This window comes from Telluribacter roseus (assembly GCF_017355915.2).
GTDB lineage: Bacteria > Bacteroidota > Bacteroidia > Cytophagales > Spirosomataceae > Telluribacter.
Genome location: NZ_JAFEUV020000008.1, coordinates 230686 through 288356, shown reverse-complemented (window position 1 = coordinate 288356; position 57671 = coordinate 230686). Strand labels below are relative to the sequence as shown.

Sequence of the window (57671 nt, the reverse complement as noted above, 5' to 3'; positions counted from 1 at the left end):
CTAGTCAGAGGAGAGAAGCCAATGTTGGGCTTTGAGGCTCGTAATCTGTCAACATTCTTTGGAGTAGCACTAGAAGAACTTATTTAAAAGTAAAAACCCTCTTACGTGGCCAGACGTAAGAGGGCGCAATCCTTAATCATTCAAAACAAGTGATTTATGACGAAAGTAAAGCAAAATGCTACTAAGGTCAAGACTAGTAGGACTAAAAGATTAACAGTACAGCCCTACATGAGAGGTGATGCTATTTACCTCAAGGTGTTCCATAATGGAAAGAGTATAGCTTTTTCTACGGGCTTAACCTGCAAACCGTCAAAGCTTCAGAAGGACTCTCTCATTATTGAAGGAGATGAATCAGCGACCGATCTACTACAGACAATGCGTTCTGATATACAAAGAACTTATGCTGATTTTCTTATTACCAAACGTCACCCAGACCTACGGGAAATCAGAGATATAGCACTTAACAAAAAGCGTAATGTTGCTGATATACCAACAGTTATACAATGCCTGGAAAAATACCTTAAGGAAGAGTTTGAAGCCTTAGAAGGTATTGAGTACGAGAAAAAGACTGTGGAGAAGAAACGGTTCTTAGTAGATAGAATAAAGCAGTACATCCTAACACGCTATGGGAACCGTTACCTGAATCTGTCCGATCTGAAACCTATTGATGGGCAAAGCCTGGTAAACTTCTGCAAAAAGACCTTTGGCCATGGACATAATCATGCTGTCCTGCATGCTGAATTTTTGAAGCGAACATTGAACTACGCTATTGCAAATGAATGGATTGATAAGAATCCTTTAGCCTTTTTTCGACCTAAGAGAGAACGCAAGGCTGTTATTGCACTTAAAGAGTCTGATCTACTACGGCTGGAGAGCACTACCTTTTTTGGGCGTGAATACAACTACGTCAGGGACGTTTTCCTTTTTTGCTGCTATACCGGCCTAGCGTATGTAGATGTAAGTAAGCTTTGCTCTTCTCATCTAGTCACCTTAGAGAATGGAGATCTTCTAATAAAGATCCAAAGAGGCAAGAATGGGAATCAATGTATCATCCCTGTTGTGCCGCAAGCTCTACAACTCATAGAGAAGTACTCCAATAATGCTGATTGCCTGCACCGAGAACGGATATTTCCTGTCTTCTCCAACCAGGTAATGAACAGGGTACTTAAGGAAATCCAAGCTCTTTGTGGCATAGACATTCGACTTACTACCCACGTAGCCCGTAAAACCTGTGCTTCCTACTACATAGCCAATGGAGTCCCTTTGACTAGTGTAGCTACTATGCTAGGACACACGAAGACTAGCACCACAGAACAATACTACACCCAACGGTCAGAAGAAGCCGTCATACAGCACATCCAAGACTTCCAACAGCGCAAGGGACTTAAATAAGCTACTCACATAACTACTTACACACCTTGCTTACAAAAGCATGGCTAGAAAACTATTGCCCACTAATAATCTATATACTTCATGAATACTCCTCGTAACAACAACCCAAAGCCCGAAACAAGGCCTCTTATTTTCAAGATCAAGGAATACCTGTTTACTGACTATGACTATCGTATCAACGTCATCTCCAATCATCTGGAGCGCAAGCATAAAGAAAAGGGTGAATGGGAGTTGGTTCCAATGAACGACTTATCAGTAGAGTTATACGAGTACGGCTTAAAAGGCTTCAGCGAAATTTTGAAGGCTTTGTTTGGCTCATCAACCATACCCAAATATGATCCGTTTGTTACCTACTTTGAAAATCTAGCACCCTGGGATCCAACACAAGAAGACTACATCAAGAAACTAGCTTCATACGTAAAAACCGATGATGATGAATGGTTTGAATTAATGCTCAGAAAATGGCTAGTAAGATACGTAGGGCAAGCTATAGGAAGAGATATGTTTAATAAGCAGTGCTTAACATTAGTAGGAAAGCAGAATGATGGTAAAACCACCTTCCTAGACTACTTAGTACCACCCGCTTTAAAGAACTACACAAGGAAAGGCTTTGACTTTGGCAGTAATGATGGAAAAAGATCATTAGTCCAAAACCTATTTATCAATCTTGATGAATTGGCTTCATTTGAGAAGAAGGAACTAAATAATGAGTTCAAATCAGTCCTTTCTGAGAAGATAGTAAAGTTCCGGCCACTGTTCCAGGATATAGAGGTACCACATCAAAGGAGAGCCAGCTTTGTCGCCAGCACCAACCACTATGAATTCTTAACTGACGAAACGGGTAATGTACGATGGCTAGCCTTTGTAGTTCATAAAATTGTTCATGACAATGGCGGCCCCAATGGGTACATGTCAGTTGACATTGACAGGGTACTAGCACAAGCTTATTACCTACTCAATGATCCAGAGTTTAAGTATGACATGTTACCTAGTGAAATCATTCATCAGGAAGCTTTAAACCGCCGCTTCCTTCGTACTACTACTGAGATGGAGATCATCTCCAAATACTTCACCCAGGGAGCAAAGGACGAAATTGATTCTATGTTCTACACAGCCTCGGATATAGAAGAATATTTAAGAGGTAAAGTTTCTCTTCGCCTTCATAGAACACAGATAGGCAAAGCCCTTCAGGTGCTTGGAATTCGTCAGGAATCCTTCTACGACTCTAAAAAGGGATATTCCTGCAAAGGGTACTTCCTGAAAACTATCCATTAATTACTTACTCGCTTACTCTATCCCCTATAATATTCTATTAATCAATAATTTATATAGTAATAAGTCGAGTGGTATAGCTATCACTCGACTTTACCTGAATCTCAGATTTTCGGTATTTCTCGAGTAAAGAATGAGAGATAGTAGCTCGAAAAAAAGAATATAACTTATTGATCCACAGAAGCCAAAGTAAGGAAGTAAGCGAGTAGTTAGGTTTTAAACCGCTAAAAGAAAAAGACAAAATGAGCCATCTAACATTCTACGATAAGATGATAATTGAAAAAGTAAAAACCATCCCTATTGTAAGCTATCTGAAGTCGGTAGGGGTGGAACCATACAGGGAGTCAGGAAGCGAACTCCTGTATTTTTCCCCACTAAGAAATGAAAGTACCCCCTCCCTCTTTGTAAACACAGCTAAAAACTGCTTTACAGACTTTGGCGGATCTGAGGAGATGAAAGGGGATAATATCCGATTGGTTCAACTTCATAGCAATAGCAGCTTTATAAAGGCCGTAGAAACGCTTTTAGCCCTGGAACAAGCAGAACCCTCATCTTTTTCCTTTAGCGGTCTTAAAGCTCAAGAAAAGGCCAAAGAAGGGCTAACTATTGTTTCTGTATGTACACTACAAAATCCGGCTCTTGTCCAATATGTAAAACAAAGGGGTATATCATTAGAATTAGCAAGTACCTATCTGAAAGAAGTAATCTATACGACAAAGAGTAAGCGTTACTTTGCTGTAGGCTTTCAGAATGATCTTGGAGGCTTTGAGCTACGAAGCAAGTACTTCAAAGGAGGTACTTCTCCTAAGTGGTATTCTACTGTACCAGGAGAAAAGGAGAATCATCTCAACCTCTTTGAAGGCTTCTTTGATTTTCTTGCCTGCTGCCAGCACCTGGGCGTTCTTAGATTAGCTAGTCCTACAATTGTCCTGAACTCACTCTCCCTGATGAGTAAGGCACTCCCTACCCTATCACACTATGAGTCTATCAATACCTTCCTGGACAATGATACCCCAGGAATTAAAGCAATCGCTAGACTAAGGCAGCATGGAGTACAAGTAAATGACTACTCCTACCTATACACTTCCTATAAGGACTATAGTGACTTCCTTATAGGAAGTGATTTTACCAGTGATTTAGATAGTGATTTACCCACCGATTTAGATACCGATCTAGCTATATAACCCATCATCAAGCAACCTTTATCAAATCATTAACGCGTACAACTATGAATAACACAAACATCAAAGTAGGAAAGAACGGCCTACGAAACTACGGCTTCAAGAAAGTACAGAAGGATAAAATCATTCACCATTATGACGATTATAGATATACAGAAAATCTGATAGGCTTATTCTATACGAAGGAATGTCAATACTGCAGGAAGGAGTATGAAGGAAAGAGAGTTGATTCTACCTTTTGCAGCCCAGGATGCCAGAAGGCGCATTTAAGACAGAGGAGAAGAAAAGCTAATTGAAGAGCCAATAAATAAGGTAAAAGTAAAAAGCCCTGAGATGATCAGGGCTTTTTCGGTTTTAATTGCGTCTGGGAGAAACCTATAATCACTTCCAGAAGAGACTCGAACACGTGACCTTCCCCTTAGCAGGGGGACGCTCTATCCAGCTGAGCTACATGACTATTGGAAGAAGCACATTAGTTTATCTTATGAAGTTAGAAGTTATTATTCAACTGTAAGTAGCTTGAAATCCTTATTCAGGATAAATTCTAGTGTATCCAGCAAATTGTCCTTGTCCATAGTAGCTTTTACGAATGTCCGGGTTTTGTAATAAAGGGGCTTATAATCAGTACTCTGTCTCATTTTAATAGTTATGATGGAATCCAACTGACCATAATATGAAGCTGAATCCATGTATGCCTTAGACTCATTCAATCCATCATTTATTTCTTCTTCCCAACCTAGTGGCAGCTCTATCCCAAGCCTTTTCATAGCTTCATAACGGCTCAAACTTGATTGTACAGATTTCCTAGCATTAACTCCTCTATTAATAAATCTGTCTTGCTGCTTTATGTAATAAAGAGATTTCATTGTATCAATAGCCCCTTCACCCACCATCGAAAATCTTACGGTGTTGATGTCATATATCTTAATTTCACGATTTTCCTTAAATGCTAGATCTTCAAAATAGGTCTTTATTCCTACATCCAGTTTCTCACATACTTCCTCCCGGCTTGGTTGACAGGATGTTGAAACACATAATAAAAGCAATCCAATTAGCTTCTTCATATCTTATTTTCTAATAAACTCTTACTTTCAAATCCCAAACATTATCAAAGTCATCAAAAAACCACTATAAGAGATCATAGCAAGATTCGTATAAAATGTCTTCGTTAAAAATAGAATTGTAAAACCTCTGATATCTTCAGTAAAAAACTATCAGAGCGCCTATGTTCCAAAAAATATAAGCTTCTACTCGGTTGTTATGCTGAACTTGAAGTGCAAGATTGTATTGCTAGACCCTGAGGATCAAGCGAAAACTAGTTAAGCGCCCGCTGTTAAGATAATGAAAAGTAATAAGTAGTACAAAAATGTTACGAATCGAAGCTATGTAACACAAAAAAAGCCCCAAACCTTGCGATTTGGGGCTTTTTGCTCCCGAAGCTGGGCTCGAACCAGCGACCCTCTGATTAACAGTCAGATGCTCTAACCGACTGAGCTATTCGGGAGTTTCGCAACCCAGATTGTTCATCTGAATTGTGGTGCAAATTTAGGCACTCTTTAGGTACAGCGCAATACCTGGCTCGAAAAAAATCTTAATTTTTAACGTGCTGCAGGATTAACTCTTTGACTCTCTTGGCATCTGCCTTGCTAAAATTATTCATAATTATTTCGGGGCGCATACGAGGAATCACCCGAATGGTGGCAAACATAACCCCATTCTCGATCTCTACCCCTGATATATCATTATAAAAAACAAAGTTGTCGGTACTGCTGAACATCTTGCGGACCTTGAAGGTAACACCCTTTTCGCCGAAGATGACCTCGTCCGGAAACATGGGATTCTTAAGACTGCTAGCTTTGAAACGTTCGTTCATGCTGGTTGCTTAGTTTAGTAGTAGTAGTTTGGGCCGCAAATATAGAAGACAACTCCGTATGCTGCCATGCGTACCCCTATAAAACATCAGTACCAGTCGGTATGACTGGCACTGATGCAAAGTACTAATGTCAAATTGATAGTGTGTGTGTTACTCTTAATAGTGTGTGTTGATCAATACGTGTGTGCGTGTGTACTAAAAAAATAGAGTGTGTATAGTGTGTGTAGGTTAAATCGAGCACTTTCCAGATATGTTCTGTCAAGAATCCGGTCGAGTCAGAGAAAGCTGAGTTGACCGGATGCCGATTGATTGTTCTCCTCTGATGATTCAAAATTAATCTATCTATAAGCGGATGTAACAATGTTTCGACAAATGGTAGGCATTCGGAGATGAACTGCATCAAATATGGCTTTTATGGTTACCGTTGGTAAACTCAGCCGGAAGTGTGGTAGGCGGGGCTACAGAAAGCCCCGCCAGGAAGCTTGTCAGGACAGCGGTACGTGCAGGACTTTCTTGGTAGTAAAGAACTCTTCGCTGAAGTAATCCGAAAGTTCATAGGTATATACCCGGCGGCCCAGTTCCTGAATCTCTTCGTCCAAATCGCCGCCTTTGAGGTACAGTATGCCGTTTTTGAGGTCGTGGAAGGAGTTCCGGCTGATACTGCCGCGCACCCATCCCACAAAGGGAGCCAGTCGCGTAACGGCCCGGCTTACCACAAACTCGTAGGTATCGTCGAGCTTCTCGGCCCGTACCTGCTGGGCTCTTACATTCTGCAGCCCCAGGGCCCGTACTACTTCCTGTACTACCTTTATCTTTTTGCCGATGCTATCCACCAGGTGAAACTGTGCCTCCGGAAACATCACCGCCAGCGGAATACCCGGAAAACCTCCGCCCGTACCTACATCCAGAATACTAGTACCCGGCTTGAACTGTATCACCTTGGCTATCCCCAGCGAGTGCAGGATATGGCGCTCGTATAAGGTATCAATGTCCTGCCGGGAGATTACGTTGATCTGAGAATTCCAGAACCGGTACACCTCGTCCATTTGTGCCAGCTGGTCGCGCTGCGTGTCGGTCAGGTTGGGGAAGTATTGTAGTATTTGTTCCATTTAGTATTTGTGTACGTAGTAATAACCGGGTCAATCAGCGCCACTTTGTATCTTTTTTGGGCTTGGTAAACATCATGAGCCCCATAAGTATATAGTAGATAAAGAAAGCCAGGTCCATAAACAGGAAGGTATGGATTCCGACGGTGCGGTCGAGCCGCTTGTTGATCCCTCCCAGTACGATCAGCTGCACCAGCCACCTGAACGCAAATGCTCCGCCCAGTATCTGCAGCAGCAGCAAGTCCTGATTGAGCAGCCCGTACGCCAGGCAGGCGATACCCGCCAGCCACACGCCCACGTGCGAGCCTGACAGCAACCCCAGCAACGTTTTGTACTTAGGCTTATATAGCTTTCCTACCGACAGGTGCCGGCGTTTCTGGGTGATCCAGCTGCCCCAGCTGGTCTTCGGCACTGAGTACATAAATGACTCCGGGTCCAGGTTGATGACGGTATTATCCGAAGTAGCGGCTTGGTTCATGAACAGGTCATCGTCCCCACCGACTACTCCTTTATGAGTATAGAACCCCTTGTGCTCAAAGAACAGCGACTTTTTGTACATCAGGTTACGACCGACTCCCATATAGGGCCAGCCCACCCGCGCAAACGACAGGTACTGCACGGCCGTGTAGAAGGTCTCGCAACGGATAAACCAGTTGAGCAAGCCACCGGTCTTCATATACGGTGAGAAGCCCAGTACAATATCCTTCCTGTCTGAAAGCTGCGCTACCATACTGGAGATCCAGTTGTTACCTACCGGGCGACAGTCCGCATCGGTCATCAGAGCTATGGGGTACTGGGCGTGCTTCATCCCCACCGAGAGCGCGTATTTCTTGGGAGTAATGTGCTTGTGCTCCGCATCAATGCGGATAAAGCGCACATGATCCCAGTCAAAGACGTGCTTTTTGAGAAAGTCGTGGCTCCCATCCGTAGAGCGGTCGTCCAGGACCAGCACTTCAAATGTAGGGTAGTCCTGAGCATCAAGTAACGGAAGAAGTTCCTGTAGGTTTTCCAGTTCGTTCCAGGCACACACCAGTACAGTTACGGCCGGTGCATTGGGGCCGGGTTCGGAGTACTGCCTATACCCGATAAGACGGGTAAATACAAACAGATAATAGAAGAGCTGAATCAGAATAAAGAATCCGAGAATCGCAAGTAAAAGTTCGGTCACGCAGTAGATGGTTAGTCTTCAAGTTCAGGACAAATATACGGTCATTGACAAGAATCTTTAAGTGCATCCTTGTATTTTTGCGGGCACATCAACAAGTTCATTGAATGAATTTTACATTAGAAGCTCAGGATGCCTCCACAAAGGCCCGCGCCGGGCGGATCGAAACTGACCATGGCTCCATCCTGACCCCTATTTTTATGCCGGTGGGCACGGCTGGCTCGGTCAAGGCCGTCCACCAGCGCGAACTCAAAGACGATATCAACGCCCAGATTATACTTGGTAATACCTATCATCTCTACTTACGTCCTGGCTTAGACATTATACAAAAAGCGGGCGGCCTGCACAAATTTAACGGATGGGAGCGCCCCATACTGACCGACAGCGGAGGGTATCAAGTGTATTCTCTGGCTGGAACGGGGAGAAAAATCAACGAAGAAGGTGTGGCATTTAAGTCACACATTGACGGGTCGCTCCACACTTTTACGCCTGAGCGGGTGATGGACATCCAGCGCGTCATTGGCGCCGACATCATCATGGCCTTTGACGAATGTACCCCCTACCCCTGCGACTACGGTTACGCCCGCCAATCCATGGAAATGACACACCGCTGGTTACGACGTTGTTGTGACCGGTTTGACAGTACCGAGAGTTTGTATGGCTACAGCCAGACCTTGTTCCCTATCGTACAGGGAAGCGTTTACAAAGATCTGAGACAGCAGTCGGCTGAAACCATTGCCTCCATGGAGCGCGAAGGCAACGCCATCGGTGGGCTGTCTGTAGGGGAACCCGCTGAGATCATGTACGAACTCACTGAGGTTGTGTGTGATATTTTACCGAAGGATAAGCCCCGCTATCTGATGGGGGTTGGTACACCCGCCAATATTCTGGAAGGGATCGCGCTGGGCGTAGATATGTTCGACTGCGTCATGCCAACGCGCAATGCCCGCAATGGCATGATTTTTACCACAGAAGGGATAATCAATATCCGAAACGAAAAGTGGAAGGACGATCTGTCGCCCATTGATGAAAACCTGGGTGGATACGTCAGCACCTTTTACTCGAAAGCGTACCTACGTCACCTGATCAGATCCGATGAAATGCTCGGTGCTCAGATTGCCAGTGTACACAATTTGACATTTTATCTGTGGCTGGTCGGGCAGGCAAGGGAAAAAATTATAGCCGGAGAATTTCGGAGTTGGAAAATTGAAATTGAAAAAAAAGTGATGCAACGTCTTTGAAAGTTCAGAAAAGGACTTTTTTTTCGGGCTAAAATTGAGCTTAATTAAGAATTTGAAGCACTAAGGCTAATTTTAACGACCTATTCAAGTTGGTTAACTCAAAGGGTTAACCTACTTTTGCGACAATTAGTATTCGGTTAAATAAACTGTTGCGTAATACGGTTGTTAATTTAGCAGAATCCATGTTCATCTCATAACGCTAACTTGTATAGTATGAAAAAAGTATCCCTGTTGATTAGTTCGCTTGCTTTGGGATCAATACTGGCTTTGCCTCTGAGTGCACAGCCTGCGAGCTCACAGCAACCGCCTCTAACGCAGCCCACACAGCCCAATTCACCGGACTATAATCCCCGGGCTGCCTATGAAGGCCCTTATAAGCTGAATACGTGGTCTATTTCTGTTCACGGCGGTCCTACCCAATTCTTCGGAGACCTGAGAGAATACGACTTCATGCCAGTGACCCAAAACTCATCTGATAGCTACAGCGAGTGGGGAACATTCCAGGGAGGCTTAACGCTAAACAAACAGCTTTCATATCTTTTTGGCCTGCGTGCTGACGTAACTACCGGTGCTCTGCGTGGTATGAAGCGTCGTTTTTACTATCGCTACTTCCGCGGAACGTACACAGACTTCTCTATCGCAGGTACTGTAAACCTGAAGGGAATCCTGTTTGGTCCTAACAAGATGAAGCACTGGAAAATCGATGGTTACGTAGGAGCTGGTCAGGTATGGTATAACTCTACCGCTTACGAACTTGGTACAGGTCGTGTTATCCGCAGCACCGGAGGCACTACTAATGACTGGATCATACCCCTAGGTCTGAACATCAACTACGAACTGAGCCCCCGCTTTGATATAGGTGTGGATTTCCGCGTGAACCATGTTAACTCGGATATCGTGGATGCTACCTTCGGAGGTGACTACTCAAGAGATCCTAACGATGGAGTTAATCTTACCAACATGACTTCACACCGTCGTGGTAACTCCGCTCTTGATAAATACGGCTACGGCTCTCTGATGCTTACTTATAAGTTCGGAAAGAACCCACTGCGTGTTCGTAAAGCAGATGGACGTTACGAGTATACACCTGAAGAAGGTTTCTACCACCTGCGCTACACCGACCCACGGGTACTCGTGAAGCCACCAAAGATCCTGACTCTGGAAGAAATGGACTCAGTTGCTAAAGCTAACCGTCCACCAGATATCGATCCCCGCCTGCTGCTTGATACCGACGGTGACGGTGTATCTGACTTCTTCGATAAAGAGCCTAACTCACCTGCCGGTAGCGTAGTAGACGGTAGTGGTCGTGTGATTGACTTCGATCGTTATGTAAGAGATGCCATTGCCTCAGGTGCTACCTGTAGCGAAATCTTCACCAACGTGATGTTTGACACCGACAGAAGTGTGATCAAACCTGAGTACCGCGAAATGCTGACCAATGTCGCTACCCTGATGAACCGCTCGGGCTGTCGTCTGCAACTGGCTGGTCACGCTGACCGTCGTGCATCTGACCGTTACAACATGGCTCTGTCACGCCGCCGCGTAGAAGCCGTTAGAGAGTTCCTGGTTAACGAGGCGGGTCTGCAGGATCCAAGCAAGATCATCGTTGACTACTTCGGTTCATTCAAGCCAATCGCTGAGGGTACTACCCGCACCGGTCTGCAGAGAAACCGTCGTGTAGAACTGAAACTGCTCCCTTAATGCAGAGCTCAGAAATATATTAAAACAAAAAAGGCTCCCCCCCAAGGGAGCCTTTTTTCAGTCACTCCATTAAAAGATCAAGGCTATGTACCCTACCAGGGAGCATAGCTGCCTAAGCCTAAATCCTGTGTACGACTTACTACTTGCCAAAGAAAAAAGAATAGCTGTCATCGGGCTGGGATATGTGGGACTTCCCATTGCCCTGGAATTTGCCAAAAAGTTTAGTGTTATTGGTTTTGATATCAACGCTGATCGGGTCGAGAAGATGCGCCAGGGAGTTGATCCCTCTCGTGAGATAACCCCTGAAGACTTTCAGGAAAAAGATATCTTCTTTACCAGCAACGCCGACGATTTACTGCAGGCCCATTTCTTCGTAGTGGCCGTGCCTACCCCGGTCGACTCTTACAAAGTGCCGGATCTGAAACCCCTGCAAAAGGCATCCGAGCTGGTAGGAAGGGCTCTCAAAGAGGGCGACTATGTCATATTCGAATCCACCGTATACCCGGGCTGCACCGAAGATGATTGCCTGCCGCTCCTGGAGGAGCACTCCGGCCTGAAGGTAGGCCAACACTTCAAGATTGGGTACTCACCCGAACGCATCAACCCGGGCGATAAAAACCGGGCTCTCCCCGATATTCTGAAGATTGTTTCGGGTAGTGATGCCGAAGCCCTGGAAGAGATCGCCGCCGTATACGGTAGTATAATTACCGCCGGTATTTATAAGGCGCCCACCATCAAAGTAGCCGAAGCCGCCAAAGTTATCGAAAATACGCAGCGCGATCTGAATATTTCGCTGATGAATGAGCTGGCTATCATCTTTGACCGGATGGGTATCGATACGCAGGAAGTGATCAAAGCAGCGGGCACCAAATGGAACTTCCTGAAGTTCTACCCCGGCCTCGTAGGCGGGCACTGCATCGGGGTAGACCCTTACTACCTGCTTCACAAATCAAAACAACTGGGCTACGATCCGCAGGTGATTAACAGCGGCCGGCGCGTCAATGATACTATGCCGGCCTTTGTCGCCAAGAAGCTGGTGCAGATGCTCATACAGAAGAATAAGAGCCCGCAGAGCGTACGGGTATTGGTCATGGGAATCACTTTTAAAGAAAATGTAGCCGATATTCGTAACTCTAAGGTAGCGGATCTGGTTAAGGAACTGATGCAGTACTCCGTTCATGTTCATATCGTCGATCCACATGCTTCGCCCAATGAAGTAGCTCACGAGTATAACCTGACTTTAGTAGACAGTCCATCTAACCGCTATGATGCAGTCATTGTGGCCGTAGCTCATGATGAGTACCGTGATCTTGGCAGTGAATATTTTAAAGCGATTTGTCAACCCGACGCCATCCTGATGGATCTGAAAGGACTATATCCTGAACAGAACCAGCACCTTATGTACTGGCGTCTGTAACTTTCACTGATAATTAGCCTGAAACCTTATACTTAACATTTAACTACATTTATGAAAGAATTCGACTATCTGGTAGTGGGAGCCGGACTTTGGGGGTGTGTATTTGCCCACGAAGCTACCAAGAGGGGTAAAAAATGCTTGGTTATAGATCGTCGCAACCATATTGGCGGCAACACGTATTGTGAAAATGTGGAAGGAATTAACGTACATAAGTACGGGGCACATATATTCCATACCAACGACAAAGAGATCTGGGATTACGTCAACTCCTTTGTAGAATTTAACCGGTATACCAACTCCCCAGTAGCCAACTACAACGGCGAGCTGTACAACCTCCCCTTCAACATGAATACGTTCTACCAGTTGTGGAAGGTAAAAACGCCGGAAGAAGCCAAGGCCAAGATAGCCGAGCAGGTAGAGCAGGCTGGTATCAAAGAGCCCCAGAACCTCGAGGAGCAGGCAATTTCGCTGGTGGGGGTAGATATGTACGAGAAGCTCATCAAAGCCTATACCGAAAAGCAATGGGGACGTAAAGCTACCGAGCTGCCGGCTTTTATCATCAAGCGTTTGCCGGTACGCTTTACTTTTGATAACAACTACTTCAACGATCGCTACCAGGGTATACCCATCGGGGGCTACAATAAGCTGAGCGAGGGGCTGCTGGAAGGCTCTGAAGTACGCTTAGGGGTAGATTTCTTTGCCAATAGACAGGAGCTGGCCGAGCTGGCTGATACTGTAGTATATACAGGTAAGATAGACGAGTACTTTGACTTCCGCTTTGGTGCGCTGGAGTACCGCAGCCTGCGTTTTGACGACGAATTACTAAATACTGATAACTATCAGGGCAACGCCGTAGTTAACTATACTGACTCCGAAACGCCCTATACACGCATCATTGAGCACAAGCATTTTGAGTTTGGAACGCAGCCCAAGACCGTAGTCACGCGCGAATATCCGCAGGAGTGGACTCCGGGTGCTGAGCCTTACTACCCCATCAATGACGACAAGAATGATCAGCTTTTCCGGCAGTACAAATCCCTGGCTGAGCAGGAGCAAAATGTGATCTTCGGAGGTAGGCTGGCCGAATACCGCTACTATGATATGCATCAGGTGATAGGCTCAGCGTTGAAAAAAGTAAAAGTGCATTTTGGTGAATAATCAAAACTGAGCAACATGATAAAAAGCGTGGGTGGAGTGATTCTGGCGCTGCTTCTGCTGAGTGCCTGCCGTACTCAGCAGGTGGCTCCCCGGATCACTTCCCAACAGCTTACACCACCGTCCCTTACGGTCAATAAAGGCGCTTACCTGATCAAGCCCGGCGACCGGCTTCGCATCCGCAACCTGAACTGGCTTACAGACCTGTTTCCGGACCCGGCCCTGATGAAAAGTACTCCCGCGGGGGGCAGAAGCGAAGGAGGATTTGCGGTATCAGTGAGCTCGGATGGACTGGTAAGCATGCCAGAGATTGGTACACTGAAGGTAGAAGGGCTTACCCGCAAGCAGATAGCTGATACGCTGTCGGTACTGTACCGCGACGTAGTACGTGATCCGCTCTTCGAAGTAGAGATTACCAACCTGCGTGTAAAAGTGCTCGGTGCAGTCAATAATCAGGGTCTGATTCCGTTAGAAAAAGAGTATCAATCGCTGGGTGAGGTACTGGCAAAAGCCGGCGGTATCCGCTACAACGAAGCTGGCAATACGATACAGATTATACGAGGTGAGGGAGATCACCAACAAACGGTGGAGTATGATTTTCAGCAGTTAGGTAATCCGCTTATTGTAAATCAGTATATTTATGATAACGATATTGTCTATGTACCTCCTTCCCGCGAAAACCTGCGTACGGTCAAGTTCCAGCGTAATCTGACCTTAGTACAGCCACTGCTGGTAGCTCTGAACCTGGCAGTACTGGTATTGAACCTAGCCAATCGTTAGAAATTCCACAGCCATTCGTTCCTATGCACTCCTCTCCTGATGAATTATTGGCCACAATCGGAAGTGACATACACATCCATGTGCTACCCGCTATTGATGACGGAGCCGCTACTATGGACGATAGCCTAGCCTTACTGGAGCTGCATTATAAGGCCGGAATCCGTCGGATCGTAGCTACTCCCCATATTCGCTCTGATTTCTTTCCCAATACAGCCGACACTATCAAGGAAGCTTATACCAAGCTTCAGTCCGTGGCTGCTCAACGCTGGCCTGATCTGGAGCTTACCTATGCGGCTGAGTACTACGCGGATGATTACCTGATGGCCCTGATTGAGACGGATGAGCTACTCCCCCTCTTTGACCGCTACGTGCTGGTCGAAACATCCATGCGTTCGGAGCAGCCTTACTTCATCGATATCCTGAGAGCCATGATTGACAGAGGCTGGAAGCCGGTACTAGCCCATCCGGAGCGGTACCGCCCCTGGCATCACCGCCCGCAGCGGTATGCCGAACTCTACGAAATGAATGTTATATTTCAGATAAATCTGCTGTCGCTGGGCGGGCTGTACGGGCCGGCTGAGCAAGCCCTTGCCGAAAAACTGATTCAGCAAGGCTGGGTAGGTGCAGTAGGGTCAGATCTGCACCAGGCGGCTCAGTACCGCTACATACACCGGGCCTTACAGAACCCCTCCATTCAGCTGCTGGGCGATCTGCCCTTACTGAACCACACCATACTACTAGCTGATAAAGCATGAAGAACGATAATGACAGCGTCTTTTTTGAGCAGCTACTAAGCCATTCCGACTCGCTTGACTTTCAGAAACTGATGAAGGTCCTGGCCAGTCGCTGGTACTGGATTGTGGGGGCGCTTCTTCTTACGAGTATTCTCTGCTTTATATATCTCAAACTGGCTACTCCCCAGTACGTTGGCTCCGTTACGATTAAGTACCTGGAGAAGCGTTCGCAACTCGATGATTTTGCCAATTCACAAACTACCTACCTGTTTAACTCCGGTAATACCGACTACCTAACCGAAAAGTACAATGTCAAGTCACAGGAGGTAGTCCAGAATGCCATCACGAAGCTGAACAATCCCTTTACCTTCTACCGATTGAAGGACCTGCGACGTATCGACGTATACCCCAACCGACCACTGGACCTGGAAGTCATCAGCTACGACCGCGAATTGTACGAGCATGGTACTTTCGTACTGGAAGATGACCTCTCCCTCACCTACCAAACCCAAACCAGCGAGGTACCTATCCGGCTGGTGGAGCGTTCGTTGGTATCGCTACGGGGCTTGGTATTCCGGGTAAAGACAATAGCTCCAAACACCGAGGGATATATTTATGAATTTGTGTTTAATGATCCGGTACGTTTAGTTAATAGCTTCGTCAGTCGTATTGATATGGACGAAGTAGAGCAGGATATGCCCGTAATGGCTCTTTCTTTCCGTTATCATAATCCTGCTTTTACCAAGGATTTTCTGGATCAACTACTGGAGGCTTACCGGGAATTTGATCTGAAGCAAAAGCAACAGTCATCGGACCTGACTATCCGCTTTATCAATGATCAGGTGGATATCTATTCGGCCTCGCTCAAGGAAGCCGCCCGCGAGCTCGAACTATTCAAGCAGCGCAATCAGGTACTTGATATAAGTAACTCAGCCACCGAAATCACCTCCAAGGTACGGGAACTGGAACAGCGCAAGAATGAGCTCGAGATCCAAAAGGCCTATATCAACATGCTCGAAAGCAACCTGGGCAGTACCTTTGAACATGTAGACTACCTCTCGGTAGGGCTGGATGGTACAACGGATGCTGTACTCGTCAACCTGCTCGAACGCTTTAATACGTTGATTACACAGCGTAAGGAACTGCTGGTGAAGTACAGCCCCAACTCTTCTACCGTTCGGAACCTGGACGAGGAGCTCAACAAATACCGTAGTCAGATCCTGGACAACATACGCCTGCAGAAGCAGAAGAACAATGGTACCATCCGCATTCTGGATAATAATATAGCAGTTTTCAGGAGAAGGTTCAACCAGATTCCGGCGCTGGAAAAGAACTACATTTATCTGCAGAGCAATTTTGAGGTTAACAAAAACATCTACTCCCTGCTGCTGAACAAGGAGATAGAATCGTCCATTGTGCGGGCGGGTATGTTACCTTCCTTTCAGGTAGTTACGCAGCCTGACCTGGATAAGGTTTCGCCTAAGCCCCTGCAGATCATAGCACTGTCCCTGTTTCTGGGCTTAGGGTTGGGACTAGGTTCGGTATTGGCTACCCGCTACTTCAATCACACCTTTACGGATATGGCGCAGATTGATAAGCATCCGCGTGTAAGCCTGCTGGGCATTATCCACCATTTTCCGGGTAAAGTGACCAACAGTAGCCGTGACCTTAACCAGTTCCTCTCCGATCGTAGCGTATTTACTGAGTCCATCAGTGCACTACGTACGCGGTTGAGCTTTTCAAAAAGTCAACTGGTGGAAAAGAAAGAGTCCGGCAAGCAGATCCTGATCACCTCCGAAAAGTCTGGTGAGGGAAAATCATTTGTCACGGTCAACCTGGCCCTTTCGCTCAATAAGATAGGCCGGAAGGTAATAGTTATTGGAGGTGACCTGCGGAAGTCGCGCCTGCATCTGTTCTTTGATGAGCACAACCGGTACGGCCTGAGTAATCTGCTGCAGGAAGAGAGCTGTGATTATGATAAATTTATCTATGCCTCTACCATCCCTAACCTCGATTATATACCCGCCGGACCGGCTCCTTTTAACCCGGCCGAACTACTACAAAAGCCTGTGTTTGAGGATCTACTGGCTTACTGCCGCACCCACTACGACTTTGTGCTTCTTGACACCGCACCGGTAGGCCTGGTAGCCGATAATGTGCCACTTTTAAACCAAAGCGATCATATTTTGTTTATAATCAGGTGGCTCTACTCCGAGAAGGAGGCGTACCGCCTGCCGGCGCAGTTGTCCGAAGAATATGATATCAAAGATGTAAAAGTAGTCGTAAACGACTTTTACCCTGATAATCTGTACAGTAGCCTTACTTCCGGCTCTTACTACGGGTCCGGGTATAGTCATTATCGCTACGGCTACGCTTACAATGACAACGGCTATCTTTCAAAACCCTCCCCCGGCTGGAAAAAAAGAATAAAGAATATATTCAGTGTCCGTAAGGAGTAGCTCACCGCTAAACTACTCGATATGTTTTCATTCAACTACAAGAAGCCACGGGTTATATCCGAAATTGGATGTAATCACATGGGACAGTATGAGATTGCAAAGGAGTTGATTCAGCTATCCAGAGACTGTAAGGCCGACTACGCCAAGTTTCAAAAACGTCACTCCCGCGAGCTGTTGACGGAAGAGCAGTACAATGCTCCTCATCCGGTACCGCACAATGCCTATGGCCCCACCTACGGTGCCCATCGTGAGTACCTTGAGCTTTCGCAGGAGCAGCACGCCGATCTAAAAAAGTACGCCGAGTCCATCGGGATCGGCTACTCTACCTCCGTGTGGGATGTGACCTCGGCCCGTGAGATCATAGAGCTCCAGCCCAACTTTATCAAGGTACCTTCGGCCTGTAATAATAACTTTACCATGCTGGGCCTGTTGCGCGATACCTACGAAGGGGATATACACGTATCGTCGGGCATGACTACGCTGGATGAACTGGAAACGCTGGTAAGCTTCTTTGAAGAATCAGGTCAGGCCCGGTACCGGTTGGTACTATACAGTTGCACGTCGGGGTACCCCGTGCCCTTCCAAGACGTATGTCTGCTGGAAATCAACAAGCTGTACGAGCGCTTCGGCCACCGGGTAAAAGAGATCGGCTTCTCGGGCCATCACCTGGGAGTAGCCATTGACATAGCCGCCTATACCCTGGGCGCTACCTGGATCGAAAGACACTTTACCAAAGACCGGACCTGGCGCGGCACCGACCACGCGGCTTCGCTGGAAGTACCAGGCCTGCAAAAACTGGTGCGGGACCTGCAGGCTACCTATACAGCGCTGAGCTACAAGTGTGAAGACATACTGGACATCGAGAAGGTACAACGGGAAAAACTTAAATACCGAAAACAAACCACCAGTCCCACCCTATGAGTACTATTGGACTCGTACCGGCTCGCTGTGGAAGTAAATCAATACCCTTTAAAAACATAAAGAGTTTTTGCCAGAAGCCCCTCGTGTACTGGACGCTTTCGGCCCTTCAGCAATGCGAGCAGGTGGATGTGGTATACCTGGCTACGGACTGCGAAGAAGTTGCTTCGGTAGTACTAGCGCTCGGGCTGGATAAAGTACAGATCTACCACCGCAGCCCGGACAATGCCAGCGATACGGCCTCCACCGAAAGCGTGCTGCTTGAGTTTCTGGAGGCTCATCCTGAGTATAGTGCCGAAGATACTCTGGTACTGGTACAGGCTACATCTCCCCTGCTGGAAAGCCAGCACCTGGAGGAAGCTCTGACGCAATACAGATCTGAAGGTTACGATTCGATAGTCTCCTGTGTACATACCAGGCGGTTCTTCTGGAATAAAGAAGGCGTTCCTATCAACTACGACTACCGAAACCGCCCCCGCCGCCAGGATTTTAAAGGCTGGTGGATGGAGAACGGCGCCTTCTACATACAGTCAGTAGGGGGAATCAAGGAGCATCAGAACCGGCTGGGCGGGCGCATAGGTATCTACGAGATGCCCGAGCACACGGCCGTAGAGCTGGATGAGCCCGTAGACTGGACCATCGCCGAGAGCCTGATGCGTGCGTATGTACTCAAGCCACAGCCTACCCAGGTGCGCCTGTTCCTGACAGATGTAGACGGAGTATTAACGGACAGTGGTATGTACTATACCGAAAACGGCGACGAATACAAGAAATTTAACACCCGCGACGGGATGGGCTTTGAGCTACTCCGCAAGGCGGGTATCCGAACAGGCATTATTACTTCTGAGAATACGGAAATAGTAACCCGCCGGGCCACCAAGATCAAAGCCGACTACCTGCATCAGGGCCAGCGTGACGGTGGCAAGCTGGCGGCGGCTCAGGAGATATGTGAGAAGGAGGGCATATCGCTCCATGAGGTGGCCTATATAGGTGATGATATCAATTGTATAGAATTGCTAAAAAGAGTAGGCTTTGCGGCTTGTCCGGCCGATGCGGTAGCTCAGGTCAAAGCCTTACCCAATATTCACATACTATCCACAAAGGGAGGCCAGGGCTGTGTACGTGAGCTTGTGGAAATGCTACTACCTCTATGATGACACCAACCGAAGAACAATGGGACCTGGAAATCCAGCCGACCTCGGGGCTGCTTGAGCTCAACTGGCGGGAGTTGTGGCAGTACCGCGACCTGATCGTCCTGTTTGTGCGCCGCGACGTAGTGGCTACGTACAAGCAGACCATCCTGGGGCCTCTCTGGTTTTTTATTCAGCCCATTCTTACTACCGTTACCTATGTCATTATTTTTGGCAACATTGCCGGTATATCCACCGGAGGTATCCCCAAGATCCTTTTCTACTTGGCAGGTATTACTCTCTGGAACTACTTCCAGGAGTGCCTGATGAAAACCTCCGACACCTTCATCCTCAACCAGAGCCTGTTCGGCAAAGTATACTTTCCGCGGTTGGCGGCACCAGTTTCCATTGTTGTTTCCAACCTGTTTAAGTTCTTTATTCAGCTGTGTCTGTTTCTGGCCGTATGGATGTACTTCCTGTGGCAGCCGGATACGGCTATTCAGCCCAACCGGACCCTGCTGCTGTTTCCGCTATACGTGCTGCTTATGTCGGGGCTGGGATTCAGCTTTGGGGTTCTTATTTCTTCCCTGACCACCAAGTACCGCGACCTGCGCTTCCTGGTGCAGTTTGGCGTGCAGTTGCTCATGTACGCTACTCCGGTAGTATATCCGCTGGCGATTGCTCCTGAAAAATACCGCTGGATACTGATGCTCAACCCTATTACAAGCGTGATGGAAGCTTTCAGGTACTCTTTTACTGGTCAGGGGTACTTCTCCTGGCAGGGGCTCGGATATAGTGCTGTATTCATGGTAGTAGTGCTGCTGGTGAGTATAGTGATTTTTAATCGGGTCGAAAAAACCTTCATGGATACCGTCTGATGAGTAGCTCCAGTATAGCCATACGCGTTGAAAATATATCAAAGCTCTACCAGTTGGGGGAAATCTCTACGGGTACCCTGGCACGTGATTTGCACCGCTGGTGGGCTCGCCTGCGGGGCAAGGAGGATCCCTTTCGGAAGATTGGTGAGGCCAATGATCGCACCGTTAAGGGTAGCAGTGACTTTGTATGGGCCCTGCAGGATATCAGCTTTGAAGTACCCCAGGGCGAAGTACTTGGTATTATCGGACGCAACGGCGCCGGCAAGTCTACCCTGCTCAAGATACTTTCCCGCGTTACTAAACCTACTACCGGGCGTATAAAGGTGAAAGGACGTATTGCCTCTCTGCTGGAAGTAGGTACGGGCTTCCATCCCGAACTCACCGGCCGCGAAAACATATTCCTGAATGGTGCCATCATGGGTATGCGCAAAGCCGAGATCCGAAGCAAGCTCGACGAAATAGTGGAGTTTGCCGGGGTGGAGCGTTACCTTGACACTCCCGTGAAGCGTTATTCGTCGGGTATGTACGTTCGGCTGGCCTTTGCGGTGGCAGCCCATCTTGAGCCCGAAATATTGGTCGTGGATGAAGTACTGGCCGTAGGCGATGCTGATTTCCAGAAAAAGTGCCTGGGCAAAATGAAGGACGTCAGCGAGAAGGAGGGGCGGACGGTTTTGTTTGTAAGCCATAATATGGAGGCTGTGCAGAAACTATGTACTCAGGGATTGCTGCTACGCCACGGATCTATCTTTGCCAGTGGTAATCTGAAAGAAGTACTGGATACCTACCTCTCCAGTAGTACTTCGGCAGACGCCTGCTTCCATTTTGCCCCTCCTGCCAATAGCCACGAACTACCCGGATATGCTTACCAGGCTACCATTGAGGACCTGGCCGGTAACCTCCTGCCGGAGGTACCTACCTGGGACAGCTGGCAGGTACGGATTAAATTCCGGCTGAACAGTCCAATCCAGCATTTCATAATTGGAATAGGCCTGACTACCCAGCTTGGCATGCCCATTCAGACATCATGGAGCAGCCCGGCAAGTCTAACTGCGGGCGATTACGAAGCTATTTTTATAAATACCGACATTACGTATGCTCCGGGTGTGTACTTTCTGAATGTTGGGCTGTCTTCCTTTCTGCGTACGTTCCAATTTATCAGTCAAACAGCGTACATTCAAGTATCGGAGGTACCCAATCCGCAAAATGCCTCGAAGGTCGTCAATACCAAGAGCGGCTTACTTTTAAACCAGCTCCATACTGAACTAAAACGAATTGGCTAACAGCCCAAAAACATAGCTTTCATGGTTGCACTGATCAAACGAATAGTACGCCGACTCTTCCCGTTTCTGAGGCCAAAACCCCCGGGCTGGTTTACCCATGACTATACCACCCTCAAAGCTCAGGAGCAAACTACTACCAGCCGGTTTATACTTTCAGAAGCTGATCTGTACCCCTGCCTTCACGACCGTACTACCATCACCCCTATTGACCGGCACTACATCTACCACCCTGCCTGGGCGGCGCGGGTGCTTGCTCGTACTAAGCCGGCCAAGCATATAGATATTTCCTCCACGTTACACTTCAGTACTATGCTCTCTGCTTTCATGGAAACGGAGTTTTACGATTACCGACCAGCAGAAGTAGAATTAGACAACTTTTATTCTTCCAAGGCTGATTTGACCCAACTCTTTTTTAACGACAATTCTATCCATTCGCTGTCGTGCATGCATACCGTGGAGCACATTGGCCTGGGCCGCTACGGCGATCCAATCGATTATAACGCAGACCTGAAAGCCATGAAAGAATTGGCGCGGGTACTTGCTCCGGGCGGTAATCTACTTTTTGTAACACCCATCGGAAAAGAAGATAAGATCCACTTCAATGCACACCGGATCTATACGGCCAAAGCTATCAAAACCTGTTTCGAAACGTTTGGGCTACGGCTAAAGGAGTTTACCTACCTAGCCCAAAAGAGCGGCGGCCTGCAGGTAGAACAAGTCGAAACCTTCCAAACCACCGACAGCTACGGATGTGGCTGTTTCTGGTTTATCAAATAACGAGTGAATGATTACAATCAAGTTAAAAGGCGGGCTTGGTAATCAATTGTTTCAATACGCTACGGCCCGAGCATTGGCGGTGAAACACCAGACCCGCGTAGCTTTTGATCTGAGTTTTCTGCTGAAAAGAGAAGCCGATGCCCCTCATACCTTCCGGGAGTATGAACTGGCAGCCCTGACTATTCCACCAGTGGAGCCTTCCCTGATTGAGAAGCTGGCCTTTGGACTAATGGACATTCCGGCCAGAAAACTTCTGCAGCGAATAGTCAGGAGGGTTATAGCCGGAAAGGTATATAATGAAAAGTCATTTAGCTATGACCCTGCTATCGAAAGCCGAACAGCCGCCAGGACGTACCTGAACGGCTACTTTCCATCGGAGCGGTATTTCAAAAGTATAGAGCCGCTGCTTCGTACAGAGTTACGATTCATAGGTCAGCCTGATGCCTCTGTCGTTCACCGGATCAGAAACAGCTGCTCAGTGAGTATGCATGTACGGCGGGGCGACTACCTGACCAACCCGTCGGCCCGTCAGTATCACGGCCTGTGCTCGCCGGACTACTATCGGAGAGCCGTAGCGTACCTTGCCAGCAAACGGCCTGACATACATATTTTTGTTTTTTCGGATGATCTGCCCTGGGCCAGGCAGCATATTTCGTTTCCGCATCCTATTGACTTTGTAGAAGGAAACCTCGGGGCAAATAGCTACCTGGACATGCAGTTGATGAGTATGTGTCAGCACCATATCATCGCCAACAGTAGCTTTAGCTGGTGGGGGGCCTGGCTCAACCCTTCTCCGGATAAAATTGTAATAGCTCCCAAGCGGTGGTTTGCCGACGAGACCGCTCAAAGCCAGACTCAAGATATTGTTCCTGATTCATGGATACGACTATAAGGCCTAAAGTAAGCGTAGTGATGCCCGTATATAATGCGGAAGAATACCTGCGTGAAGCCATTGATAGTATACTCTCCCAAACATTAACTGATCTGGAGCTTTTGATAGTTGATGATGGATCCACAGACCGGAGCGAAGTAATCATTCTTTCCTACCGGGACCCGCGCATCCGTTACCTCAAAAATGAAAAGAACCAGGGAGTAGTGTACTCACGTAACAGGGGGTTGGACCTTGCTCGTGGGGAATACATAGCCAGTATGGATGCTGATGACATCAGCCTGCCGGAACGACTTGAAAAGCAGGTATCCTTTATGGATATCAATAATCATATAGGAGCCTGCGGCAGTTCATTTGAGCTATCCAGCGGACGAATACGCCGCGTACTCACCGACTCTAAAACATTGCTTACAAGCCTGGCTGCGGGCAACTGTTTTGCGGCCTCTACCGTCATGATGCGCTGGCAGGTTCTGGTTGAAAAAAGGCTTCGCTACCAACAGGAGTACATGTACTCCGAAGACTATGACCTATGGCTCCAGATAGCAAAGCATGCTGATCTAGGAGCTATATCTGAGGTACTACTCTACTACCGTGTACATAATGTAAGTATTACTCATGCGTTCAATACTAAACAACGTATAGCTGCTTACAACATCCGGTCGAATTGGTATGAATGGATCCTGAACCGTCCTTTGACAGATGAAGAGCGACTATTTCTGCAGGATGATTTATCGAATGTACATGTTGTAAAAAGTGGATGGCAGTTGGTTGAGGCTGTTAAAAGCACAGAAAACTCCCGAATTGACTTTAACTATTACCTTAGTACTACTGCCAGCCGATACGAGCACCTCTTGATTACTCAGTATAAAAAGGTACCCTTATTGGTATTACTAAACCTATTATTTTTCTCACCATTGCGCAAGTACAGTCCTATTAGTACTATAACTTTGATCAAAATGCTCATTAAACGAGTAATGGCATGACCTTTATGAAGCAGCCATTAGTATCTGTCATCATGCCTGCCTACAATGCAGAAAAGTACATTATGCAGTCACTGCATTCATTACTTGCACAGACATATACTAACTGGGAGTTACTCGTTGCCGATGATGGATCAGTTGACACTACCCGTTCTCTTATTGATTCCTTTGACGATACCAGAATCTTTCGTTTTCATCAGGCGATTAACCAAGGGTATCTCAAAACCTGGAACAGCCTGTTACAAAAAGCCAGGGGTGAGTACATAACTTTTCTTGATGCCGATGATTATATACAGGAAGAGCGCCTACTACTACTAGTAAACTTCCTGAATAGCCACCCGGATGTGCATATCTGTGGGACAGGCATCGCCTTTGTGGATAATGACCAGCAGGTGGTAGGCGAGCGCACTTATCCCTCTGACTGGGAGCAGATCCAGACGTGTTTGTACGATCCCACCCGTTTCCCGTTCTGCGGCTCCGCAGTGATGATCCGGCGGGAGGTGGCCGAGGCGGTGGGTGGTTATCGGGATTTTTTTGATCGGGTCGGATGGGAAGACCATGATTGGCTAATCCGGTGCTGTGAGCGCTACAAAGCTTCGAATATTCCTAATATAGTATATTATTACAGGCATAATCCTTCTTCTGTGACACGTGCCATTGATGTTTCAGTACGGTCTGTTCGAAAACTGGTGATCAAGAAAATAGGCCTGGAACTGGCTAACCAGCGTTTGCAGACCAGGACAGACTTGCTGATGTGCAACGACCAGGCGGGTCTGCAGGCACTCATAGACAAGTACGAAGCTCCGTATCGCAAAGATCCATCGCGGATCTACCGCATGATGAGCTATCGGTCGCTGCAGGAAGGAGATGTACAAGGAGGGCTGTCGCTGGCTCTGCAGGGCACCCGGCAGAATCCCCTCCATCTGTCCAACTATCTCATGATTTTTCGCTCAGTAATCAGACGTATATTTTCATGAAAATAGGCTTCGTTGTATCTTTTTTTGATTTCCGGAATGATGTACGGCGTGTCATCGCTGAAGTAGCCAGCCAGCATCAGGTTGTTGTATTTGGCAAAGCTCAGAACGCCGAAGCCATACAGCGTCACCTGCCGAAGGGAGTCGAGTTTCGTGTTATCAACGAGCGAAAAAAATCTTTCCTGAATTACCTGTGGGAAAGGATATTTTTGCTGTTAAGGGCTATTCCGCGCAGCCGGCACAACTTCTTCCTGATGGAGCTGTTCAAGGCTTCCATCACCACTGATCCTGTCCGGCGGAAGAAAGGCTACCGGATACTTCGATGGGTACGGTTATTACCAAAGGTAGTACCTTATGACATGTATCTTGACCGACTGCATATCAAGCGAAAAACTCCCATCTCAGACATTGATCAGTTTATCTTTTTTACCGCCATCGCCGATGATTATCTGCTGGCCCGGCTTATTCGGGAGAAGCACCCAAAGCTGAAAGTCTATGTATATAGCTGGGACCACCCCTGCAAGCACACCTGCTTTTCCAGACGTACTCACTATTTGGTCTGGACCGAGCCAATCCGTCAGGACGTCATTATGTTACAGAATGTACCTGCCTCTCAGGTACAGGTAATAGGTGCCAGCCAGTTTGGCTATATCGAAGAGTTTGACAGTGAATATAAAAGTAGCCTGCCCCGCTCATATCCTTTTCCCTATGCCTATATGGGATGTGCCATTGGTACATCCGACCTGGTTGCTGATGAGGTACAGGTAGCCTATCAGATAGCACAGCAACTTGCCGTAGCCCTCCCCGATCTTAAACTGGTAGTCCGGCCTTACCCACAGTATGCCAACTGGAAGCATTATGATGCGCTTCGGACTATGCCCAATGTAGTCATTGATGATGGCTACCGCAGCCTTGACCTAGCGGTGAAAGATAGTCACATCATGGAGAAATTTGAAAAGATATGTAATGCAGAGGCTTTCCTGCATTTGGGTACCACCATGGGACTCGAGGCGTGTTTAACCAATACTCCCTCGTTTATCCTGGACTTTGGCTACAGGGAGCAGCATGGCCTCAGCCTCTATAACTTTATACATCAGTACCAGAATGACCGGCACCTTATTGAGCTGGCGCCACAAAATGCCATCAAATCAGGAAAAGAACTTGTAGAAGTCTTAGCCCGAGCCAATGAGGCTCAGTTTATAGAACTGAATAAAAAAGTGCAGCAGCAGTACACTCTAAAATCGTTTAGGCAGTTTGCCGATGATCTTATACGTGCCTGATAGAACCGCCTTAAACCTGACCTACCTACCTTGACTTCGACGGAAGATACACAGATACAGATTGCCTGCCTGCCCGTTGCCGGGCTTAAAAACCCCTACCAGTGGCTGATGATGCAGGGGCTGAACCGGTGTAGCCGGCTCAAAGCATACAATGGCGTCCATGATCGTTTTCTGGGTATTATAAGCACAGTAGTCCACCACCGGCCCCACTACCTGCACTTTGACTGGATCATCTCGTACTACTACCGGAGGTGGTGGTGGCTCACTGCCGTTAGTGTACCTCTGTTCTTCATCCAGATTCTTGTGGCCCGGTACCTGTTCCGGACCCGCATCGTCTGGACCCTGCACAACGTCCTGCCCCATGATACCGATCAGGTAGGTCTTCACCGGCTGTGCCAGCGCTTTATGGCCCGACAGTGTGACTGGATACGGGTATTCTCGCCGGATACGGTAGCGCGTGCGACCCGGGAGCTGCGGGTACCCGCCAGTAAGCTACGGGTAGTACCTGAGGGAGATTATACCTCCTACTACCCCAATGCTACGGATCGGATACAAGCCCGGGAGTACCTGGGGCTACCAGCCTCATCGAGGGTACTGCTGTACCTGGGGCTTATCAAGCCCTACAAAGGCGTACTGGAACTGATCCAATCCTTTAAGCAGCTCCACTTGGCCAATACCTATCTGATCATTGCCGGAAAAGTCATGGACAGGGCCTACGGTGAAGCCATTCGCGGGGTACTGGATGAGTCGGTTATTCTGGAAGGCCAATTCGTACCGGAAGATGCGCTACAATACTACTACAACGCAGCAGATGCGGTAGTACTGCCCTTCAAAAACATTGAGAACTCCGGGTCAGTTATTATGGCGATGGGCTTTGCTAAACCCATTGTAGCTCCTGCCATTGGAGTAGTCAAAGAAAGGCTCAGTCAGCAGAGCGAGCTACTGTTCAAATCAGCAGAGGAACTACCGGAAAAGTTATATCAGGTACTACACTGGCCTGATGAAAAGAGACAGGCCGTAGGTACCAAAAATTATGCAGCTCTCCGAAACTCACGCTGGGAAGATCTAAGCGCCCTTTTCCTATGAAGATATTATTTTGTACAAATACATTCGAAAATGTGCAAAATGGCCCATCCAAGTTCGCCAATCACTTACTGGAAATAAATCAGAGATTCGAAGGAATAGAGATACGTATACTGACCGAGGACATTAGTACCAGCCGGTTGGATTCCTATAAGGGACAGGTGATCAGGGTGGATCCTAAGATTAACCCCCTAACCAGGCCGTGGGGGTTTCTGTACCGGATGTTTCCTTACTACCGGGCCTGTGCCAGCTTACGGGCCGAGTATCCGTATGATATCGTCATTTTTAACAATGCGATTACGGGCATATGGGCGGCCCGCAAACTACCTGTACCGGTCATTGGCATGATCAACGACTACACCAGCCTGACCCACTCCTGGGTTAGCTTCGATGCCAGCTGGCAGTGGTTCAGGCGTTTCATCTTCAAATGGAGTGAGCGCCTGGCCTGCTCCGTAGAAGACGGCATCTTAGTCAATTCGGAGTATCTGTTTAATCAGGTAAAGGCTACCTACGGAGTTCCTTCTGCCAAGCTCCGCATTGTATACAAAGGCCTCAAGGTGTACCCAATGCCCATCCGTTCCCCTATCCCCAGCCAAAGTTCCATCAAGGTACTGTTCGTAAAGTCAGATTATAAACTGGGCGGGCTGTATGATGTAATAAATGCGCTGAGCAGCATAGCCGAGCGTACATTTGAATTATATGTCGTAGGCCCCGCCCTGCGTTTTAAAGAAGATATAGTGAAGGCTACTACGTCGACCCATGTACAGATCCGGTTTGTGGGGCCGGCTACGCAGCAGGAGGTCTATGGCTATATGCAGCATTGTGATCTTTTTGTAGTACCTTCCTACAAGGAAGCACTGGGCGTAGCTAACCTGGAAGCACTCATGAATGGCATTCCCGTTATTACAAGCCAGGTAGGAGGTATACCCGAAACCATGGATCATGGCACTAATGGCTGGATGGTCCCTCCGGGACAAGTTGATAAACTGGCGGATACCATACGACATGTAATTGCTAATCCGGCGGAGCGACAGGAGAAGCAGCAGAAAGGGTATGACTATGTGAGCCGGAAATTCGCGTTCGAAAAGGTACTTGAGCGGTTTGTCGAGGTACTACAACAGTATCATGAAGATTATTTTCGTATCAAATAACTGGGCTGATGCCCATCAGCAAGTCCGTCTGCAGGCACTACTGGCGCTCTGCCCCTCTCTGGTGTGCCTTACCTTTACCCGCACCTACTATCCGGCTACCTCTTCCATTGAGCCTCTCTGGACAGGCCGGATGGAGCACGCCTCCTATCTGAAGCGATGGAATATCTATATCCAATTCTTCCGACAACTGTATAAAACCGTAAAGAACGGGGATATTGTGTACACCTACGGATTTGATCTGGCGGCCATTACATTGCTGTTCCGGACTCTCACCCGACGCTCCGTATACCTGGTACACGAAGTACCGGATATTCGGGAAATGTTCTTTCGGAAGGGAAAGGCGGGGTGGCTGCTGCGTCGTATAGAAAGATGGGTAATTCCTCGCATAGATCTACTCGTAGTTACCTCTCCGGAGTACGTGACTGAGTACTATCAGAAACTCCGGGGATTACCCGTCCGAAAGTACCTGGTAATCGAAAACAAGATACACACCCGCCCCCATCACCTGCCAAATACCCCTGAAAGACCGGCCAGTCAGAACCGGATCAGGATCGGCTACTTTGGGCTACTACGTTGTAAGGCTTCTCTTGATTGCCTGATGCTATTGGCCTGCACCAATCGTTTTGACATTATCTTAAGGGGTATTTTTATGCCTGATACCCGGCACTACGAAAGTCTCGTGAAAGAGACGCCCAATATGCAGTACCTGGGGCCATATGATGCTCCCAAAGAGTTAAAGACATTGTATGGCTCTGTGGATATCGTATGGGCTGCTTATCCTTACTCGCCCCGAAGCATAACCGGCAATCACCTCTGGGCTCGTACCAACCGGTTTTACGAGAGCCTTTACTTTCGTAGACCCATCGTTGTACAGAAAGGCACCAGTGACGCGGACCGAGCCAGAACACTGGGAAACATAGCCATAGAGGTGGACCTTGAAGATACCCGACAGGCGGCTCAATACCTTGAAGAGCAACTAACACCCGACTATTTACAAGACATGGAGAAGGCACTTACAGCCATACCCGAACATGAGTACCTAATCAAGGATGAATATAAAACACTAGTGCGTTGCTTACAGCTCAGGAAATAGTAACCCGAAGGATAAGCAGACATATGATACTGCCCATTGTCCTTTTCTTCCTGTTGACAATAGGAAACTATTCCTTCTTTAGGTACTCTGTCTTTGGCAACAGTAGTGCTCCTGCCGTTCTGCGCATTATATCTCAGCTCCGTTTCCTGCTGCCCGTATGGATCGTCCTGTATGCCTTTCGGTTCAGCTACAGCTTTTCTTCCAGAATTGTTAAAGACAACATAGATGTACTGCTGCTTGGGCTAAGCTGGCTCCTTTCTTCCCTGGTCAGTCTGGATAGTAGTAGTTATATGATTTATGGTACCTGGACACTTTCCTGTTTTCTGGCTGTCCTGTTTTTCGTCGGCTACGCAGCCGTAGTGTCACGGGAGGCAGGTACGTTCTATAAGCGCATTCTACACACGATCTGGATAGGGAACATCATTATACTCCTCCTGGATATAGGTAGTTTGTTTATCATCCGACCAGGTGTCGGCCCCTATAACATTATCTTTTCATCGAATACCTTTTGGGCTTATCCTACTATGATTCTGGGGATACTTGCGGTGATTCAGATGAAGCTTTCATCAGAGAGAAAACAGAAGCTGATCTACCTGTTCATATACTGTGTGGCCCTGTATATGGTGTATCTGTCGGCACGGCGGACGCCGCTCTTTGTTCTGCTGCTTTCTCCTTTCCTGCTTTATATCCCCCTGCGACTACCCTATGTCCTGCTCTTTTCTTTTATGCTCTTAGCTACGGTTGCACTCACCAGCGTAGTTGATCTCCGAACTATCACTGACATACTACCCGATTCCTACGCCAAATATCGGATTGAACGCATGCTGGGACTTGTGAAAGGAAGGGAGGAAACATCTTATCAGGACCGCCAGAGAATATGGCGCATATACCTGGACTCTTTCTACGAAAACCCCATAATGGGTGCCGGATTAGCGGCCAACGAGCGTATTACTGAGCGATATAGTAAGGATCTGGAAGGATATTCGGCCCATAATACCTTTGTAGGCCTTGTGGCCGAGACCGGCCTGCTGGGGACACTTTTGTTTATTGTCTTTCTGATAAGAAGCCTGAGAAAGCTACTACAGCTAAGGAATATCCTCTTTGTGCAGGTATACCTTGTGCTGTTCCTACCGACGCTGCTAATCAACTGGGTGGAGTACAACCTGATACCGGGTCAGATCTTCTTCCTGTATAGTGTAGTGATCTGGATGATTCCGCGAGGATTAAACTACTTGCATGCTAGCAGTAATGATGGATGATACCCCCTAAAAAAACAGAGGCATGGAAATAATCCATGCCCTGTTCCACACTATACACACACTATATTTCCACTATCTTTATAACCAATGTTCGGCCCTTCTTATTGTGTAACGATTCAAACAATTGTCTAAAGGTTACATCTCTATCTCTACTTTTCCTGTAACTCCCACTGTCCTGACTCCTCAGCACATACATTGGATTACACTTGTTGAATGTTGTAAAACCTGGTTACAAAGGATGTGCCAATGTTTTACTGTTATAACTATTTTACAAATTTAAGACAAAAATAGTTCTATTGGTCAAGAACATTAATTGAATTATACCAATACAATACAAAAGCACTGAAGAAACGCCAGGTACTATCTTTTAGTATTCTCAGTCAGAAACTTTTATGCATACATACTCCTCACCAACAAATATATTCTAATTTTACAGAAAGTTGCAAGCTAATCAACCCCTGATTTTTTTCGCAATTTTACTTAGTAGAATAGAAAGGTTTCTTATGGCTCACCACCAGATTAGTCTACTGACTCTGACACTATTTAGGTAGTTCCGGTATCGGCGCTTTCGTTCTTTGTGGGGCTATTCAACATGCAGTACCAGAAGAAAAACGCTTCCGTCAGGCCATAGGGCAGGGTCGGATAGCTACTTAATATTATTACCGCCAGCCGCCTCAGAAGAGGCGGCTTTTTCTTTACTTTTGCTTCCGAGAATCATGAAGCCAAGGAGATGCGGATCAATCCCGAAACCATAGAACGAATAAAACAGGCCGCTGATATTGTAGAGGTGGTAGGTGACTATGTGTCGCTCAAGAAGCGAGGGTCCAACTACCAGGCCTGTTGTCCGTTCCATAATGAGAAAACACCCTCATTCAACGTCAATCCGGCGCGCCAGATATTTAAGTGCTTTGGATGCGGGGCGGCGGGCGATCCCATCAAATTTGTGATGGATATCGACGGGGTTGGGTACGGAGAAGCGTTGCGCTACCTGGCCAACAAGTATCAGATAGAGATACAGGAAGAGGAGATTACCGACGAGCAGGCCATGCGCCAGAACGAGCGCGAGAGTCTGTACATCGTATTGAACTTTGCCAAGAACTTCTACCAGGAGCACCTCCACCAGACTGACGAAGGCCGGGCCATTGGCCTGAGCTACTTCCGGGAGCGGGGCTTCAACGACCCTACACTTAAGAAATTTGAACTGGGATATAGTCCGGATGTATGGGATGCCTTTACCCAGGCGGCACTCGCCAAAGGGTACCAGGCCGCAATACTCGAAAAAGCAGGATTACTCATCCATAAAGAAGGGAGTACTACTACCGGCTATGACCGCTTCCGGGGCCGGGTGATATTTCCGATCCATAACGTAGCGGGTAAGGTAATTGCGTTTGGAGCCCGTATCCTGAAGGCGGATAAGAAGCAGCCCAAGTACATCAACTCTCCCGAAACGGAGGTATACCACAAGAGCGATGTACTATACGGCATCTATCAGGCCAAGAATGCCATCCGCCATCACGACGTATGCTACCTGGTAGAGGGCTATACGGATGTAATCTCGCTGCATCAGGCAGGTATCGAAAACGTGGTCGCCTCGTCGGGTACTTCGCTCACCATAGAGCAGATCCGGCTGATCGGCCGCTTTACTCCTAACGTTACGATCCTGTACGATGGTGATCCGGCGGGAATCAGGGCCGCCCTGCGCGGATTGGACATGGTACTCGAGGAAGGCCTGAACGTAAGCATTGTCACCTTCCCCGACAACGACGATCCCGACAGCTACGTACAGCGTGTAGGAGCTGAGGCCTTCAAAGAGTACCTGCGCACAGCCTCCCGTGACTTTATCAGCTTCAAGACGGACACTCTACTGAAAGAGGCGGGGAATGATCCGTTCAAGCGGGCTGAGGTGATCAGCGAAATAGTGAACAGCATCACCAAAATACCCGATGCCATCAAACGGCAGGTATTCTTCCGACGTACCGCCGAGATGATGAAGGTGGATGAGCAGATGCTGATCTCGGAAGGGAACAAATTGCTCCGCAAGCAGTACGAGAAGCCCCAGAAGGAACCCCGACGCGATGCTACCCGAACGGGTACTTCTACACGAGGCACCTCTACTCCGGGAGCGTCCACTCCGGGAGCGTCCACTCCGGGAGCTTCCTCATTTGGGCCTCCTCCCGAAATACCGGATGATCTGTTTTTTGATGACAGCATGATGGCTCCTCCGGGAAGTGCCCCTGCGACAGGAGCCACCGCACCTGTTGATGACACACCCCGCCGTAGCAAGCTATACTACCAGGAGGAGGCTTTTGTCCGGCTGCTGGTCTTGTTTGGCAGCTACGAACTGGAGCCGGAGATTACCGTATGCGCCTACGTACTGAGTGAGATACCGGGTATTGACTTTACGGATCCGGTGTTCAATCATATTCTGACCTTGTTCAGGGAGAATTACAGCCGGAACGTATTGCTATCTACCGACTACTTCCTGCACCATCGCGAGCCGGAAGTACGGGACCTTGCTATCGGCTGGGCCACCCATAAGCACGAGTTGAGTGATCTGTGGACCAGCAAGTACGAAATATACGTACCCAGCGAGCAGGACATGCTCGACAAAAGCAGCTTCAAAAATATCCTGCGCCTGAAGAAAGCCTTTATCGAGGAGAAGATGAACCAGTGCCTGGAAAGGCTCAAAACCATCGCAGACCCCGAGGAAGAAGCGCAGTGTCTGAAAGAATTTATGGAATTCAAGAAAATAAGTATGGCAGCTGCCCGCGAGCTGGGCAGCGTCGTAGGTTAAGAGTACCCAATTATATATTTCACTTTACCAATTTATGAAAACAAATTTGTTGAAGATTGCCAGTCTCAGCTTACTGTTAAGTACAGCTGCCCTCACCACTCAGGCTCAGATTCAGGTTCCACAGGCTAGTCCCGCCGCTACTATTTCTCAGACTATTGGTCTGGCGAAGGCTACGGTTGAATACAGCCGCCCCGCGCTGAAAGGCCGCAAGATGTTCGGTGCACAGGTACCTTACGGTAAGGTATGGCGGACCGGTGCCAACAAAATCACCAACCTGATCCTGTCCGAAGAGATGCTGGTCAACGGGCAGAAAGTAGCCGCCGGTGCGTATGGTTTATTCACCATACCCAACGCCAACGAGTGGACCATCATCCTGAGCAAAGACGCTAACGTATGGGGTGCCTATACCTACAACCCCGCCAATGATGTACTGAAGTTTAGCGTAAAGCCCCAGAAACTGGCCAAGGCTGAGGAGTTTTTCACCATTGAGTTTACCGACTTTAACGCCAGTGAGGCTAATGTGGCTATTCGCTGGGAGAATACACTGGTGAAGTTCAGCCTCAAGAATGACGCCGATGCGAAGATTATGGCTGAGATCAAAGAGAAGACTGCTGCGGCTGAGGTGAGCCCTGCTACCTACTCCGCCGCTGCTAACTACTACTACGACACCAACCGCGACCTGAAGCAGGCACTTGAGTGGGCTAGCAAAGTAGTAGAGAAAGATCAAAAGTACTGGACCTACTACCTGCGTGGCAAGATAGCCGCCCAGCTGGGACAGTGTGACGTAGCCGTGTCTGACGCGCAGAAGGGGCTACAGCTGGCCAAAGAAGCCAATGACGATGCGTACATCCTGAACCATCAGAAACTGCTGAAGCAGTGTAACAGCAAATAAAGAAGCTGAGCCGCCTAAAGATACAGAGCCCGATGGCGTACCATCGGGCTCTGTTAGATGTATATCAACTCCCTTAGGAGTTCTGATTGAATTTATCAGTAGTTCCGCTAGTTGAAACACCACCTGGGCTGGTTGATGAGCCGCTAGTCGAATGGGTTGATCTTCTGCTGGTTCCAGCACTTTTATCATTACCCATTACATTATCACCAGTATGGCCGGCGGTCATGCCGTTGCTCATTGAGTTGAACTGACTTTTTACTTTATCAGTCATATTAGTGATATAGTCCTTGCAGGTCGAATAGTTCTTCTCAAAAGTACTTTTTGCATTTGAAGAAAGATCATTCGCTCTTGTTTTGATCATATTACGTGTTTCGGTTCCTTTTTTAGGAGCCATCAAAACACCTACTGCTACACCGGCTAACGTCGCTCCCAACGTGCCCATAACAAATCTCTGATTGCTTGTCATAATATAAGTTATTGGTTGGTTATTGTTAAATGTCTTATATCTTGATTGTGATATTACTCTTAATCCTCTCAAAAAAATCAGACCAGCCCTTTTTAACTCACCTATGAGAGTTTGTATACCCTTTTTAGCTTTTATATTTTATTTCCTTTCTGGTTCAACCCTCCAGGCCCAGTGGCGTTTGCTGGATATAAATACCAACGCCAGCTTTCGGTCAGTACACGCCCCAGCGCCGCTAACCTGTTGGGCAGGAGGCACTAACGGTGCTATTCTACGCACTACCAATGGGGGCGAGGCCTGGCAGGTACTTCGCGTAGCCGGAGCCGATTCGCTTGACTTTCGGGATATACATGCCTTTGATGATCGTACTGCAGTAGCTATGAGTGCAGGTGAGTCTGAGAAGGGTAAAGCCCGTATCTACCGGACCGAAGACGCGGGCCAAACCTGGCAAGTAGTGTATCAAACTACCCAGAAAGGGATTTTTTTGGACGGGATAGACTTCTGGAGCACCCGCAGAGGCATCTGCTTTGGTGACCCCGTCGACGGGCGCTTCTTCATCCTGACTACGCAGGATGGGGGGCGCAGCTGGCAGGAACTACCCGTGACGGCTCGTCCGGAGGCGCTTCCCGGCGAAGCAGCGTTTGCCGCCAGTGGTACCACTCTGATTACAGTAGGCAAGCGTTCTGTCTATATAGGTACGGGCGGTAGCCAGGCAGCCCGTATACTCCGCTCCACTGATTATGGTGCTACCTGGCAGAGCATTACCACGCGACTCCCGGCGGGGCCCAGCAGCGGCCTGTTTGGTCTGCGCTTCTGGTCCAGGAAGAAAGGCATAGCCGTAGGCGGCGACTACCGTACATTCACCGAAGCTACACCAAACGTACTGCTCACCAGGGATGGCGGCAAGAGCTGGCAACTGACCGAAGGTACCCTACCACCCGGCCTCAAAGAAGCCGTTGGGTTGTACTACCCGCCTCCATTCGGGAAGAAGAACGTATTACTGATGGCAGTCGGAGCCTCCGGTAGCGGGTACTCGGCCGACCAGGGCCGCACCTGGGTGGCTCTGGACCAACACCCGTTCCATGCGGTCAGCTTTGCCGGCAGCGTAGGCTACGCCGTGGGCGGAAAAGGGCTGGTAGCGAAGTGGGGAGAATGAGAAGTAGAAAAGGTTCGAAAGGAGGAAGGGAGAAAAGGAATGAGAAGCGGTGAAAAGTCTGAAACAAAAAATACGCGAAGCCCTGGGGCTTCGCGTATTCATTATAAAAGTAAAAGCTTAGAGCCTACAGCCGCGCGGCGGACCGTATATAGCCTACAGCGCGAAGCCCAAAGCTATATCCGCTCGATCAACTCCTTTACCTTTCGGACGGGGCGACCTGAGAGATGGTCGGCGATAGCGGCAGCGTGATCACGTCCGTTTTCAATGAATACTTTCTCAGTAAATACCCCGGCCATGACCGTACCGCATACGTACAGCCCGGGTACATTGGTTTCAAACGTATCAGGATCGTAGACGGGTACTTTGCTCACCGGATCCAGCTCTACGCCACAGCGCCGCAGCAGGTGCTCATCCGGGATGTACCCAACCAGCAGGAATACAAAATCCGCCGGCAGCCACTCCTCTTCGTTGGTTTCACTATTATATATAAGTACACGCCCCTTTTCGATGGCTCTGGTTACGCTGTTAAAGCGGGTATGAATCTTCCCCTCCTTGACACGGTTCTTTACATCAGGTATCAGCCAGTACTTCACCGTTCGGCGGAAGTCTTCCCCTTTGTGTACAATCGTCACGTGCGCGTCGTGTCGGTACAGCTCCATGGCCGCTTCCACGGCTGAGTTGGAGCCTCCCACGATCACTACATTGGTATAAGAGTACTCAAAAGGCTCGTCGTAGTAGTTGGATACATGCGGCATATCTTCGCCCGGAATACCCAGCTTACGGGGTACATCAAAGTAGCCCGTAGCCAGTACCACTTTCTTGCTGTGGAATACTTCGCCCGTTGTTGTTTCGGTTAGGAAGGTACCGTCGGCCTGCTTTTCGGTTTTTGCTACTTCTGTAAATAGCTTGAAGTTGAGATCGTAGTAGCCCGCCACTTTGCGGTAGTACTGCAGGGCTTCATTCCGGTTGGCCTTGACGCTCGATATAGCGAAGGGTAAACCCCCGATCTCAATATTCTCGGCCGTCGAAAAGAAGCGCATATTGCGGGGGTAGTTGCGGATGGATTCGGTCAGGTTACCTTTTTCGAGGATCAGGTGGTCCAATCCGCTTTTGGCGGCTTCGATACCCATCGCCAGTCCGCAGGGACCGCCCCCTATAATAATAACATCGTACAAATGCATGTGATACTGTATGGTTGACATTCTTGTGCCTCGTATAGCTCTACCTCTCCAACGTCCCGTGTAATGGATTGGTTTCTGAACTTTGTAAATGCTCCTACTGTTAGGAAATCGTCGTATTCGTGCCTCTATCCGTGTCAGAACTGCTCCTACATACCAACTCCCAATTTATCCGGAATCTCAACGAGTTCGGACGCAGACGGAGCCCCTTTGTATTTATCATAGACTTTCTGGGGCAGCAACCGCGCTTCTGGCCACTCGCTGAGGCCGATCCTTCGGAAGTTGCTTTCGACTTGAATGGCTTCACCAATACCAGCCGTCATGAGGTAGCCGTACCCGACTTCTATTTTCACAAATATCCTATCTCCTTCGCAGAGTACCAACCTCGCTTTGATCACGTAGTAAGGAATATCAGGGCCGGCAACTCGTTTCTGGTCAATTTGTCGGCACCTACCCCCATCGACACCAGCCTCAGCCTGCGGGATATCTATGAGTACAGCCGGGCGCCGTATCGCTTCTGGCTGCAGGACCAGTTTGTTTGCTTTTCACCCGAGATATTCATCCGGGTACAGGGCAAGCAGATTTCATCTTTCCCAATGAAGGGTACTATTGATGCCGCTCTGCCTGATGCTGCGCAGACCATCCTCAACGACCCTAAGGAGGCTGCCGAGCACGCCACCATTGTAGACCTGATCCGGAACGACCTGAGTATGGTAGCCCAACGGGTATGGGTGGAGCGCTACCGCTACCTCGACCAGATCCAGACCCACGGCAAGACCCTGCTGCAGGTAAGTTCGGAAGTAGCCGGTCTGCTACCAGAGAGTTTTGATGGCTCTTATGGTGATCTGCTGATGAAGCTACTTCCCGCCGGCTCCATCAGCGGTGCTCCCAAGCCCAGTACGGTGCAGATCATCCGTGAAGCCGAGGGCTACGACCGGGGGTACTATACGGGTATCATGGGCTACTTTGATGGAAGTACCTTCGAGAGTGCCGTGATGATCCGGTACATCGAAAACCAGAACGGGCAGCTCGTTTTTAAGAGCGGCGGCGGTATTACGGCCCGCAGCCAGGCCCCCGCCGAATACCAGGAACTCATTGATAAAGTATACTTACCTTTTGCCCATGCAAGCTCCCCTCTGCTTCGAGACGATCTGCGTCAGGAACCGCAGGTTAATTAACCTACCCTACCACCAGGCCCGTCTCCACCGCACCCGCACCACCCTTTGGGGAAGCAGGGATAGGTGGTCTTTGACTGACCTCCTGTCCGTGCCTGACTCGTTGAGTACAGGTACCTATAAGTGCCGCCTGACCTATGGGCAGCAGGTTGAGAATATTGAATGGGAGCCGTACACTCCGCGCCCGATCCGGAGCCTCCGGGTAGTCTATGATGATTCCATTGATTACAGCCACAAGTACCGCGATCGCCAGCGGCTCAATGCCCTGGCCGAACAACGTGGTACCTGCGATGATGTACTGATAGTACGGCAGGGCCTGGTAACGGACACCTCCTACTGCAACGTGGCTTTTTACGATGGCGAGCGGTGGCTCACTCCCTCTGCCCCCCTGCTGCCGGGTACCCAGCGGGCTTTTCTGCTGGATCAGAGAATTATACAGGAGGCGCCTATCAAAGTTGAGGAGTTGCATCGCTTTTCGGAGGTAAAGCTGTTCAATGCTATGCTCTCCTGGGAAGAAGGAACTCTACTTGTAACAGATCAGATAATGAGTGGGTTGTAACTGAAAAATACCGTAAATACGGTATTGCCAAAGGGCTTGGAAAATATAAACTTTATCCTCCTTTTCAGTTACATTCAAACCCTTTACTTCTATGCAGACCCAAACCACCGAATCCATCACTGGACAGATTCGCCAGTGCAACGATGCCTTTGAAGCGGCTTTTGTCCAGCAGGATAGCGCCAGCGTAGCCGCCCTCTACACCCCTGATGCTTTACTGCTTCCACCCGGCTATGCAGAATTTAAAGGAATACAGGCTGTCCGGGACTTCTGGAGGGGAGCCATGGAAATGGGTGTCGCCAGAATCAGGCTCACGACCGTTGAGGCCGAAGAACACGGTGACACTGCTACCGAGATCGGAAATTTTGTAATCAGCAGCGCTACGGGCGACACCATTGATCAGGGCAAGTACCTGGTAATCTGGAAGCGGAAGGACGGCCGCTGGTACCTGCACCGCGACATCTGGAACAGCAGCCAATCGGCGGTCTAATCCGACCCTATACACGTACCCCCTCCTTTTTCTTTACCTCACAGATTTCTGCCCTTACCCCACTACTTCTTTCACCAAAGCCGCTGGAAAAAGCGTAAATTGCCGCCTGATTGATGAGTAATGTAACAGAGCCGCATGACGCTTCCCCTATCTTCCTTATTCGATGACGAGGTAACTACTTTTGCCGATCTGATCCTTCCCGTACCTATCCCGAAGCTCTTTACGTACAGAGTGCCCCGGGGTATGAGCGAGATGATCAAGGTAGGTGCGAGGGTGATCGTACAATTTGGAAAAAACAGGGTTACGACGGCTATTGTGGCCCGGCTACACCCCCATCCCCCTACCGACTACCAGGCCAAGTACATCCTGGAACTACTCGACGAAGAGCCGATCGTGACGCCCCATCAGCTGGAGCTATTCAGCTGGATGGCCGATTACTACCTGTGTAACATTGGGGAAGTCATGAACGTGGCGCTGCCTTCGGGCCTCAAGATCACGAGCCAGTCGAAGGTACAGTACAATCCGGACTTTGACCATCCGCAGCTCCTGACCGAGCAGGAAGTAGTAATACTGGAAGAGATCAAGAAGCACCAGGCGCTGTCGTACGAGGAGGTAGCCCGGCTGGTAGAGCAGACCAACGTGACGGCGGTGATCAAGTCGCTGGTAGGGAAGCGGGCGGTGATCTTATTTGAAGAAGTAAAAGAAAAATATACCCCTAAGCTAGCCCGGAACGTGCGCCTGTCGGCGCAGTATGCTACGCCCGACATCCTAAGAGACCTGGTGTCGGCACTGGAAAAGCAGCCCAAACAACAGGAAGTACTGCTGAAATACCTTAGCTACGTCCCTGTTCTGAACAACCCGGACCTCAACCAGAAGGGGCTGGATAAAGCTATATTCAGGCAGGACGATGGCCTCTCGGACTCGGCCCTGCAGACCCTGCTCAAGAAAGGGGTATTCGAGCAGTTTGAAACCATTATATCACGCTTTGCTGATCTGCCCGCTTCGCCGGCCAAGGAGATCAAACTCACCGAAACTCAGCAGCTAGCCAGCCGTCAGATCCAGGAGCACTTTCAGGACAAGGAGGTGGTACTGCTGCACGGTATCACGGGTAGTGGTAAGACGGAGGTATTTATCAGCCTCATCAAACAGGCCCTCGAAAGCGGTACCCAGGTACTGTACCTGCTGCCCGAGATCGCCCTTACCACCCAAATCGTGGTACGCCTCCGGAAGGTATTCGGCGACAGCATGGGTATCTACCACTCCAAGTTTTCGGACAACGAACGGGTAGAGGTCTGGAAGGGTATCCTGGACGGGAAGTTTCAGTTTGTGGTGGGGGTGCGCTCGGCCGTGTTCCTGCCCTTCGATAACCTGGGGCTGATCATCGTGGACGAAGAGCACGAAACCTCCTACAAGCAGCAGGACCCCGCTCCACGCTACCACGCCCGCGACGTAGCCGTGGTGATGGCCTACATGCACAAGGCCAAGGTGCTGCTGGGTTCAGCGACCCCCTCACTCGAGAGCTACTACCACGCCCAGAACGGCAAGTACGGTCTGGTGGAGATGTTCCAGCGCTTTGGCGATGCCGCCCTGCCGGAGTTTGTACTGATCGATACCAAGCTGGAGAAGAAGCAGCGTAAGATGAAGGACGAGTTTTCGTCGGTGCTGCTGGAGTACCTGGCCCATAACCTCAAGAATAGCGAGCAGACCATCCTGTTCCAGAACCGCCGTGGCTACTCGCCCTACCTCCAGTGCGAAGAGTGCGGCTGGATATCGGAGTGCCACAACTGCGCCGTGAGCCTCACCTACCACATGCGGGCCGCCGAGCTGCGCTGCCACTACTGCGGCCACAAGGAAGAGGTACCCCGCACCTGTCCGGCCTGCGGCTCTACCAAGGTCAAGACCATCGGCTTCGGTACCGAGAAGATCGAGGACCAGCTCAACCTGATCTTCCCGCAGGCGCGCATCCAGCGTATGGACCTCGACACCACCCGGGCCAAGAATGCCTACCAGCAGATCATCCAGGACTTCGAAGCCGAGCAGATTGATATCTTAGTAGGTACTCAGATGATCTCCAAAGGTCTTGACTTCGACAACGTGAGCGTAGTAGGCATCTTCGACGCCGACCGCATCATCAACTTCCCGGAGTTCAGGGCTTCGGAGCGGGCCTTCCAGATGCTCACCCAGGTCAGCGGGCGCGCGGGTCGGCGGGCGGGCAAGCCGGGAAAGGTACTTATCCAGACGGCCAACCCGCACCAGTCCCTACTCAATAAGATTATTGAGGGTGACTACCGGGGTATGTACGACAACGAAATCCAGGAACGGGAGCAGTACGGCTACCCGCCTTTTACACGACTTATCAAGCTGATTGTCAAGCACGCCGACTACGACACCTCACACCGCGCCGCCGAGCAACTGGCCGAAAAACTGGTCGCGCAACTGGGCCGTAGCCGGGTACTGGGGCCCGAACCTCCACTGGTCGAGCGGGTGCGGAATCAGTTTTTGTTTGAAATTCTCATCAAACTTGAAAGAGAAAAGATTAATTTTAAGGCCGCAAAGTCATTCATTCAGGAAAAAGTAACAGATATTCTGACCGACAAGACCCTGAAAAATATCAATGTAGTGATTGACGTAGACTGCACATAGGTCTTGCATTCACTCAATCAACATATTCATTGCGCATCTCAAATTGCTATATTAAACTGTATGTCTTCTAAAAAAACGAAAATAGTTGCTACCGTCGGCCCAACGTCGGAGTCAAAGGAAATGCTGTTCGCTTTGGCGAAGGCTGGTGTTAACGTATTTCGCCTTAACTTTTCGCACGGTACTCATCAGGACCACCTGCAGCGCCTGAACCTGATCCGGGAAATAAATGAAGAACACGGGCTGAACCTCTGCGTTCTGCAGGACTTGCAGGGACCTAAAATCCGGATTGGTAATGTAGCCGAAAAAGACGGTGTAGTTATTGAAGCCGGTAACAGACTGGTATTCACCAACGCAGATATTATTGGTACCGCAGAGCGTGTAAGTACTCCTTACGATGGAATGTACAACGACGTAAAAAAGGGAGACCGCATCCTACTGGACGACGGAAAGCTGGAAGTACGCGTAGTTGGCACAGAGGGTACCGATGTAGTAACTGAAGTAGTATACGGTGGCTACCTGAAGTCAAAGAAAGGTGTAAACCTGCCTAACACAAAGGTATCAATGCCTTCGGTAACGGAGAAAGATTTCGAAGATCTTGACTTTGGTCTGGCGAACGATGTAGAGTGGATCGCGCTGTCATTTGTTCGTGAGGCTTCTGACATCCTGAAGGTAAAAGACTACATCCGGATGAAAGGTAAGGAGACCCGCGTAGTAGCTAAGATTGAGAAGCCTGAAGCCGTAGCTAACATCGACGAGATCATCGAAGCTACGGATGGAGTAATGGTAGCCCGGGGTGACCTCGGGGTGGAGCTTCCGGCCGAAGAAGTACCTATGATCCAGAAAATGATCGTAGAAAAATGTAACAAGGCTGGTAAGCCGGTAATCGTGGCTACCCAGATGCTCGAGAGCATGATCGAGAGCCCCCGTCCTACCCGTGCGGAGGTGAACGACGTGGCTAACTCAGTACTGGACGGAGCCGACGCCGTAATGCTTAGCGCCGAGACGGCTTCTGGTAAGTATCCTCTGCTGGCCGTTGAGAACATGTCACGGACTATCGAGCAGGTTGAACTCAACTCAACCAGCATCTACTTCCGCTACCACGCTTTCGTGAACGAAAGACCCGGCGCAGATCAGCTTAACGATAACGTAGTAATGAGCGCCTGCCGTCTGGCCCGCGATACCAAAGCGAAAGCTATCATCGGTATCACCCGCTCAGGCTATACGTCATTCCGGTTGTCGCACCACCGTCCCAAGGCCAACCTGCTCATCTTTACTTCGGACAAGAAGCTGATGAACATCCTGGGTCTGTACTGGGGTACCAAGGTATTCTTCTACGACCGCGACGAGAACGTATCTACCGACGAGCTGATCGATGATATTAAGCGTATCCTCATCGAAAAGGGAGAGCTTACAAAAGGAGATATCTTCATCAATACGCTCAGCATGCCTATCATGAAGAATCGCAAAACCAACGCACTTAAGCTGAGCGTGGTCGAGTAGCTGTTTGAGATCAGGGCTGATACCTGTTAATCAGGCAGCGTATCACCTTCTTGAATACTGAAAGCACTTTTAGAATATAGATTGCCAGGAGGCCGTAGAACCCGTTTCTACGGCCTTCTTTATTTTTCCAAACAAAATAACTAACACAGTAGTTGTAAAACTAAATGATTAGTCATAACTTTATACAAGTAGTTAATCACTGCACTCCAACCTGAACTAGACCAATGGAAATCAGATCACTGACACGCGCCGAAGAAGAAGTAATGCTCATCCTGTGGCAATTGGAAAAAGGTTTTGTCAAGGATGTACTGGCCGAGATGCCCGAACCCAAGCCCGCCTATAATACCGTATCCACCATCATTCGTATTCTGGAAAAAAAGGGTTTTGTGGGCTACACCGCTTACGGCAAAACCCACGAATACTACCCGCTCATCAGCCAGGCGGAGTACAAGCGCCACGAAGCCCAGCAGCTTCTTGAGAACTACTTTGATAATTCGCTCCCCCAACTGGTGTCATTCTTCATGAAGGACAACCAGCTCAATACAAAAGACCTGGATGAGATCATCAAGCTGATCCAAAGCAAAAAGCCAGAATAGAGGCAGCTATCCACACCATTAACCTAAACCTGAAAACCTTATGGAAGCCTTCAAATATATTGGCCAGGTTAGCCTGTACTGGCTCCTGCTGTATGCCTGTTACTGGCTTTTCCTGCGCCACCACACCTTCTTCCGCAGCAACCGCGCCTACCTGCTGGGCTCACTGCTGGCGGCCTTTGCGCTGCCCCTGGTGCAGTACCCCGAAGCCGCTCCCACGCTGCCGGTTGTGTATACGGTAACAGCTCCGGTGCTGGTGGTACAGGCTACAGCGCCCTCCCCCTCTCTCTTCACCTGGATGAACCTGCTGTGGCTCGTCTACGCCGGCGGAGTCATGGTTATGGGTTGGAAGCTGAGCCGCTACCTGATTGAGCTGATCCGGTTTATCCGGCGTGGCGAAGCGATTGAGATGGACGGATACACGCTGGTACTGATGAACGATGATAAGCGGTCCGGCGGCCGGCGATCCGGCGCTCCGGTTGGTTCCTTTTCATTTTTAAACTGGGTAGTACTAAGCCGCAGCGACTATGAGCACCACTTCGATACCATCCTTACCCACGAGCTGGCCCACGTACAGCAGCGACATAGTCTGGATATTCTGCTGGTGGAGGTACTTAGAGTCTTGTTCTGGTTTAACCCGGTGTTAGTTCTGTACAAGCGCTCGCTGCAGCAGGTACACGAGTACCTGGCCGACCAGCAGGCCCCCAACCGCGACCGGTACGCCGGCTTTCTTGTATCTTACGCGCTGGGCACGCCCGTCGCTCCCCTCGCTAATCAGTTCTTTACTTCTTCACTCCTAAAAGACCGAATCAAGATGCTGTATAAGAATCCTAATTCCCGCTGGTCGCTGGGTAAGTACCTTGCCGTGGCTACCTTGACTCTTTTTGCGTCACTACTGGTTGCAAGTTGCGAACGTGATGCCAGCAAACTAGAAGAGACCATACAAAAAGCACCCGCCCGAAACGCCGCTACTGATAAGTCTACCACAGAAGCCAGCTTCGGAGTAAACGGCCCCGTATTTACAGTCGTTGAAGAGCAGCCTCAATTTCCGGGTGGACTTGAAGCTATGTACAAATTCTTGGGTGAAAACATAAAGTACCCTGAGGCGGCCGCCAAAGCCAATGTTCAGGGAAAAGTATTCTTAGCTTTTGTCGTGTCGGCCGAGGGAGAAATCAGAGATATTCAAATCCTGAAAGGCTTAGGCTACGGGGCCGATGCGGAATCGGTTAGGGTACTTAAACAAATGCCCCGCTGGATACCCGGTAAGCAAAGCGGCCAGCCGGTGAATGTAAAGTATAATCTGCCAATCAACTTCCAGTTGGAGGATAAGACTAATCAGGTTCCCGCAATTCCAAAAGCGGATCAGTCTTCATCGGCCATCAAGGGAGCCCAGCAGGGAGAGCCACCTCTCTATGTTCTGAATGGAGTAATTCTGAAAAGCTTTGAAGAGATACAGGCTATTAATCCCAATGACATTGACGCAATGAATATCCTGAAGGATAAACACGCTACCGACAAGTACGGAGAACGGGGCAAAGTCGGAGTAATCGAAATCACGACTAAGAAAGCTACTAGTAAGTAGCACGGCATCTACTTTCCTATCATCAGGAGACAGGTTATATACGCATCTAAAGAGACAGTACTACCATCCATTACTTAAACTCAAAGTTTATGGAAGTTCTCATTTATAGTGTCGAAGTGAGTCTGTACTGGCTCCTGTTGTATGGTTGCTACTGGTTCCTCCTGCGCCACCACACCTTCTTCCGCTGGAACCGCGCCTACCTGCTGGGCTCACTATTGGGAGCCTTTGTACTGCCGCTGATGCAGTATCCAGAGGCCGCTCCGCCCCTACCCGCAGCTGTGTATGAGGTATCTCCACTCCCACCCGCAGTACCAGGTGAAGTGACCGCTACCTCAGTAGCCCCCCGGACGCCTCCATCTGCCGTCCTCAACTGGATGGATGTGCTGTGGGCGCTGTACGCGGTGGGTGTAGTGGTCATGGCGATGCGCCTGTACCGCCACCTGCGCAGCCTCTTTCTGTTTGTCCGGCAGGGTACCTTTATTCACATGGAGGGCTACACACTGGTACTTAGCACCACTGACTCAGTCGGCTCCTTTTCCTTTCTGAAATGGGTAGTAGTCAACCGCAGCGATTATGAGCAGCACTTTGATACCATCCTCAACCATGAGCTGGTGCACGTCCGGCAGCGGCACAGTCTGGATATTCTACTGGTAGAGGTACTTCGGGTCTTGTTCTGGTTCCATCCGGTACTACTACTCTACAAGCAGTCTCTGCAGCAGGTACACGAGTACCTGGCCGACCAACAGGCGCCCAACCGCGACCACTACGCTGAGTTTCTAGTAGCTTACGCACTGGACGCTCCTCTGGCCGCACTTACCAATCACTTCTTTAAGTCATCACTCTTGAAGGACCGGGTCAGGATGCTGTACAAAAACCGTAACTCCCGCTGGTCACTGAGTACCTACGCTGCCGTGGCCGTAGTAGTCCTGATTGTGGCTCTGGTAGTGGCCAGTTGCGAACGTGAGGAGGTAGTACCTGCTACAATGGGTGAGCAGGTCGAGGCCGGGCAGAATGTTCGGGTAGAGGGAATTGTAAGAGATTCGGAAGGTAAGCCAATTGCGGGAGCCACCATAGCCGTGGAAGGAGGATCCTCCGGTACTACTACTGATACAGAAGGGTACTTCAGAATGAGTGTACCCTCAAATAGTAAATTAATAGTTAGTTACAAAGGCTTCACAAAGATGGAAGTATCTATCGGCGCCAATTATAAGAGCAGCAGACTTAATATTATGCTGTCAGAAGAATTGAGTAGATTAGAGGAAAGAACAGAAGAACCTCCCAGAGAACAGATATCCACAATTGATGGTCAACCCATCTTTACGGTAGCTGAAGAGCAGCCTGAGTTTCCGGGCGGAATTACTGCTATGTACGAGTACATAAACCAGAACATGAAGTACCCCCCAGCCGCCGTCCGGGCCAAAGTACAGGGCATCGTATATCTGAGCTTTGTGATTACTTCCCAGGGAGAAATAAAAGATATTCAGATACTAAAAAGCATGGGCTTTGGGACCGACGTAGAAGCCAAGCGTATAGTATCATCAATGCCTCGCTGGCAGCCGGGTATCCAGAGCGGCCAGCCTGTCAACGTCCGCTACAACCTGCCGATAAACTTTCAGTTGGATTAGAAGCCAAACCCCAGGAAACATAAACTGCACCTTTTTCACACCAACTTACCATGGAAGCACTCCTATACATCGGCCAGGTGAGCCTGTACTGGCTACTACTCTACGCTTGCTACTGGCTGTTACTGCGCCAGCGCACCTTCTTCGGCTGGAACCGCGCCTACCTGCTGGGCTCACTGCTAATGGCCTTTGTACTGCCACTGGTGCAGTACCCCGAAGCCGCTCCGCCCCTGCCCGCTGTTTACACCGTGTCAGCTCCCGTGCTGGCAGTGCAGGCGGCAGCGCCTTCGCCTGACCTCTTTACCTGGATGAATCTGCTGTGGCTCGTCTATGCCGGTGGTGGCCTGTACATGGCCTGGAAGCTGGGCCAACACATCCGGGAGCTGTTCCGCTTCATCCGAAGCGGCGAAGCTATCGAGATGGAAGGGTACACGCTGGTACTGATGAACAACAACCAGGTTGGCTCTTTCTCATTCCTGAAATGGGTCGTTGTCAACCGCAGCGACTATGAGCACCACTTCGATGCTATCCTCAACCACGAACTGGTACACGTGCAGCAGCGCCACAGCCTGGACATTCTACTGATAGAGGTACTTCGCGTGCTATTCTGGTTCAACCCGGTGCTGATCCTGTACAAGCGCTCCTTACAACAAGTACATGAGTACCTGGCCGACCAGCAGGCGCCTAACCGCGACCACTACGCCGAGTTCCTCGTCAGCTACGCGTTGGGAGCTCCCGTGGCTACACTCACCAATCACTTCTTCAACTCATCACTGTTAAAAGACCGAATCAAGATGCTGTACAAGAATCCTAACTCCCGCTGGTCACTGAGCACCTACGCTGCCGTGGCCGTAGTAACCCTGCTTATAGCCCTGGTGGTCGCAAGTTGCGAACGAGACGTAGTACCTTCAACCAAAGGCAAGGATGTCGACGCTGGGAAGCCTACCATTGTAGAGGGCTTCGTAACCAACGAGGCAGGTAAGCCTATACCGGGCGCAATAATAGAAGTCAAAGGCACCCAAACGGGAACCACTACTGACTTACAAGGGCGTTTCAAAATAGACGTTTGGAGCAAAAAAGACGCCGCTCTCTACATTGGTTTCGATGGATATAAAACGCAGGAGGTAAAGCTGAATCCCAAGTATAAAAACGTAACATTGTCTGTCTCCATGACTCCAGGAGCAAGTACTGAGATCAGTACCTCCCCTTCCGTTCAGGTACCATCGCGCACAGGAGACTCTTTGAAGACAATTGTTCAGTCGTCCACTATCAACGGCCAGCCGATCTTTACGGTAGTGGAGAAAGTACCTGAGTTTCCCGGTGGAGTTAACGCCCTGTTTGAGTACCTGGGCCAGAACATTAAGTATCCCGACGCTGCCACGCGGGCTAAGGTACAGGGCAAAGTGTTCCTGAGCTTTGTGATCACTACCGAGGGAGAAATCAAAGATATTCAGGTACTGAAAGGACTGGGCTTCGGTACGGATGAGGAGGCGATACGCGTTGTGTCGTCCATGCCCCGCTGGCGGCCGGGTATGCAGAGTGGCCGGCCGGTGAATGTAAAGTATAATCTGCCGATCAACTTCCAACTGGATAGTAAGACTACTACTGAGGGTAATTAATTGAATCCTATTCCCAATCTTTTCTAACCTACTATATACACTATGAAGTTTTTAGCAATTTGGGCGGCTGCAATACTAATCAGACTTTGTATAGAGCAGCCAACAGCCTTTCAGTCAAAAAACCTGATCAGAGTACAGGGGAGCTGCTATGATGTAGGGACAGGCGTAGACATTAAAGTGAAAGCCTTTGCCGTATTCAGTAAAGGGCAGCAACTACTTGGAGAGAGTAATGATATAGGTACTTTCAATGTCCAGGTACCCGATTCAGCTCAGTACTTTCGGTTTGAGCGTCAGGGCTTTCAAACAGTGACTTTTCCCGTACATTTTAGCGGTGGATCCGAAGGTAAGGCTCCCTTTAAAATTAGTGTCCCTATGAGCTCCGTAGACTCGCAGTCAGTCCAGTTGGATAACCGGCTTTACCTGGATTTTAATCTTCCAGATAGCCTGGATGTACAGGTAAAGGTAACAAGAGGCAGCAGCCAGACTTTTGTGACGGAACTTGATGCACGCGTGGTGAAAAGACTACCGCATTTTTATTTGCCGAATGTCGTTTCGGATCGTTACCTTATTACTGCCTCTGCCAAAGACGGACGACAACTCCTACGCGAGGAGGTACCAGCAGGTGCCGGATTTACGTTCAAAGAGTTGACTATCAAGGCACCCAATTCTGCTACTAGTACCTCCGCGCCTACAACTTCATCATGGAAGCCTGTTGGTTCCGTGATACTGTATTTTAGTCAGAGCAGCTATGACTTGAGTACCGAAGTCAAGGAGCGGCTAAATACGATGGCGCGCTACCTGCGCGAGCAGCCCGGGCAGAAGGCTCAAATTACCGGCTACACAGAAGATGCCGGCCGCGAAGAACTTAACAAGACCCTTTCAGAGTACCGCGCCCGTACGGTAATGAATTATCTTAAGAGCCTGGGCGTGCCAGCCCGGCAGCTCTCAATACGTTGGATGGGGTCCAACTCACCCGCTGCACCCAACGATACCGAGGAAAACCGTATGAAAAACCGGCGAGTGGTCGTGCAGTTTGCGCAGGAGTAGGCTGCTCCCCTCTCTATGTCAATGTCTTGTCCTAAAACAAATTGTCTTTACCCACACCATCTACCATGGAAGCGCTACGATACCTCGGGGAAGTAAGCCTGTACTGGCTACTACTCTACGTCTGCTACTGGCTGTTGCTGCGTAAGCATACCTTCTTCGGCTGGAACCGCGCCTACCTGCTCGGGGCTTTGCTGGCGTCGTTTGCCCTACCGCTACTCCAGTATCCGGAGGCCGCTCCCGTAGCACCGCAGGCCATGTACGTGGTGGACGCCGTGCCGGCCGTAGTTATCCGGCCGGAGACCTCTGTTGTCAGTACCTCCGCTTCCCCCGACTGGTCACAGCCCGACTGGACGCAGTGGGTATGGCTAGTGTACGCTCTGGGAGTAGTAGGTATGAGTATCCGATTATACCGGTACCTGCGCCAGCTGTTTAGGTTTATCCGACAGGGGGAAACGATTGAGATGGAGGGCTACACGCTGGTCCTGATGAACGATGACAAGCGGTCCGGCGGCCGGCGGCCCGGCGCTCCGGTAGGCTCATTTTCGTTCCTAAAATGGGTAGTCATCAGCCGCAACGACTACGAACACCACTTTGACACGATTCTTAGCCACGAGCTAGTACATGTGCAGCAGCGGCATAGTCTGGATATTCTGCTGGTGGAGCTACTGCGGGCCCTGTTCTGGTTCAATCCGGTGCTGATCCTGTATAAGCGCTCGCTGCAGCAGGTACACGAGTACCTGGCCGACCAGCAGGCCACCAACCGCGACCGCTACGCCAGCTTTCTGGTGGCTTATTCTTTGAACACGCCCGTGGCGGTACTTACCAATCATTTCTTCAATTCATCACTCCTAAAAGACCGCATTCAGATGCTATACAAAAACCGTGACTCCCGCTGGTCGCTGGGTAAGTACCTGACCATCCTGCCCCTGATCGGGCTGGTACTGATGCTCTCGGCGGCCCATGAACGCCTGGCACTGATTCCTGAGGAAAGTGTCACGTCCATACTCTTTCCGACAGTAGTGCCCGACAAACCTGGCCCTGTATCAGTGCCACAGGGCGGTTCCTTACCCGAAGCTACTCCTCTCCCCGCGCCTGTGCAGGAAGAAAAAACCACCGTAACAGGTACCGTACTCAACGCCCAGACCAACCAGCCGCTACCGGGGGCCAACGTGGTAGTGACCGGCAGTACGGCAGGTACCACTACCACTGGTCCAGACGGGAAGTTTGAGCTGAAGGAGGTACCGCTCAACAGTTCGCTGGCGGTTAGCCACGTAGGCTACGAAACCCTGAAGGTGAACGTAACGAAGAAAAACCAGGTACTGCGCATAGCCCTGAAACGGCAGGAGCAGCCGCTGGAGGAAATAACTATTGTCACATATCCGATCGCCCAAATTAAAGCGTCCTCCGCCGATACCAGCGCCCTACCTACCCGTGACGGAGAGGTGTACCGCCTTGTGGAACAAATGCCGGAGTTTCCGGGTGGAATAAAGGAAATGTACATGTACCTTGCCAAAAAGATCCGGTACCCTACGGAAGCCAGAGACAAGCGGATACAGGGAAAGGTATTTATTAGTTTTGTGGTCAGTGAAAGGGGCTCGATCCGGGAGCCCAGAATCACTAAGGGCCTCGGCGCGGGTATCGACGAGGAGGCCCTGCGGGTGGTGCTGAACATGCCCGCCTGGAAGCCCGCCATGCAGAACGGCCAGCCGGTATCCGTGGTGTATACGCTGCCCATTCAGTTTACGATAGAGGAAGACGACGTAAAGGAAAACAAGGAAAAGCGGCAGGGCAGTGCTACCGGATTTCTAAATTATAAGCTGGACGATGCGGTGGACTTTGCTTTACCAACCCGACTACCGGATAATATACCCATAGGCCTAAGTCCCATACATACTTCCAGAAGCAGCAGTACTATTATTATCGAATCAGAAAATTTAAAGAAGGAGTAAAGAAGGAAATATGGGTAGTATGTATATTGCTACGGTATAACTAATCTAATAAACCACACCCATGAAAAGGCAACTTATGCTGCTGCTAGCCCTGGCCGGGCTCTGGACCATGGCAGGTACTCCTGCGGCTTACGCTCAGTCGGAAGAAAAAATATACACGGAGGTGGATAAATCTCCTGAGTTTCCGGGAGGGGTCAGGGCCATGTATGAGTATTTAGCCAGGAATATCCAATATCCGACTATGGCAGCCCGCAATAAGGTACAGGGAAAAGTTATGACTACCTTTGTGGTGGGCGAAGATGGTACCATCCGTGACATAACTGTAAAAAGTGGCGTTAATAAGGAGGTAGATCAGGAAGCGGTACGGGTTATTAAACGTATGCCTAAGTGGGTACCCGGAGAGCTCCAAGGGCAACGGGTAGCCGTACAGTACAATCTACCTATCAACTTCCAGGTAGAGTGATTTAAGAGGGTTAACCACAGAGTAAAGAGAGTAAGCGCACTGAGTTTCTCAGAGGGAAAAAATCCTCTTACTCTGCATTCCAACTTTAATTACTTTGTAGTTATTTTACTTTCCTCCTCTCCTCCTTTCCTACCCTTTCACCCCCTGTTCACCAGCTTTTCATAGTGATCAGAAGTCTGTAAGATTCCCGCGCTCTGCTCATAGAACTCCGGGCCGGTTGGGTACACGCCTTTTTGGGTTTTAGTCCAGCTGGCACCGGCTTTGGGGTGGTAGGATACCATCTTGTCCCAGTTTTTGTAGTACTGGTGGCCGTTGGTTTCCTGCAGACCAATGTCCATATTCGGGAAGGGAGCCAGACGGGCGGCTACGCTCTTGTTCCAGTCGACCAGGATGGGGTTGACCGTCAGATCGGCACAGAAGCAGGGTACTCCCTTCTCATAAGCGTACTGGGCAATCTTCATGGTCATGCTGAGGGTCTTGGCAATGGCCTTGACGGCAATGGCCGAGTAGCCCTGCTCAATGCGGGTAGCGGCGTCCTCCACGGTATGGGCGCTTTCGTCGGCGGCAATGCGTACGCCCATGTCCCCGACGAAGGTTTCGTTTTCTTCGGCAAAGGGCTCCTCAATGACCGCAATCTGATCAAAGGCGCCTATCTTCTTAGCCTGGTCCAGGAAACGCAGCAGCGTTTCTTTTTTCTCGTAGCGTCCGTTGGCATCGAAGTAGTAGGGAATCTTGCCGCTCTTGGTGTAGGGCGTTTCGTAGTGACCGATGGCTTTGTGCAGGGCCGTCATAAAGGCGATATCCTTCTCCAGCATCTCCTGCTGCGTACCCGCCGCGCCGGTTTTGAGCTTCATGATAAAGTACCCTTCGTCGGCAGCGGCCTTGAGCTTGCTCACCTCCGTACCCACGCTGAATGAGGGTATACTCGCCACCTTGCTGTGCCGGTGCGACAGGCCGGGCCGGTACGCGGCGGGTATCATATCGTCAAAGCGGTTAATGCCATTCTGCTGAGCGTACAGCAGCCAGGCGGCGTTGTCAACCGCTACCAGGGCATTCAGGGCGAAGGTCTTGCGGAGGTCGGGCGTGCGGGTGATGGCCCGGCCATAGGCTAGTACCTCGGGCAGTATATCATCCAGCAGCTTTACCGGATCACTAAACGAAGTACCCTGTATCATCTGCAGGGCACGGTCAGTCATGGCGTACATCAGGGCATTGCCGCCATTTTCGGAATGCTGTGAGAATACCCTTGAATCAGACCAAAGTACGCTCTGGGTACCCAGGCCGATCTTGCTGACGCCAGCATCAGATTCCATGAAGGCGATACTCTGCCAGGCTTCGGTAATAGCGCTCCCTTTGAAACGATAAGGGGTCAGGGGCTCGCGCTCAAAGTTAGAATCAACCCGCTTGATGCGGATCGGAGCAAACGGTTTTTGATCAGGTACCATTGTATCAGGGGCCATGGAGAAGCCAGCCACACCCAGGGCCATCATAGCCCCGCTGTTTTTGATAAACGTCCGGCGGTTGGTAGTGGGGCCCGTGTGCGGTGGATGGTTCATGGGCTTAGGTTATTGGTTTAGGTAATAGGTTAAATTGGTGCCGCCCCTACGGGGCTTGACGGTGGCGTTGAAAGTTTTTTCTACTTCGCCCGCTTCTACTTCGGTATGCGGTTGAGTGTGTACCAGGCTTCACCGGACCAGAGCGCGCGGCGCTTCGTGCTCTTCATCCAATCCGGCAATCGAAAGTACACTACATGCTCTTCTTTAAGCCCCGGTATTTCCAGGTATAGTTTCGTACGGTCCTTCGATAGCTCCATCCGGCTCACCGATAAGGTTTCCAGGTCTTTCTTGGGGCCGCCGTAGCTGGCGGTAGGCAGGTACCACCACTGCTGCACCAGGATGTCCGATAACTTCAGCTCCTGTCGGCGTGACAGCGGCTCGGTCAGCTCTATCTCGAAGCCCTTGGGCCGGGCCCGTACCGCCAGCATCTCGAAGGTAGGCTTGCCGGTGTACTTCATGCGCTGCAGGCCGTACTGTTTTTCTTTCCAGCTCCAGCCTCCTACCATACCTACTCCTCCGACGTACAGGGCTCCGTCGGGTCCCCAGCGCATCCGATTGATGCCTGCTTCCAGCCCCTGGGTAAAGCGAAATACCGCCCCCTGGTACTGCCCGTCTACTTTTTCCAGAAAATCACGCTTGATGCCTCCGTGGGTTACCTCTCCGTGCAGTAGCTGCCCCTTGTAAGGGCCATCGCGCATAAGCAGTACCTCAGAGGGCGAGTTACCAATTTCGTCCTCCGGCAGCCAGATCGCCGGCATCGCCATGGGGGGAGGATTGGTAGGGTCATCTAACCCCCAGGCCATACCGTGGTACTCTCCCCGCTTGACATGGATGAGCTTGTTGGCCGGTAGCCATTGTCCCTGATTATCGGTCACGAACAGTTCATCGTCGGGTCCCAGGCCAATGCCGTTGGGCGTACGCAGGCCGTAATTGAGCCACTCGTAGGTACCATTCTTACTGATCTTAAGCGTACGTCCCCGGTCGGGGTGCTGCTTCTGACCGGCCATGAGCCGCATAGCCATCGACAGCGTCACGTAGAAGTAGCCATCCTTATGAACCAGCCCGAAGGCAAATTCGTGGAAGTCGTCGGTCACGCCCCAGCTGTTACACACGGGCCGGTACTCATCTATGACCTCGTCGCCGTCATGATCAATCAGCCGGGTCAGCTCATGCTTTTGCAGAACGTATATCTCTCCATCTACCACCTCCATACCCAGCGGCTCGGCCAAGCCGGAAGCAATACGTTTTACCTTTACCCGGTTGCCATCACCCGACTGCACACCATCCAGCAGGTACAGGCCTCCAACGGTGTCCCAGGTAGAGACCAACAGACGCCCGTCGGGCAGGAAGGCCATAGCTCCTACCCGCGGCTTGAACCCCTCTGGACGGATGGTACTCACCTTATAACTCGGATGCAGTCCCTCCAGCGCTTCGCCAAAGCCAGGCTTGGTAACAGGCTTGGGGGCTTCCGGAGCTTCTTTAGGCTTAGGCGGTGCCTGGGCGGTGGTATTAGAAGTTTGGGTTTCTTCCTTAGGCTTCAGCGTAAAGATGTAGTCCAGCATGGACTTGACCTCCTCGTCAGACAGAGCCGGATGAGCATTCATGGCGGCAGAGCCCCATGTACCCGAGCCTCCCTGCTTCACCTTACTGATCAGTTGCTGCCGGGTTTCTTTGTCTTTGGGGTAGCGGCTGGCTATCTGCTGAAGGGCCGGCCCCACCATGGGCTTCTCCAGCTCATGGCAGGTAAAGCAATCGCTCTTCTCCATCCAGTACCGGCCCAGGTGGTCATACTGGTCCTGCATCCGGGGCGGGGCCTGTTTGGGTAGTGCCTCAAAGTACCTTAGTAGTCGCGTGGTACCGTTGGGCTTTATGGTAATCGTTTCTCCGGCAGTAGTCAGTGTTACCGTGAGCTCGATAGGTATGCCCGAAGTCCGTATCACGCGCTCCAGGCCGGGCTTCCCCTTATCACTTATAAACTCCGGCCGCTCTTCAATCCGGATGGTATCGCCACTGGTAAGTATCAGGTAGTAGCCCAGGTAGATCTGCCCTTCTTTAAACCGGTATCCCTGGCTGATGATGGTAGTCGGTAGCTCCTTTTTGCCCCGCCGGACAATCCACCTATGCTCCCGGTCGGTGTCGGTAAAGTAGGCCGTACCCCAACTGGTTGGCTGCACATTTTTACGGTCGGTATAGGCGGCACCGTCCATCAGTACGCCCCCCTTCCAGGCTTTGTAGACCGCACAGCGGGCCAGATCATAAGCCAGGTACAGGTCCTGATCGAGGGCCAGCGTGAGCATCCGGGGCTGCTTGTCCAGTACCGAGCGGAAGGCCCATACATCCAGGGGCCGCGCATCCGGCGGGCGCTGCGACCCATGATCCAGAGCTCGGGCCTGAGTTGCAAGAGTGCCTAACCATACGGTCAGGAGTATAACAGATAAGAATCTTAACATGAGGTTCAGGAGCATAAGGATTTAGTAACCCTTACTATCCAAAGACGCGCAAAAGAGCATTTTACCTCTAAAAGTAGAAGACTTTAGAGAGTGGTAGTCCTAAAAGCCAGGCAGCCCGCACGTAGTACACTCGTGCGGGCTGCCTGGCTTTACTATTTATCTGCTCAGGTACTACCTGGCGGTGGCCATTACCATCTTGATGTTCTGACGGGCTCCCAGTTCCAGTACATCCACCAGATCCTGTACGGCCAGATTTTTATCCACACGCAGTACCACAGTAGGCTCCTGTACATTGGCAAAGACGCCCTGTAGCTGGGCTTCCAGCTGCTCAAACGGTACGGGGTCCTTATCTATGAAGTAGTTTTTATCGGCATCTACCGACAGCGTGATCTGCTTCTTGTATACCTGCTGTGATGAACCGGCCTTGGGTAAGAGCAGCTTGATAACGTTCGGATTGGCCATCGTGGAGATGATCAAAAAGAACAGCAGCAGGAAAAACATGATATCGTTGAGCGAGTGCGTAAACACTTCCGGCGCAAACCGACTCTTCCGACGTATTTTCATCTAACTTAGGTATTAGAGAGTTAACTGGTTAGGTAATTCGCTTTCTTCGCTATACAAAGTACCTACGATTAACGTGAGGCTACCGGCTTCTGTAGTACATCTAGGAAGTCCGAAGCAGCCATCTGCAGCTTCAGCGCGAAGCGGTCTATCTTCATGTTGAGCAGGTGATAACCTGCGTAGGCGATAAGACCGATGATCAGACCCGTTCCGG

General features: G+C 49.8%; 49 protein-coding genes and 2 tRNA genes (1 of these 51 running past the window's edge). 39 read left to right on the top strand and 12 right to left on the bottom strand.

Features of this window, described 5'->3' with window-relative positions:
* Nucleotides 1-156 precede the first annotated feature (156 nt).
* The 4 genes from JTN23_RS16510 (at nucleotide 157) to JTN23_RS16495 (ending at nucleotide 4141) form a co-directional block, all read left to right on the top strand.
* The gene (locus JTN23_RS16510; RefSeq protein ID WP_247236093.1) at nucleotides 157-1392 is read left to right on the top strand and encodes a site-specific integrase; all 1236 of its coding nucleotides are present in this window, start codon (nucleotides 157-159) and stop codon (nucleotides 1390-1392) included.
* Between the two features lie 81 nt (nucleotides 1393-1473).
* Nucleotides 1474-2667: a VapE domain-containing protein gene (locus tag JTN23_RS16505; protein ID WP_247236092.1), complete on the top strand. Its 1194-nt coding sequence runs from the start codon at nucleotides 1474-1476 to the stop codon at nucleotides 2665-2667.
* Between the two features lie 239 nt (nucleotides 2668-2906).
* Nucleotides 2907-3848 (top strand): DUF8464 domain-containing protein, encoded by a 942-nt coding sequence (locus JTN23_RS16500; RefSeq protein WP_247236091.1) that lies wholly within the window; start codon nucleotides 2907-2909, stop codon nucleotides 3846-3848.
* Between the two features lie 44 nt (nucleotides 3849-3892).
* On the top strand, nucleotides 3893-4141 hold the full coding sequence (locus tag JTN23_RS16495; protein ID WP_247236090.1) for a hypothetical protein: 249 nt from the start codon (nucleotides 3893-3895) through the stop codon (nucleotides 4139-4141).
* Nucleotides 4142-4235: 94 nt separating this feature from the next.
* Here JTN23_RS16495 and JTN23_RS16490 read toward each other — a convergent pair.
* The 6 genes from JTN23_RS16490 to JTN23_RS16465 all read right to left on the bottom strand — a co-directional run bounded on the left by JTN23_RS16490 (nucleotide 4236) and on the right by JTN23_RS16465 (nucleotide 7992).
* Nucleotides 4236-4294: transfer RNA gene (locus JTN23_RS16490), tRNA-Ser, on the bottom strand.
* 51 nt (nucleotides 4295-4345) lie between these two features.
* Entirely contained in the window at nucleotides 4346-4909 is a 564-nt protein-coding gene (locus JTN23_RS16485; protein ID WP_247236089.1) for a hypothetical protein, read from the bottom strand.
* Nucleotides 4910-5275: 366 nt separating this feature from the next.
* Nucleotides 5276-5349 (bottom strand) — tRNA-Asn (locus JTN23_RS16480).
* A gap of 87 nt (nucleotides 5350-5436) precedes the next feature.
* On the bottom strand, nucleotides 5437-5718 hold the full coding sequence (locus JTN23_RS16475; RefSeq protein WP_247236087.1) for a hypothetical protein: 282 nt from the start codon (nucleotides 5716-5718) through the stop codon (nucleotides 5437-5439).
* A 485-nt stretch (nucleotides 5719-6203) separates the two neighbouring features.
* The gene (gene rsmG, locus JTN23_RS16470; protein WP_247236086.1) at nucleotides 6204-6827 is read right to left on the bottom strand and encodes a 16S rRNA (guanine(527)-N(7))-methyltransferase RsmG; all 624 of its coding nucleotides are present in this window, start codon (nucleotides 6825-6827) and stop codon (nucleotides 6204-6206) included.
* 34 nt (nucleotides 6828-6861) lie between these two features.
* The gene (locus tag JTN23_RS16465) at nucleotides 6862-7992 is read right to left on the bottom strand and encodes a glycosyltransferase (protein ID WP_247236083.1); all 1131 of its coding nucleotides are present in this window, start codon (nucleotides 7990-7992) and stop codon (nucleotides 6862-6864) included.
* Between the two features lie 104 nt (nucleotides 7993-8096).
* On the opposite strand from JTN23_RS16465, the gene tgt reads away from it, so the two are divergent.
* The 22 genes from tgt to JTN23_RS16355 all read left to right on the top strand — a co-directional run bounded on the left by tgt (nucleotide 8097) and on the right by JTN23_RS16355 (nucleotide 34854).
* Complete coding sequence (gene tgt, locus JTN23_RS16460) at nucleotides 8097-9230, top strand: tRNA guanosine(34) transglycosylase Tgt (protein WP_247236082.1); 1134 nt, start codon at nucleotides 8097-8099, stop codon at nucleotides 9228-9230.
* 213 nt (nucleotides 9231-9443) lie between these two features.
* Entirely contained in the window at nucleotides 9444-10931 is a 1488-nt protein-coding gene (locus tag JTN23_RS16455) for an OmpA family protein (RefSeq protein WP_247236080.1), read from the top strand.
* A gap of 127 nt (nucleotides 10932-11058) precedes the next feature.
* Nucleotides 11059-12348: a nucleotide sugar dehydrogenase gene (locus JTN23_RS16450; RefSeq protein ID WP_247236079.1), complete on the top strand. Its 1290-nt coding sequence runs from the start codon at nucleotides 11059-11061 to the stop codon at nucleotides 12346-12348.
* 51 nt (nucleotides 12349-12399) lie between these two features.
* Nucleotides 12400-13506 carry a UDP-galactopyranose mutase gene (gene glf / locus JTN23_RS16445; protein ID WP_247236077.1) on the top strand — a complete coding sequence of 369 codons (1107 nt, stop codon included), beginning with the start codon at nucleotides 12400-12402 and terminating at the stop codon, nucleotides 13504-13506.
* A 15-nt stretch (nucleotides 13507-13521) separates the two neighbouring features.
* On the top strand, nucleotides 13522-14283 hold the full coding sequence (locus tag JTN23_RS16440; RefSeq protein ID WP_247236075.1) for a polysaccharide biosynthesis/export family protein: 762 nt from the start codon (nucleotides 13522-13524) through the stop codon (nucleotides 14281-14283).
* Between the two features lie 23 nt (nucleotides 14284-14306).
* Nucleotides 14307-15038 carry a tyrosine-protein phosphatase gene (locus JTN23_RS16435; protein WP_247236074.1) on the top strand — a complete coding sequence of 244 codons (732 nt, stop codon included), beginning with the start codon at nucleotides 14307-14309 and terminating at the stop codon, nucleotides 15036-15038.
* Nucleotides 15035-17476: a GumC family protein gene (locus tag JTN23_RS16430; protein ID WP_247236073.1), complete on the top strand. Its 2442-nt coding sequence runs from the start codon at nucleotides 15035-15037 to the stop codon at nucleotides 17474-17476. Before JTN23_RS16435 ends, JTN23_RS16430 begins: the two co-directional genes overlap by 4 nt.
* Before the next feature lie 21 nt (nucleotides 17477-17497).
* Nucleotides 17498-18397: an N-acetylneuraminate synthase family protein gene (locus JTN23_RS16425; RefSeq protein WP_247236071.1), complete on the top strand. Its 900-nt coding sequence runs from the start codon at nucleotides 17498-17500 to the stop codon at nucleotides 18395-18397.
* On the top strand, nucleotides 18394-19548 hold the full coding sequence (locus JTN23_RS16420; protein ID WP_247236070.1) for an acylneuraminate cytidylyltransferase: 1155 nt from the start codon (nucleotides 18394-18396) through the stop codon (nucleotides 19546-19548). The genes JTN23_RS16425 and JTN23_RS16420 overlap by 4 nt, the downstream gene beginning before the upstream one ends.
* Nucleotides 19545-20402 carry an ABC transporter permease gene (locus tag JTN23_RS16415; RefSeq protein ID WP_247236069.1) on the top strand — a complete coding sequence of 286 codons (858 nt, stop codon included), beginning with the start codon at nucleotides 19545-19547 and terminating at the stop codon, nucleotides 20400-20402. Before JTN23_RS16420 ends, JTN23_RS16415 begins: the two co-directional genes overlap by 4 nt.
* Complete coding sequence (locus JTN23_RS16410; protein WP_247236068.1) at nucleotides 20402-21682, top strand: ABC transporter ATP-binding protein; 1281 nt, start codon at nucleotides 20402-20404, stop codon at nucleotides 21680-21682. Before JTN23_RS16415 ends, JTN23_RS16410 begins: the two co-directional genes overlap by 1 nt.
* 21 nt (nucleotides 21683-21703) lie before the next feature.
* Entirely contained in the window at nucleotides 21704-22459 is a 756-nt protein-coding gene (locus tag JTN23_RS16405) for a DUF268 domain-containing protein (RefSeq protein ID WP_247236067.1), read from the top strand.
* A 7-nt stretch (nucleotides 22460-22466) separates the two neighbouring features.
* Complete coding sequence (locus JTN23_RS16400; protein ID WP_247236066.1) at nucleotides 22467-23351, top strand: alpha-1,2-fucosyltransferase; 885 nt, start codon at nucleotides 22467-22469, stop codon at nucleotides 23349-23351.
* Nucleotides 23336-24331, top strand: coding sequence for a glycosyltransferase family 2 protein (locus JTN23_RS16395; RefSeq protein ID WP_247236065.1), 996 nt, complete (start codon nucleotides 23336-23338; stop codon nucleotides 24329-24331). Before JTN23_RS16400 ends, JTN23_RS16395 begins: the two co-directional genes overlap by 16 nt.
* Before the next feature lie 5 nt (nucleotides 24332-24336).
* On the top strand, nucleotides 24337-25305 hold the full coding sequence (locus JTN23_RS16390) for a glycosyltransferase family 2 protein (RefSeq protein ID WP_247236064.1): 969 nt from the start codon (nucleotides 24337-24339) through the stop codon (nucleotides 25303-25305).
* Nucleotides 25302-26582 (top strand): glycosyltransferase family protein, encoded by a 1281-nt coding sequence (locus tag JTN23_RS16385; RefSeq protein ID WP_247236063.1) that lies wholly within the window; start codon nucleotides 25302-25304, stop codon nucleotides 26580-26582. The genes JTN23_RS16390 and JTN23_RS16385 overlap by 4 nt, the downstream gene beginning before the upstream one ends.
* 30 nt (nucleotides 26583-26612) lie before the next feature.
* Nucleotides 26613-27668, top strand: coding sequence for a glycosyltransferase (locus JTN23_RS16380; RefSeq protein WP_247236062.1), 1056 nt, complete (start codon nucleotides 26613-26615; stop codon nucleotides 27666-27668).
* Nucleotides 27665-28816 carry a glycosyltransferase family 4 protein gene (locus JTN23_RS16375; RefSeq protein ID WP_247236061.1) on the top strand — a complete coding sequence of 384 codons (1152 nt, stop codon included), beginning with the start codon at nucleotides 27665-27667 and terminating at the stop codon, nucleotides 28814-28816. Before JTN23_RS16380 ends, JTN23_RS16375 begins: the two co-directional genes overlap by 4 nt.
* A complete protein-coding gene (locus JTN23_RS16370; RefSeq protein WP_247236060.1) occupies nucleotides 28791-29909 on the top strand; it encodes a glycosyltransferase family protein in 1119 nt (372 codons plus the stop codon). The genes JTN23_RS16375 and JTN23_RS16370 overlap by 26 nt, the downstream gene beginning before the upstream one ends.
* 23 nt (nucleotides 29910-29932) lie before the next feature.
* Nucleotides 29933-31168 (top strand): O-antigen ligase family protein, encoded by a 1236-nt coding sequence (locus JTN23_RS16365; RefSeq protein ID WP_247236059.1) that lies wholly within the window; start codon nucleotides 29933-29935, stop codon nucleotides 31166-31168.
* Between the two features lie 730 nt (nucleotides 31169-31898).
* Nucleotides 31899-33962, top strand: a complete 2064-nt coding sequence (gene dnaG / locus JTN23_RS16360; RefSeq protein WP_247236058.1) for a DNA primase — start codon at nucleotides 31899-31901, stop codon at nucleotides 33960-33962.
* A gap of 34 nt (nucleotides 33963-33996) precedes the next feature.
* A complete protein-coding gene (locus JTN23_RS16355; protein ID WP_247236057.1) occupies nucleotides 33997-34854 on the top strand; it encodes a DUF2911 domain-containing protein in 858 nt (285 codons plus the stop codon).
* Between the two features lie 73 nt (nucleotides 34855-34927).
* Here JTN23_RS16355 and JTN23_RS16350 read toward each other — a convergent pair whose 3' ends face one another.
* Complete coding sequence (locus JTN23_RS16350; RefSeq protein WP_247236056.1) at nucleotides 34928-35320, bottom strand: YtxH domain-containing protein; 393 nt, start codon at nucleotides 35318-35320, stop codon at nucleotides 34928-34930.
* Between the two features lie 178 nt (nucleotides 35321-35498).
* Here JTN23_RS16350 and JTN23_RS16345 point away from each other — a divergent pair, with 178 nt between their 5' ends.
* Complete coding sequence (locus JTN23_RS16345) at nucleotides 35499-36473, top strand: WD40/YVTN/BNR-like repeat-containing protein (RefSeq protein WP_247236055.1); 975 nt, start codon at nucleotides 35499-35501, stop codon at nucleotides 36471-36473.
* Nucleotides 36474-36646: 173 nt separating this feature from the next.
* Here JTN23_RS16345 and JTN23_RS16340 read toward each other — a convergent pair whose 3' ends face one another.
* A complete protein-coding gene (locus tag JTN23_RS16340; RefSeq protein ID WP_247236054.1) occupies nucleotides 36647-37654 on the bottom strand; it encodes a YpdA family putative bacillithiol disulfide reductase in 1008 nt (335 codons plus the stop codon).
* Nucleotides 37655-37785: 131 nt separating this feature from the next.
* Here JTN23_RS16340 and JTN23_RS16335 point away from each other — a divergent pair, with 131 nt between their 5' ends.
* From JTN23_RS16335 to JTN23_RS16280, 12 genes are all read left to right on the top strand, one after another.
* Complete coding sequence (locus JTN23_RS16335) at nucleotides 37786-38829, top strand: aminodeoxychorismate synthase component I (RefSeq protein ID WP_247236053.1); 1044 nt, start codon at nucleotides 37786-37788, stop codon at nucleotides 38827-38829.
* Entirely contained in the window at nucleotides 38774-39385 is a 612-nt protein-coding gene (locus tag JTN23_RS16330; protein ID WP_247236052.1) for an aminotransferase class IV family protein, read from the top strand. Before JTN23_RS16335 ends, JTN23_RS16330 begins: the two co-directional genes overlap by 56 nt.
* A gap of 91 nt (nucleotides 39386-39476) precedes the next feature.
* A complete protein-coding gene (locus JTN23_RS16325; protein ID WP_247236051.1) occupies nucleotides 39477-39872 on the top strand; it encodes a YybH family protein in 396 nt (131 codons plus the stop codon).
* Between the two features lie 135 nt (nucleotides 39873-40007).
* Nucleotides 40008-42515, top strand: coding sequence for a replication restart helicase PriA (gene priA, locus JTN23_RS16320; protein WP_247236050.1), 2508 nt, complete (start codon nucleotides 40008-40010; stop codon nucleotides 42513-42515).
* A gap of 60 nt (nucleotides 42516-42575) precedes the next feature.
* Nucleotides 42576-44015 (top strand): pyruvate kinase, encoded by a 1440-nt coding sequence (gene pyk / locus JTN23_RS16315; protein WP_247236049.1) that lies wholly within the window; start codon nucleotides 42576-42578, stop codon nucleotides 44013-44015.
* Nucleotides 44016-44239: 224 nt separating this feature from the next.
* Nucleotides 44240-44611, top strand: a complete 372-nt coding sequence (locus JTN23_RS16310; RefSeq protein WP_247236048.1) for a BlaI/MecI/CopY family transcriptional regulator — start codon at nucleotides 44240-44242, stop codon at nucleotides 44609-44611.
* A gap of 40 nt (nucleotides 44612-44651) precedes the next feature.
* Complete coding sequence (locus JTN23_RS16305) at nucleotides 44652-46190, top strand: M56 family metallopeptidase (RefSeq protein ID WP_247236047.1); 1539 nt, start codon at nucleotides 44652-44654, stop codon at nucleotides 46188-46190.
* 89 nt (nucleotides 46191-46279) lie between these two features.
* Complete coding sequence (locus JTN23_RS16300; RefSeq protein WP_247236046.1) at nucleotides 46280-47815, top strand: TonB family protein; 1536 nt, start codon at nucleotides 46280-46282, stop codon at nucleotides 47813-47815.
* A gap of 50 nt (nucleotides 47816-47865) precedes the next feature.
* Nucleotides 47866-49431, top strand: coding sequence for a M56 family metallopeptidase (locus tag JTN23_RS16295; RefSeq protein ID WP_247236045.1), 1566 nt, complete (start codon nucleotides 47866-47868; stop codon nucleotides 49429-49431).
* A gap of 42 nt (nucleotides 49432-49473) precedes the next feature.
* Nucleotides 49474-50478 (top strand): OmpA family protein, encoded by a 1005-nt coding sequence (locus tag JTN23_RS16290; RefSeq protein ID WP_247236044.1) that lies wholly within the window; start codon nucleotides 49474-49476, stop codon nucleotides 50476-50478.
* Nucleotides 50479-50543: 65 nt separating this feature from the next.
* Nucleotides 50544-52427, top strand: a complete 1884-nt coding sequence (locus JTN23_RS16285; protein ID WP_247236043.1) for a TonB family protein — start codon at nucleotides 50544-50546, stop codon at nucleotides 52425-52427.
* Between the two features lie 61 nt (nucleotides 52428-52488).
* A complete protein-coding gene (locus tag JTN23_RS16280) occupies nucleotides 52489-52890 on the top strand; it encodes an energy transducer TonB (RefSeq protein ID WP_247236042.1) in 402 nt (133 codons plus the stop codon).
* 137 nt (nucleotides 52891-53027) lie between these two features.
* On the opposite strand, the gene JTN23_RS16275 is transcribed toward JTN23_RS16280, so the two are convergent.
* From JTN23_RS16275 to JTN23_RS16260, 4 genes are all read right to left on the bottom strand, one after another.
* Nucleotides 53028-54446, bottom strand: a complete 1419-nt coding sequence (locus JTN23_RS16275) for an enolase C-terminal domain-like protein (protein WP_247236041.1) — start codon at nucleotides 54444-54446, stop codon at nucleotides 53028-53030.
* 95 nt (nucleotides 54447-54541) lie between these two features.
* Nucleotides 54542-56896 (bottom strand): c-type cytochrome, encoded by a 2355-nt coding sequence (locus tag JTN23_RS16270; RefSeq protein WP_247236040.1) that lies wholly within the window; start codon nucleotides 56894-56896, stop codon nucleotides 54542-54544.
* A 171-nt stretch (nucleotides 56897-57067) separates the two neighbouring features.
* Complete coding sequence (locus JTN23_RS16265) at nucleotides 57068-57460, bottom strand: ExbD/TolR family protein (RefSeq protein WP_207507258.1); 393 nt, start codon at nucleotides 57458-57460, stop codon at nucleotides 57068-57070.
* Nucleotides 57461-57528: 68 nt separating this feature from the next.
* Nucleotides 57529-57671 carry the final stretch of a MotA/TolQ/ExbB proton channel family protein gene (locus JTN23_RS16260; RefSeq protein ID WP_247236039.1) on the bottom strand. It continues 532 nt past the right edge of the window, so the window shows 143 of its 675 coding nt (coding positions 533-675); its start codon lies beyond the right edge, outside the window; it ends in the stop codon at nucleotides 57529-57531.

Coding starts and splice junctions, on each gene's coding strand:
- JTN23_RS16510 (WP_247236093.1), top strand. CDS start 157: ATGACGAAAGTAAAGCAAAATGCTACTAAGGTCAAGACTAGTAGGACT.
- JTN23_RS16505 (WP_247236092.1), top strand. CDS start 1,474: ATGAATACTCCTCGTAACAACAACCCAAAGCCCGAAACAAGGCCTCTT.
- JTN23_RS16500 (WP_247236091.1), top strand. CDS start 2,907: ATGAGCCATCTAACATTCTACGATAAGATGATAATTGAAAAAGTAAAA.
- JTN23_RS16495 (WP_247236090.1), top strand. CDS start 3,893: ATGAATAACACAAACATCAAAGTAGGAAAGAACGGCCTACGAAACTAC.
- JTN23_RS16485 (WP_247236089.1), bottom strand. CDS start 4,909: ATGAAGAAGCTAATTGGATTGCTTTTATTATGTGTTTCAACATCCTGT.
- JTN23_RS16475 (WP_247236087.1), bottom strand. CDS start 5,718: ATGAACGAACGTTTCAAAGCTAGCAGTCTTAAGAATCCCATGTTTCCG.
- rsmG (WP_247236086.1), bottom strand. CDS start 6,827: ATGGAACAAATACTACAATACTTCCCCAACCTGACCGACACGCAGCGC.
- tgt (WP_247236082.1), top strand. CDS start 8,097: ATGAATTTTACATTAGAAGCTCAGGATGCCTCCACAAAGGCCCGCGCC.
- JTN23_RS16455 (WP_247236080.1), top strand. CDS start 9,444: ATGAAAAAAGTATCCCTGTTGATTAGTTCGCTTGCTTTGGGATCAATA.
- glf (WP_247236077.1), top strand. CDS start 12,400: ATGAAAGAATTCGACTATCTGGTAGTGGGAGCCGGACTTTGGGGGTGT.
- JTN23_RS16440 (WP_247236075.1), top strand. CDS start 13,522: ATGATAAAAAGCGTGGGTGGAGTGATTCTGGCGCTGCTTCTGCTGAGT.
- JTN23_RS16435 (WP_247236074.1), top strand. CDS start 14,307: ATGCACTCCTCTCCTGATGAATTATTGGCCACAATCGGAAGTGACATA.
- JTN23_RS16430 (WP_247236073.1), top strand. CDS start 15,035: ATGAAGAACGATAATGACAGCGTCTTTTTTGAGCAGCTACTAAGCCAT.
- JTN23_RS16425 (WP_247236071.1), top strand. CDS start 17,498: ATGTTTTCATTCAACTACAAGAAGCCACGGGTTATATCCGAAATTGGA.
- JTN23_RS16420 (WP_247236070.1), top strand. CDS start 18,394: ATGAGTACTATTGGACTCGTACCGGCTCGCTGTGGAAGTAAATCAATA.
- JTN23_RS16415 (WP_247236069.1), top strand. CDS start 19,545: ATGATGACACCAACCGAAGAACAATGGGACCTGGAAATCCAGCCGACC.
- JTN23_RS16410 (WP_247236068.1), top strand. CDS start 20,402: ATGAGTAGCTCCAGTATAGCCATACGCGTTGAAAATATATCAAAGCTC.
- JTN23_RS16405 (WP_247236067.1), top strand. CDS start 21,704: ATGGTTGCACTGATCAAACGAATAGTACGCCGACTCTTCCCGTTTCTG.
- JTN23_RS16400 (WP_247236066.1), top strand. CDS start 22,467: ATGATTACAATCAAGTTAAAAGGCGGGCTTGGTAATCAATTGTTTCAA.
- JTN23_RS16395 (WP_247236065.1), top strand. CDS start 23,336: ATGGATACGACTATAAGGCCTAAAGTAAGCGTAGTGATGCCCGTATAT.
- JTN23_RS16390 (WP_247236064.1), top strand. CDS start 24,337: ATGAAGCAGCCATTAGTATCTGTCATCATGCCTGCCTACAATGCAGAA.
- JTN23_RS16385 (WP_247236063.1), top strand. CDS start 25,302: ATGAAAATAGGCTTCGTTGTATCTTTTTTTGATTTCCGGAATGATGTA.
- JTN23_RS16375 (WP_247236061.1), top strand. CDS start 27,665: ATGAAGATATTATTTTGTACAAATACATTCGAAAATGTGCAAAATGGC.
- JTN23_RS16370 (WP_247236060.1), top strand. CDS start 28,791: ATGAAGATTATTTTCGTATCAAATAACTGGGCTGATGCCCATCAGCAA.
- JTN23_RS16365 (WP_247236059.1), top strand. CDS start 29,933: ATGATACTGCCCATTGTCCTTTTCTTCCTGTTGACAATAGGAAACTAT.
- dnaG (WP_247236058.1), top strand. CDS start 31,899: ATGCGGATCAATCCCGAAACCATAGAACGAATAAAACAGGCCGCTGAT.
- JTN23_RS16355 (WP_247236057.1), top strand. CDS start 33,997: ATGAAAACAAATTTGTTGAAGATTGCCAGTCTCAGCTTACTGTTAAGT.
- JTN23_RS16350 (WP_247236056.1), bottom strand. CDS start 35,320: ATGACAAGCAATCAGAGATTTGTTATGGGCACGTTGGGAGCGACGTTA.
- JTN23_RS16340 (WP_247236054.1), bottom strand. CDS start 37,654: ATGCATTTGTACGATGTTATTATTATAGGGGGCGGTCCCTGCGGACTG.
- JTN23_RS16330 (WP_247236052.1), top strand. CDS start 38,774: ATGCAAGCTCCCCTCTGCTTCGAGACGATCTGCGTCAGGAACCGCAGG.
- JTN23_RS16325 (WP_247236051.1), top strand. CDS start 39,477: ATGCAGACCCAAACCACCGAATCCATCACTGGACAGATTCGCCAGTGC.
- priA (WP_247236050.1), top strand. CDS start 40,008: ATGACGCTTCCCCTATCTTCCTTATTCGATGACGAGGTAACTACTTTT.
- pyk (WP_247236049.1), top strand. CDS start 42,576: ATGTCTTCTAAAAAAACGAAAATAGTTGCTACCGTCGGCCCAACGTCG.
- JTN23_RS16310 (WP_247236048.1), top strand. CDS start 44,240: ATGGAAATCAGATCACTGACACGCGCCGAAGAAGAAGTAATGCTCATC.
- JTN23_RS16305 (WP_247236047.1), top strand. CDS start 44,652: ATGGAAGCCTTCAAATATATTGGCCAGGTTAGCCTGTACTGGCTCCTG.
- JTN23_RS16300 (WP_247236046.1), top strand. CDS start 46,280: ATGGAAGTTCTCATTTATAGTGTCGAAGTGAGTCTGTACTGGCTCCTG.
- JTN23_RS16295 (WP_247236045.1), top strand. CDS start 47,866: ATGGAAGCACTCCTATACATCGGCCAGGTGAGCCTGTACTGGCTACTA.
- JTN23_RS16290 (WP_247236044.1), top strand. CDS start 49,474: ATGAAGTTTTTAGCAATTTGGGCGGCTGCAATACTAATCAGACTTTGT.
- JTN23_RS16285 (WP_247236043.1), top strand. CDS start 50,544: ATGGAAGCGCTACGATACCTCGGGGAAGTAAGCCTGTACTGGCTACTA.
- JTN23_RS16280 (WP_247236042.1), top strand. CDS start 52,489: ATGAAAAGGCAACTTATGCTGCTGCTAGCCCTGGCCGGGCTCTGGACC.
- JTN23_RS16275 (WP_247236041.1), bottom strand. CDS start 54,446: ATGAACCATCCACCGCACACGGGCCCCACTACCAACCGCCGGACGTTT.
- JTN23_RS16270 (WP_247236040.1), bottom strand. CDS start 56,896: ATGTTAAGATTCTTATCTGTTATACTCCTGACCGTATGGTTAGGCACT.
- JTN23_RS16265 (WP_207507258.1), bottom strand. CDS start 57,460: ATGAAAATACGTCGGAAGAGTCGGTTTGCGCCGGAAGTGTTTACGCAC.